The sequence below is a fragment of the Streptomyces sp. NPDC043867 genome (assembly GCF_056435845.1).
This window is the reverse complement of record NZ_JBWKDS010000015.1, coordinates 19,297-68,082: the sequence shown is the minus strand read 5'-3', so window position 1 is coordinate 68,082 and position 48,786 is coordinate 19,297. Positions and strand designations below refer to the sequence as shown.

Annotated in this window: 53 protein-coding genes and 4 pseudogenes; 8 read left to right on the top strand and 49 right to left on the bottom strand. The window is 69.5% G+C overall.

Annotated elements, in window-relative coordinates:
• Nucleotides 1–125: 125 nt before the first annotated feature.
• The 3 genes from AC069T_RS17170 to bldG form a co-directional block, all read right to left on the bottom strand.
• Nucleotides 126–2,534, bottom strand: coding sequence for a sodium-translocating pyrophosphatase (locus AC069T_RS17170; protein ID WP_478783540.1), 2,409 nt, complete (start codon nucleotides 2,532–2,534; stop codon nucleotides 126–128).
• Between the two features lie 282 nt (nucleotides 2,535–2,816).
• Nucleotides 2,817–3,260, bottom strand: a complete 444-nt coding sequence (locus AC069T_RS17165; protein WP_478783539.1) for an ATP-binding protein — start codon at nucleotides 3,258–3,260, stop codon at nucleotides 2,817–2,819.
• Between the two features lie 127 nt (nucleotides 3,261–3,387).
• Nucleotides 3,388–3,729 carry an anti-sigma factor antagonist BldG gene (gene bldG, locus AC069T_RS17160; protein ID WP_010986038.1) on the bottom strand — a complete coding sequence of 114 codons (342 nt, stop codon included), beginning with the start codon at nucleotides 3,727–3,729 and terminating at the stop codon, nucleotides 3,388–3,390.
• Nucleotides 3,730–3,807: 78 nt separating this feature from the next.
• Between bldG and AC069T_RS17155 the strand changes: the two genes are divergently transcribed.
• On the top strand, nucleotides 3,808–6,414 hold the full coding sequence (locus AC069T_RS17155; RefSeq protein ID WP_478783538.1) for a DEAD/DEAH box helicase: 2,607 nt from the start codon (nucleotides 3,808–3,810) through the stop codon (nucleotides 6,412–6,414).
• A 46-nt stretch (nucleotides 6,415–6,460) separates the two neighbouring features.
• Here the strand turns inward: AC069T_RS17155 and AC069T_RS17150 are convergent.
• The 3 genes and pseudogenes from AC069T_RS17150 to AC069T_RS17140 form a co-directional block, all read right to left on the bottom strand.
• Nucleotides 6,461–6,685 (bottom strand): annotated as a pseudogene (locus AC069T_RS17150) (Rv3654c family TadE-like protein); the annotation flags it as partial.
• Between the two features lie 89 nt (nucleotides 6,686–6,774).
• Nucleotides 6,775–7,170 carry a TadE family type IV pilus minor pilin gene (locus AC069T_RS17145; RefSeq protein ID WP_478783537.1) on the bottom strand — a complete coding sequence of 132 codons (396 nt, stop codon included), beginning with the start codon at nucleotides 7,168–7,170 and terminating at the stop codon, nucleotides 6,775–6,777.
• Between the two features lie 97 nt (nucleotides 7,171–7,267).
• A pseudogene (locus AC069T_RS17140) lies at nucleotides 7,268–7,399 on the bottom strand (DUF4244 domain-containing protein); the annotation flags it as partial.
• 101 nt (nucleotides 7,400–7,500) lie between these two features.
• Here AC069T_RS17140 and AC069T_RS17135 point away from each other — a divergent pair.
• From AC069T_RS17135 to AC069T_RS17120, 4 genes are read left to right on the top strand one after another with little or no spacing between them, the layout of a single operon-like run.
• Entirely contained in the window at nucleotides 7,501–8,949 is a 1,449-nt protein-coding gene (locus AC069T_RS17135; RefSeq protein WP_478783536.1) for a site-specific integrase, read from the top strand.
• Entirely contained in the window at nucleotides 8,943–10,691 is a 1,749-nt protein-coding gene (locus AC069T_RS17130) for a hypothetical protein (RefSeq protein WP_478783535.1), read from the top strand. Before AC069T_RS17135 ends, AC069T_RS17130 begins: the two co-directional genes overlap by 7 nt.
• Nucleotides 10,688–12,907: a hypothetical protein gene (locus AC069T_RS17125; RefSeq protein WP_478783534.1), complete on the top strand. Its 2,220-nt coding sequence runs from the start codon at nucleotides 10,688–10,690 to the stop codon at nucleotides 12,905–12,907. The genes AC069T_RS17130 and AC069T_RS17125 overlap by 4 nt, the downstream gene beginning before the upstream one ends.
• Nucleotides 12,908–12,909: 2 nt before the next feature.
• A complete protein-coding gene (locus AC069T_RS17120) occupies nucleotides 12,910–13,407 on the top strand; it encodes a hypothetical protein (protein ID WP_478783533.1) in 498 nt (165 codons plus the stop codon).
• 226 nt (nucleotides 13,408–13,633) lie between these two features.
• Here AC069T_RS17120 and AC069T_RS17115 read toward each other — a convergent pair whose 3' ends face one another.
• The 5 genes and pseudogenes from AC069T_RS17115 to AC069T_RS17095 all read right to left on the bottom strand — a co-directional run.
• Nucleotides 13,634–14,149 (bottom strand): hypothetical protein, encoded by a 516-nt coding sequence (locus AC069T_RS17115; RefSeq protein ID WP_478783532.1) that lies wholly within the window; start codon nucleotides 14,147–14,149, stop codon nucleotides 13,634–13,636.
• The gene (locus tag AC069T_RS17110) at nucleotides 14,146–17,070 is read right to left on the bottom strand and encodes a hypothetical protein (RefSeq protein WP_478783531.1); all 2,925 of its coding nucleotides are present in this window, start codon (nucleotides 17,068–17,070) and stop codon (nucleotides 14,146–14,148) included. The genes AC069T_RS17115 and AC069T_RS17110 overlap by 4 nt, the downstream gene beginning before the upstream one ends.
• Nucleotides 17,071–17,551: 481 nt before the next feature.
• The gene (locus AC069T_RS17105; protein WP_478783530.1) at nucleotides 17,552–18,325 is read right to left on the bottom strand and encodes a type II secretion system F family protein; all 774 of its coding nucleotides are present in this window, start codon (nucleotides 18,323–18,325) and stop codon (nucleotides 17,552–17,554) included.
• The gene (locus tag AC069T_RS17100; protein ID WP_478783529.1) at nucleotides 18,322–19,194 is read right to left on the bottom strand and encodes a type II secretion system F family protein; all 873 of its coding nucleotides are present in this window, start codon (nucleotides 19,192–19,194) and stop codon (nucleotides 18,322–18,324) included. The genes AC069T_RS17105 and AC069T_RS17100 overlap by 4 nt, the downstream gene beginning before the upstream one ends.
• A gap of 36 nt (nucleotides 19,195–19,230) precedes the next feature.
• Nucleotides 19,231–19,584 (bottom strand): annotated as a pseudogene (locus AC069T_RS17095) (ATPase, T2SS/T4P/T4SS family); the annotation flags it as partial.
• A gap of 33 nt (nucleotides 19,585–19,617) precedes the next feature.
• Between AC069T_RS17095 and AC069T_RS17090 the strand changes: the two are divergent.
• The 3 genes from AC069T_RS17090 (at nucleotide 19,618) to AC069T_RS17080 (ending at nucleotide 21,845) form a co-directional block, all read left to right on the top strand.
• Nucleotides 19,618–21,156, top strand: coding sequence for a recombinase family protein (locus tag AC069T_RS17090; RefSeq protein ID WP_478783528.1), 1,539 nt, complete (start codon nucleotides 19,618–19,620; stop codon nucleotides 21,154–21,156).
• 22 nt (nucleotides 21,157–21,178) lie between these two features.
• The gene (locus AC069T_RS17085; protein ID WP_478783527.1) at nucleotides 21,179–21,418 is read left to right on the top strand and encodes a hypothetical protein; all 240 of its coding nucleotides are present in this window, start codon (nucleotides 21,179–21,181) and stop codon (nucleotides 21,416–21,418) included.
• Nucleotides 21,419–21,605: 187 nt separating this feature from the next.
• A complete protein-coding gene (locus tag AC069T_RS17080) occupies nucleotides 21,606–21,845 on the top strand; it encodes a helix-turn-helix domain-containing protein (protein WP_478783526.1) in 240 nt (79 codons plus the stop codon).
• Nucleotides 21,846–22,245: 400 nt separating this feature from the next.
• Here AC069T_RS17080 and AC069T_RS17075 read toward each other — a convergent pair whose 3' ends face one another.
• From AC069T_RS17075 to AC069T_RS16890, 38 genes and pseudogenes are all read right to left on the bottom strand, one after another.
• Nucleotides 22,246–22,596: a hypothetical protein gene (locus tag AC069T_RS17075; RefSeq protein WP_478783613.1), complete on the bottom strand. Its 351-nt coding sequence runs from the start codon at nucleotides 22,594–22,596 to the stop codon at nucleotides 22,246–22,248.
• A 100-nt stretch (nucleotides 22,597–22,696) separates the two neighbouring features.
• Nucleotides 22,697–23,947: a helix-turn-helix domain-containing protein gene (locus AC069T_RS17070; protein WP_478783525.1), complete on the bottom strand. Its 1,251-nt coding sequence runs from the start codon at nucleotides 23,945–23,947 to the stop codon at nucleotides 22,697–22,699.
• Between the two features lie 147 nt (nucleotides 23,948–24,094).
• Complete coding sequence (locus AC069T_RS17065) at nucleotides 24,095–24,313, bottom strand: hypothetical protein (RefSeq protein WP_478783524.1); 219 nt, start codon at nucleotides 24,311–24,313, stop codon at nucleotides 24,095–24,097.
• A gap of 204 nt (nucleotides 24,314–24,517) precedes the next feature.
• Nucleotides 24,518–25,201 (bottom strand): collagen-like domain-containing protein, encoded by a 684-nt coding sequence (locus AC069T_RS17060; RefSeq protein WP_478783523.1) that lies wholly within the window; start codon nucleotides 25,199–25,201, stop codon nucleotides 24,518–24,520.
• On the bottom strand, nucleotides 25,198–25,467 hold the full coding sequence (locus tag AC069T_RS17055) for a hypothetical protein (protein ID WP_478783522.1): 270 nt from the start codon (nucleotides 25,465–25,467) through the stop codon (nucleotides 25,198–25,200). The genes AC069T_RS17060 and AC069T_RS17055 overlap by 4 nt, the downstream gene beginning before the upstream one ends.
• Before the next feature lie 13 nt (nucleotides 25,468–25,480).
• Nucleotides 25,481–25,696 carry a holin gene (locus tag AC069T_RS17050; RefSeq protein WP_478783521.1) on the bottom strand — a complete coding sequence of 72 codons (216 nt, stop codon included), beginning with the start codon at nucleotides 25,694–25,696 and terminating at the stop codon, nucleotides 25,481–25,483.
• Nucleotides 25,697–25,866: 170 nt separating this feature from the next.
• Nucleotides 25,867–26,454 (bottom strand): annotated as a pseudogene (locus AC069T_RS17045) (N-acetylmuramoyl-L-alanine amidase); the annotation flags it as partial.
• A complete protein-coding gene (locus AC069T_RS17040) occupies nucleotides 26,454–26,771 on the bottom strand; it encodes a hypothetical protein (RefSeq protein ID WP_478783520.1) in 318 nt (105 codons plus the stop codon). The pseudogene AC069T_RS17045 and the gene AC069T_RS17040, both read right to left, overlap by 1 nt.
• Nucleotides 26,764–27,297 (bottom strand): hypothetical protein, encoded by a 534-nt coding sequence (locus AC069T_RS17035; protein WP_478783519.1) that lies wholly within the window; start codon nucleotides 27,295–27,297, stop codon nucleotides 26,764–26,766. The genes AC069T_RS17040 and AC069T_RS17035 overlap by 8 nt, the downstream gene beginning before the upstream one ends.
• Nucleotides 27,298–27,327: 30 nt before the next feature.
• Nucleotides 27,328–27,846, bottom strand: a complete 519-nt coding sequence (locus AC069T_RS17030) for a hypothetical protein (RefSeq protein ID WP_478783518.1) — start codon at nucleotides 27,844–27,846, stop codon at nucleotides 27,328–27,330.
• Between the two features lie 4 nt (nucleotides 27,847–27,850).
• Nucleotides 27,851–28,318 (bottom strand): hypothetical protein, encoded by a 468-nt coding sequence (locus AC069T_RS17025; RefSeq protein WP_478783517.1) that lies wholly within the window; start codon nucleotides 28,316–28,318, stop codon nucleotides 27,851–27,853.
• An 8-nt stretch (nucleotides 28,319–28,326) separates the two neighbouring features.
• On the bottom strand, nucleotides 28,327–30,795 hold the full coding sequence (locus AC069T_RS17020; protein WP_478783516.1) for a LamG-like jellyroll fold domain-containing protein: 2,469 nt from the start codon (nucleotides 30,793–30,795) through the stop codon (nucleotides 28,327–28,329).
• Entirely contained in the window at nucleotides 30,795–34,496 is a 3,702-nt protein-coding gene (locus tag AC069T_RS17015; protein WP_478783515.1) for a hypothetical protein, read from the bottom strand. Before AC069T_RS17015 ends, AC069T_RS17020 begins: the two co-directional genes overlap by 1 nt.
• 88 nt (nucleotides 34,497–34,584) lie before the next feature.
• Nucleotides 34,585–35,154, bottom strand: coding sequence for a hypothetical protein (locus AC069T_RS17010; RefSeq protein WP_478783514.1), 570 nt, complete (start codon nucleotides 35,152–35,154; stop codon nucleotides 34,585–34,587).
• 10 nt (nucleotides 35,155–35,164) lie between these two features.
• Nucleotides 35,165–35,680 carry a hypothetical protein gene (locus AC069T_RS17005; protein ID WP_478783513.1) on the bottom strand — a complete coding sequence of 172 codons (516 nt, stop codon included), beginning with the start codon at nucleotides 35,678–35,680 and terminating at the stop codon, nucleotides 35,165–35,167.
• A 7-nt stretch (nucleotides 35,681–35,687) separates the two neighbouring features.
• Nucleotides 35,688–36,674, bottom strand: coding sequence for a phage tail tube protein (locus AC069T_RS17000; RefSeq protein WP_478783512.1), 987 nt, complete (start codon nucleotides 36,672–36,674; stop codon nucleotides 35,688–35,690).
• A gap of 2 nt (nucleotides 36,675–36,676) precedes the next feature.
• Entirely contained in the window at nucleotides 36,677–36,967 is a 291-nt protein-coding gene (locus tag AC069T_RS16995) for a hypothetical protein (protein WP_478783511.1), read from the bottom strand.
• Between the two features lie 26 nt (nucleotides 36,968–36,993).
• A complete protein-coding gene (locus tag AC069T_RS16990; RefSeq protein ID WP_478783510.1) occupies nucleotides 36,994–37,467 on the bottom strand; it encodes a hypothetical protein in 474 nt (157 codons plus the stop codon).
• On the bottom strand, nucleotides 37,467–38,015 hold the full coding sequence (locus tag AC069T_RS16985; protein ID WP_478783509.1) for a head-tail connector protein: 549 nt from the start codon (nucleotides 38,013–38,015) through the stop codon (nucleotides 37,467–37,469). Before AC069T_RS16985 ends, AC069T_RS16990 begins: the two co-directional genes overlap by 1 nt.
• Nucleotides 38,016–38,027: 12 nt before the next feature.
• Complete coding sequence (locus AC069T_RS16980; RefSeq protein ID WP_478783508.1) at nucleotides 38,028–38,261, bottom strand: hypothetical protein; 234 nt, start codon at nucleotides 38,259–38,261, stop codon at nucleotides 38,028–38,030.
• Nucleotides 38,261–38,653: a hypothetical protein gene (locus AC069T_RS16975; protein ID WP_478783507.1), complete on the bottom strand. Its 393-nt coding sequence runs from the start codon at nucleotides 38,651–38,653 to the stop codon at nucleotides 38,261–38,263. Before AC069T_RS16975 ends, AC069T_RS16980 begins: the two co-directional genes overlap by 1 nt.
• A gap of 41 nt (nucleotides 38,654–38,694) precedes the next feature.
• Complete coding sequence (locus tag AC069T_RS16970) at nucleotides 38,695–39,942, bottom strand: phage major capsid protein (RefSeq protein ID WP_478783506.1); 1,248 nt, start codon at nucleotides 39,940–39,942, stop codon at nucleotides 38,695–38,697.
• Between the two features lie 65 nt (nucleotides 39,943–40,007).
• Nucleotides 40,008–40,757, bottom strand: a complete 750-nt coding sequence (locus AC069T_RS16965; protein WP_478783505.1) for an HK97 family phage prohead protease — start codon at nucleotides 40,755–40,757, stop codon at nucleotides 40,008–40,010.
• Nucleotides 40,741–42,075, bottom strand: coding sequence for a phage portal protein (locus tag AC069T_RS16960; RefSeq protein WP_478783504.1), 1,335 nt, complete (start codon nucleotides 42,073–42,075; stop codon nucleotides 40,741–40,743). Before AC069T_RS16960 ends, AC069T_RS16965 begins: the two co-directional genes overlap by 17 nt.
• Complete coding sequence (locus AC069T_RS16955; RefSeq protein WP_478783503.1) at nucleotides 42,072–42,260, bottom strand: hypothetical protein; 189 nt, start codon at nucleotides 42,258–42,260, stop codon at nucleotides 42,072–42,074. Before AC069T_RS16955 ends, AC069T_RS16960 begins: the two co-directional genes overlap by 4 nt.
• Nucleotides 42,254–43,777, bottom strand: a complete 1,524-nt coding sequence (locus AC069T_RS16950) for a terminase (RefSeq protein WP_478783502.1) — start codon at nucleotides 43,775–43,777, stop codon at nucleotides 42,254–42,256. The genes AC069T_RS16955 and AC069T_RS16950 overlap by 7 nt, the downstream gene beginning before the upstream one ends.
• Nucleotides 43,713–43,988 carry a hypothetical protein gene (locus AC069T_RS16945; protein WP_478783501.1) on the bottom strand — a complete coding sequence of 92 codons (276 nt, stop codon included), beginning with the start codon at nucleotides 43,986–43,988 and terminating at the stop codon, nucleotides 43,713–43,715. Before AC069T_RS16945 ends, AC069T_RS16950 begins: the two co-directional genes overlap by 65 nt.
• A 293-nt stretch (nucleotides 43,989–44,281) precedes the next feature.
• Nucleotides 44,282–44,719: an AAA family ATPase gene (locus tag AC069T_RS16940; RefSeq protein ID WP_478783500.1), complete on the bottom strand. Its 438-nt coding sequence runs from the start codon at nucleotides 44,717–44,719 to the stop codon at nucleotides 44,282–44,284.
• Between the two features lie 6 nt (nucleotides 44,720–44,725).
• Nucleotides 44,726–45,085, bottom strand: coding sequence for a hypothetical protein (locus AC069T_RS16935; protein ID WP_478783499.1), 360 nt, complete (start codon nucleotides 45,083–45,085; stop codon nucleotides 44,726–44,728).
• Between the two features lie 4 nt (nucleotides 45,086–45,089).
• Nucleotides 45,090–45,302: a hypothetical protein gene (locus AC069T_RS16930; protein WP_478783498.1), complete on the bottom strand. Its 213-nt coding sequence runs from the start codon at nucleotides 45,300–45,302 to the stop codon at nucleotides 45,090–45,092.
• Nucleotides 45,292–45,492, bottom strand: coding sequence for a hypothetical protein (locus AC069T_RS16925; protein ID WP_478783497.1), 201 nt, complete (start codon nucleotides 45,490–45,492; stop codon nucleotides 45,292–45,294). Before AC069T_RS16925 ends, AC069T_RS16930 begins: the two co-directional genes overlap by 11 nt.
• Entirely contained in the window at nucleotides 45,486–45,770 is a 285-nt protein-coding gene (locus AC069T_RS16920; protein ID WP_478783496.1) for an HNH endonuclease, read from the bottom strand. Before AC069T_RS16920 ends, AC069T_RS16925 begins: the two co-directional genes overlap by 7 nt.
• A 19-nt stretch (nucleotides 45,771–45,789) precedes the next feature.
• The gene (locus tag AC069T_RS16915) at nucleotides 45,790–46,146 is read right to left on the bottom strand and encodes a hypothetical protein (RefSeq protein ID WP_478783495.1); all 357 of its coding nucleotides are present in this window, start codon (nucleotides 46,144–46,146) and stop codon (nucleotides 45,790–45,792) included.
• A gap of 128 nt (nucleotides 46,147–46,274) precedes the next feature.
• A complete protein-coding gene (locus tag AC069T_RS16910; protein ID WP_478783494.1) occupies nucleotides 46,275–46,448 on the bottom strand; it encodes a hypothetical protein in 174 nt (57 codons plus the stop codon).
• Nucleotides 46,445–46,690, bottom strand: coding sequence for a MerR family transcriptional regulator (locus tag AC069T_RS16905; RefSeq protein WP_478783493.1), 246 nt, complete (start codon nucleotides 46,688–46,690; stop codon nucleotides 46,445–46,447). The genes AC069T_RS16910 and AC069T_RS16905 overlap by 4 nt, the downstream gene beginning before the upstream one ends.
• Before the next feature lie 239 nt (nucleotides 46,691–46,929).
• Entirely contained in the window at nucleotides 46,930–47,706 is a 777-nt protein-coding gene (locus AC069T_RS16900) for a hypothetical protein (RefSeq protein ID WP_478783492.1), read from the bottom strand.
• The gene (locus AC069T_RS16895) at nucleotides 47,703–48,095 is read right to left on the bottom strand and encodes a hypothetical protein (RefSeq protein WP_478783491.1); all 393 of its coding nucleotides are present in this window, start codon (nucleotides 48,093–48,095) and stop codon (nucleotides 47,703–47,705) included. The genes AC069T_RS16900 and AC069T_RS16895 overlap by 4 nt, the downstream gene beginning before the upstream one ends.
• A 117-nt stretch (nucleotides 48,096–48,212) precedes the next feature.
• Complete coding sequence (locus AC069T_RS16890; RefSeq protein ID WP_478783490.1) at nucleotides 48,213–48,515, bottom strand: hypothetical protein; 303 nt, start codon at nucleotides 48,513–48,515, stop codon at nucleotides 48,213–48,215.
• Nucleotides 48,516–48,786 lie beyond the last annotated feature (271 nt).

The window sequence follows — 48,786 nt, the reverse complement described above, 5'->3', positions numbered from 1 at the left end:
TTTTCCACCAGGGAGACAACCCTCCCTAAGAGACCGTGAAAAGCAACGAGCGGGCGGACGGCACGTCAATGCGCGCCGTCCGCCCGCCCGTTGGCCGATACCCGGCCGGGCAGAGGTCGCCGAAGCTAAGAAACCACCGCCGGATCGGGTGACTTGGCCGACCTGTCCGCGTCGCCGTCCTCGTCGCCCATGGCGATGCCGCGCCGCTTGGAGATGTAGACGGCACCCACGATCACGAGGAACGACAGCGCCGCGATCAGCACGCGCAGCCCGACGTTCTTGTCGTCGCCGTACGAGAACTTGACGACCGCGGGCGCGATCAGGAGCGCCACCAGGTTCATCACCTTCAGCAGCGGGTTGATCGCGGGACCGGCGGTGTCCTTGAAGGGGTCGCCGACCGTGTCCCCGATCACCGTCGCGGCATGCGCCTCACTGCCCTTGCCGCCGTGGTGGCCGTCCTCGACGAGCTTCTTGGCGTTGTCCCACGCGCCTCCCGAGTTGGCGAGGAAGACCGCCATCAGCGTGCCGGTGCCGATCGCGCCCGCCAGGAACGAGCCGAGCGCGCCGACCCCGAGCGTGAACCCGATCGCGATCGGCGTCAGTACGGCGAGCAGGCCGGGCGTGGCGAGTTCGCGCAGCGCGTCCTTGGTGCAGATGTCGACGACGCGCCCGTACTCCGGCTTCTCGCTGTAGTCCATGATCCCGGGGTGCTCGCGGAACTGCCGCCGCACCTCGTAGACCACGGCCCCGGCGGACCGGGACACCGCGTTGATCGCCAGCCCCGAGAAGAGGAAGACAACCGCGGCGCCCGCGATGAGGCCGACCAGGTTGTTGGGCTGTGAGATGTCCATCATCAGGTTCAGCGGGGCGCCCCTGCCGGAGACCTTCTCGCCCACCTCTCCCGCGGCCGTGGTGATCGCGTCACGGTACGAGCCGAAGAGGGCCGAGGCCGCGAGGACGGCCGTGGCGATGGCGATGCCCTTGGTGATGGCCTTGGTGGTGTTGCCCACCGCGTCCAGGTCGGTGAGCACCTGGGCGCCCGCGCCCTCGACGTCGCCGGACATCTCGGCGATGCCCTGCGCGTTGTCGGACACGGGACCGAAGGTGTCCATGGCCACGATCACCCCGACCGTGGTGAGCAGCCCGGTGCCGGCCAGCGCCACCGCGAAGAGCGCCAGCATGATCGACGTACCGCCGAGGAGGAACGCCCCGTACACGCCGAGGCCGATCAACAGAGCGGTGTAGACGGCCGATTCGAGACCGATGGAGATACCGGCGAGGACGACGGTGGCCGCGCCGGTGAGCGAGCTCTTGCCGATGTCCCGCACGGGCCGGCGGGTCGTCTCGGTGAAGTAGCCGGTCAGCTGCTGGATCAGCGCGGCCAGCACGATGCCGATCGCGACGGCGAGAATGGCGAGGATCCGCGGGTCGCCGCCCTTGGCCTGGATGGCCGAATCGGTGACACCGTCCAGATCGGCGTACGAGGACGGCAGATAAGTGAAGACGGCCACCGCCACCAGCACCAGCGAGATCGCCGCGGAGATGAAGAAGCCGCGGTTGATGGCGCTCATCCCGCTGCGGTCCGCCCGGCGTGGCGCGACCGCGAAGATGCCGATCATCGCCGTGAGGACCCCGATCGCCGGAACGATCAGCGGGAACGCGAGCCCGGCGTCGCCGAACGCGGCCTTCCCGAGGATCAGCGCGGCGACCAGCGTCACCGCGTACGACTCGAAGAGGTCGGCGGCCATCCCGGCGCAGTCGCCGACGTTGTCGCCCACGTTGTCGGCGATGGTCGCGGCATTGCGCGGATCGTCCTCCGGAATGCCCTTCTCGACCTTGCCGACCAGGTCGGCGCCGACGTCCGCGGCCTTGGTGAAGATGCCGCCGCCGACACGCATGAACATCGCGATCAGCGCGGCACCGAGGCCGAAGCCCTCCAGGACCTTCGGCGCGTCGGCCGCGTACACCAGCACCACGCAGGAGGCGCCCAGCAGACCGAGCCCCACCGTGAACATGCCGACGACGCCGCCCGTGCGGAAAGCGATCTTCATGGCTTTGTGCGAAACGGCGGTGAGATCCTTTTCGGGCTCACCCTCCGCCGGAGTCGCTTCCCGTGCCGCGGCGGCCACACGGACATTGCTCCGTACGGCGAGCCACATACCGATATAGCCGGTGGTCGCCGAGAACACCGCGCCGATCAGGAAGAAGATCGACCGGCCGGCCCGTTGATTCCAGTCGTCCGCGGGCAGCAGCATGAGCAGGAAGAACACCACGGCGGCGAATACGCCGAGGGTCCTCATCTGCCGCCCCAGGTAGGCATTCGCGCCCTCCTGGATCGCGGTCGCGATCTCCTTCATGCTGTCGGTGCCCTCGCCGGCGGCGAGGACCTGGCGCACCAGGATTCCGGCGACCACGAGTGCCGCGAGCGCGACGACCCCGATCACCATCACGATGATGCGGTTGTCATCCGTCAGTACCGCGGCTGCGAGGGTTGTGGGGTGGTCAAACTCGTGAGGGGTAGAAAGCCCCGCCATTCGTCCTCCTTGACGCTTGGGCTGAGCTCAAGATGTGGACGGATTGTAGGTACCGGAACCTGATCAAAACAGTGTGCGGCAAACATAATTAGCCTTCACAGGCCCCTCAGCAAATGATCCGACAGTGAACGCGGAACCCAAAAGGGGTAATGGTCCAAAAGCGTTGACGCGTGATCCAATAATCGGGTCATCGATCGTGAATGAATTCACGAAAACGAGCCCGCTCCCTCCGCGCACGCAAAAGGGCCCTGCTGAACAGGGCCCTTGAGGTACTTCGGGGTGTTACGGGACGAGCGCGGCGGGCGGCGTGGTCGGCCAGCTCATCCTGATCAGTCCGCCGTTCTCACCGGCGGTCACCTCGAAGTCGTCGACCAGGCCGCTGATGACCGCGAGGCCCATCTCGTCCTCCTCGGTCTCCGCGTCCGGCTCCTCGGACGCACCCCGGGTGCCCGGCACCCGGTCACCCGGGGCCGCACGCGGTGCCTCGTCCCCGACCTCGATGGAGAACTGCTTCTCGTCCTCGATCAGCGACACCCGGACCGGCGCCGACGTGCCGCTGCTCTGGTGCAGTCCGACGGCACGGGTGCACGCCTCGCCCACCGCGAGTCTGACCTCGTCGAGTACGGCCTCGTCCACTCCGGCCCTGCGCGCCACCGCTGCCGCCACCAGTCGGGCGGTCCTGACGTGCTCGGGCAGCGCGCTGAAGCGGAGTTCAACGGTGGCCATGCATCCCCCTAAGAACTACGGGCGTGCTGTCAGGGGGCCGGGCCGCCGAGGCCCGTCCCCCCTCGTTGCTTCTACCGTCGCGGGCGCGCGACTGCTGCCGTCCTGTGGCACACGGCCCGCGGACGGGTCAGTCGGTGGCCGCCACCGCTTCCTCGACAGAGGTGTGGATGGGGAACACCTTGGTGAGGCCGGTGATGCGGAAGATCTTCAGAATGCGCTCCTGGTTGCAGACCAGTCGCAGCGAGCCCTCGTGGGCACGCACACGCTTCAGACCGCCGACCAGCACGCCGAGCCCGGTGGAGTCGAGGAAGTCCACGCCCTCCATGTCGACGACAAGATGGAAATTGCCGTCGTTCACCAGCTCGACCAGTTGTTCGCGCAGCTTGGGCGCGGTATATACATCGATTTCGCCACCGACCTCGACGACCGTACGATCGCCGACGGTACGGGTCGACAGGGACAGGTCCACGGATCCTCCAGCACCTTGCTAATCGAGCGGTCATCCCAAGGGACACCTCGGCAGCCCCGGGACGGTTCGCCAGCCGCGATGGCATTCAATCACTTACCGGCAGGCGTGCACGACGCCTTGGCTCCATTGTCCGTCACGCCAGTGACACACTCGGTCCCGATGGCCAAGAATCACCGATCCGATCGCACCCCGACGGACACCGCCTCCAGCCCCTCGCCGGGCGCTGTCCTGGACCGGCTCGCCTCGGGGCCGAGCCGGGCTTCGCGCATCACTCATACGGAGCACTTGCCCCCGCGAGAGGGTCGGCATGCCGTCTGGCCCGACCGGATCCGCCCGGAGGTCGTCGCCGCCGTCCAGGCCGCCGGTATCACCCACCCGTGGGCCCACCAGGCACGGGCCGCCGAGCACGCCCTGGACGGCGAGTCGGTGATCGTCGCCACGGGCACGGCCTCCGGCAAGTCCCTGGCCTACCTCGCACCGGTCCTGACCGCCCTCCTGGACGGCTCCGAGGCTCCCAACGGCCGTGGCGCCACCGCCCTCTACCTGGCACCCACCAAGGCCCTGGCGGCCGACCAGTGCCGGTCGGTGAAGGAACTTTCACAACCCCTCGGGAACGCCGTGCGCGCCGCGGTCTACGACGGCGACACGCCGGTCGAGGAACGCGAATGGGTCCGCCAGTACGCCAACTACGTCCTGACCAACCCCGACATGCTGCACCGCGGGATACTGCCCTCCCACCCCCGCTGGTCCTCCTTCCTGCGTTCCCTGCGCTATGTCGTCATCGACGAGTGCCACACCTACCGGGGCGTCTTCGGCTCACACGTCGCCCAGGTACTGCGCCGTCTGCGCCGTCTGTGCGCCCGCTACGGCTCCTCCCCCGTCTTCCTGCTGGCCTCCGCGACGGCGGCCGAGCCCTCCGTCGCCGCGGGCCGCCTCACCGGCCTTCCCGTGGTCGAGGTCGCCGACGACGCCTCCCCGCGCGGAGAACTGGTGTTCGCGCTCTGGGAGCCCCCGCTCACCGACCTGCACGGCGAGAAGGGCGCACCCGTACGGCGTACCGCCACCGCCGAGACCGCCGACCTCCTCACCGACCTGACCCTCCAGGGCGTGCGCTCCGTCGCCTTCGTACGCTCCCGCCGGGGCGCCGAACTGATCGCGGTCATCACCCAGGAACGCCTCGCCGAGACAGACCGTTCACTGGTCCGGCGTGTCGCGGCGTACCGCGGCGGCTACCTCCCCGAGGAACGCCGCGCCCTCGAGCGTGCCCTCCACTCCGGCGAACTCCTCGGCCTCGCCGCCACCACCGCCCTCGAACTCGGCGTCGACATCTCCGGTCTCGATGCCGTCCTCATCGCCGGCTATCCCGGCACCCGGGCCTCCCTGTGGCAACAGGCGGGCCGCGCGGGCCGCTCGGGGCAGGGGGCGCTGGCGATCCTGGTCGCCCGTGACGACCCGCTGGACACCTTCCTCGTCCACCACCCGGAGGCTCTCTTCGACCAGCCCGTCGAGTCCACGGTCCTGGACCCCGACAACCCGTACGTGCTGGCGCCCCACCTCTGCGCCGCCGCCGCGGAGATACCCCTCACGGACGAGGACCTCGCGCTCTTCGGACCCGCGGCGGCCGACCTGCTGCCGCAGCTGGAGGCCGCGAGGCTGCTGCGCCGCCGGACGAAGGCCTGGCACTGGACGCGCCGCGAGCGGGCCGCGGACCTCACCGACATCCGCGGCGGTGGCGGCACCCCCGTCCAGGTCGTGGAGTCCGGGACGGGCCGGCTCCTCGGCACGGTCGACGAGGGCGCCGCGCACACCGCGGTGCACGAGGGTGCCGTCCACCTCCACCAGGGCCGCACGTACCTGGTGCGCAAACTGGACCTGGAAGACTCCGTTGCCCTCGTCGAGGAGGCCGCTCCGCCCTACTCGACGGTCGCCCGCGACACGACGTCCATCTCCGTCCTGGAGACGGACGTCGAAGTGCCCTGGGGCGACGGCCGGCTGTGCTACGGCTCCGTCGAGGTCACCAACCAGGTCGTCTCCTTCCTGCGACGCCGGCTCATCACCGGTGAGGTGCTCGGCGAGACCAGACTCGACCTCCCTCCCCGTACGCTGCGCACACGTGCCGTCTGGTGGACGGTCACCGAGGACCAGCTGGACGCCGCCCGGGTGAACCCCGAGATCCTCGGCGGCGCCCTGCACGCCGCCGAGCACGCGTCGATCGGCATGCTGCCGCTGTTCGCCACCTGCGACCGCTGGGACATCGGCGGTGTCTCCGTCCCGCTCCACCCGGACACCCTCCTGCCCACGGTCTTCGTCTACGACGGTCACCCGGGCGGGGCGGGCTTCGCGGAACGCGCCTTCCACACCGCCCGCGCCTGGCTCACCGCCACCCGCCAGGCCATCGCGTCCTGCGAGTGCGACGCCGGCTGCCCGTCCTGCATCCAGTCCCCCAAATGCGGCAACGGCAACGAGCCGCTGCACAAGCGGGGAGCGGTGCGGCTGCTCACGGTGCTGCTCCAGGGGGCGCCGGAGCCGGACGAACCAACCCGTCCGGACCAGGACCGGCAGGGCCCGCAGGATCCGCCGACGGACCCGCGGGATCCGCAGGACCGGCCCGACCCGCTGGGGCCGTCGGCCCCGGTGGGTCTGGGGGACCCGGAGGAGCGGGGAGACCCGCAGGCCCCGCTCTAGACCGGACTTCCGCGGCCAGGAACCCTCCGCCCGAGGCCGCCGTGACGTCCGACACCTCGCCCACGAGGGCGCACCGCACCAGACGGGCGCCCTGAGCCCGGGCGATGCGCTCCGCGTCGGCGCAGGCGGAGGTGCCGCCGTTCATCCAGTGGTCCGCCGCCGCGAGCGCCGCGAGGTCCGCCGCGGCGGCCGTGCGATGACGGGTCACGATCGCCTGCCCCATGGCCAGTACCGCTCCGAAGACGACGCACAGGACGGCGATCGCACCCACCACCCAGACGGAAGCGGAACCTCGGTCGGACCGCCCGGGGAAGAAGCGCCGGCGGAACCGGCCCGCCACCGCACCGCGTCCCACCCCCCTCACCCCGCCACCCCCACCGTCTCCTCGGCCAACGCCACTGCCTCGTGCCGCAGTTCGAGCGTCAGGGCGTCCGGGCCGGGCGGGTGGGCCGCGACCGTCACGCGCACCAGGTCGCCGTCGCGGCTCACCGTCACCCGCGCCCCGCCCGGTGCCGCCCGGCGGGCCACCGCCACCACCGCGTCGGGCGAGTCCTGGCGGGCCGCCGCACGGGCTCCCGCCCGCGCCGCGTCCACACACTGGATCTGCGCGGACGCGGCGAGCAGCGCCCAGACGAGAGCCATCGCGAAGAGCACGAGGGCAGGCAGCACGACCGCGGTCTCCGCCGTCACGAACCCCCGGTCCCGCCCCCGGGGCCGGTGACCGCCCGAACCGTCCAGGAACGCCGGTGAGGACATGCGCCCTCTCGGGCCGCCCTTGAGCCCCGGCCGCGAACGCCGGCCCCTCTCGACGCCGGCCGCTGACGCCGCGCCCGTCGGCCGCCCTCCGGTCCCTTCACATCCGGACATCGAGCGCCCGTCCCACGATGTCCTGCAACTCCCCGCTGACCTGTCCGCTCGTCAGCACCTTGTAGAGCACCGCGGCGAACGCCACCGCCGCGATGATCCCCATCGCGTACTCGGAGGTAGTCCTTGCTTAGTTCTTGTGTCTCTTTGAGGTAGTTCGAGACCGGAGAGGCTGCGAAAGTCTCTTGCACTGTCTTGAGTCTCATTCATACCGTGCATGCCATGCATCTGATCTTCTACAGCCGAGCGGGCTGGGAGAGCTGGGGGCTTGAGCGTCAGCCATTGATCCCCGAAGGCATGCCGGTTCTGATCGACGAGGACTTGTCCTTCGAGGACGACGGCGTACCCCGGCCCACGGTGGCGGCGAACCGCTGGCTGCGCGAACTCCCACTCAACGGGGCGCGATCTCAAAAGACTTGGAAGAACTACGCGCAGGCTCTGCGGTGCTGGCTGGAGTTCCTGGCCAGGATCGGCGTGGATCCATTCGGCGAGCGGCAGCCCTTGCGGGACGCTTTGAGTGCGTTCTCGGAGCACCGGTTCGGGGGGCCGTTAGAGGCTCGCTGGGACGAGGGCACGTGGGACCAGAACATCAACACCGTGGCGCGCTTCTACGCGTGGGCCGATGACGAGGGCCTCTGTTCCGCTGTGCCGTTCACTTACCAGATGGTCCGGCGGTACACCGAGGCCGGCGTGCAGCTCGCGCGGCGGAACACGGCTACGGTGCGGCGGGCGAAGCCGCATGTCACGGTGAAGTATCTGGAGAGCGACTTCCTTGCGCTGTTCCTGCGGGCGCTGGCCGGCCTGCGCCCGGACGGGGAGCCGGACTCGTTCCGCGGCCGTCACCTGGGGCGCAACGCCGCCATGGGGTCGCTCGTGACGTCCAGCGGTCTGCGGGCACAGGAGTTTACGCACCTGCTGACGTACGAGCTGCCTGCTCTGCCTGCCCGCAGCAGCGCAGTTCCGGTCCGGTTCCCGCTGTCCGCGCAGATCACGAAGGGCAGGAAGGCCCGCCAGACGTGGGCGAGTCACGAAGTCCTTGCCGATGTGCACCAGTACATCGAGTTGGACCGCGCGATGCTGACGGAGGGCCGCCGTTACCGGCCTGATCCGCGCCTGGGTGAGCCTTTGGTGATCACTGAGCCGGACTGGGAGGGCGGGAAGGTCAACGGCCGCCGGGTCTCCTGGCGCAAGCTGACGTTGAACGAGCGGCTGCGGCTGGTGACGCCGGAGGGCACGCCCGCGATCATCGCGGTGCAATCGGACGGGACGCCGTTCACCGACTGGGCGACTGTCTTCCGCCGGACCTCGGAGCGCATACGGCGGGATTTCGAGCCGCGGTTCCCGACGGTCGGCCCCCATGTCCTGCGCCACACATTTGCGATGGCGACGCTGGAGAGGCTGGTCAAGGGCCACTACCAGCGGGCGGCTGCACTCGTGGCGGACACCAGTGAGGACGCCGCGCTGTCGCTGTATCTGACGAAGACGGACCCTCTGATGGTGCTGCGGGATTTGCTTGGGCATTCCAGCGTGACCACCACGGAAATTTACATCCAGCGCTTGGACGTGCAGCGGATCTACCGCGAGCTCTACGACGAGGCGGGCAAGTACAGCGGTCAGTCCGCTGCCGAAGCGGACGCCGAGTTCGACGACGAGGAGGGTGCCGCGTGGTGACCCGTGTCGAACACGACCCGCTGCGCATCGAGTTCACGTTCCCCAACGGCACGGCCTGGACGGGGGACTTGAGTTCCACAGCCAACGCGAAGCTGGCGGAGGACCTCGCCCACGGCCTGGTCCAGATGGTGCACCCGCTGGGCCGTATCGCCGCGCTGCAGAGCGCGGTGACGTACACGTCGACGATCCGGCGGATGGTCGCGGAGCTGGCTGCGCTGGGCTTTGACGGGAGTCTGGCGGATCTGCGCACGAGCCACGTCCTGTCGTACTGGATGTCCGTCGGCGGCAGGCGCGTCTTCCACACCCGGCGCCTGCTGGTCGGCTGCGGGGACCGCGTGGACGCCGGCATTCGGGCCTACCTGGAGGGGAAGGCGGTCAAGGGCCGCCCTCGAGGCAAGCCGTTGAAGCCGTACACGGACGGCGAGTGGCGGCAGATCGAGGCCGGGCTGCGGGGCTATCTGCAGCAGGTCATGGCCCGTCAGCGCGAGGTCCTGGAGTTGGCCGCGCTGGGCCCTGACAGCTCCGACCTCGGCCGGAACCGGCAGAACTTCGCGTGGCTGCTGCGTGAGCACGGGCCGCTGAAGGTCAGGGACGCCACCAGGGCGATGGGGCTGACCGTGGACTACTTCCGCGACGGCATCGGCGGCCAGTACCGGGACGTGCGCAGTGCGATGTATCCGCCGGTGCAGGTGGCGACGGCCATGCGTCTGTTGTTCGGCGTCTACAGCGGCGTCGTTCCGGACGGGATCCGGGATCTGGGGCTTGACGACTTCACGTGGACCGGGGACCGCACGGTGCTCATGGACTACGTCAAGGGGCGCCGCGGCCCGGAGTCGGTGAACCTTCCTGCTCGGGCGGTGCGGCTGTTGGAGCGGTGGCTGGAGCTGTCGGAGCCGGTGCGGCGGCTGGCTCCGGAGTCGATAGCCGGCGACTTGTTCGTCTTCCTGGACACCGAGTACCGCAACACGGACGGCGCGAAGTCCCAGCTGTCGGCGCTGTCCACCCGGATCGCCCCCAAGAGCGGGAACAAGGCCCGGCGCCAGCTGGCGAGGGAGCTGAATCTGCGTACGGACGCGGGAGAGCCGCTGCTGTTGCACTCGGCGCGGATCCGCACGACGTACCACAACGTGCTGGCGCGGCGGGGCTGGACCGGCCGTACGAAGATCGACCCGAATCACACGGCCGCGGTGGAGGGCAGCCACTACGTCTCGACCACGACGCCAGCCCAGGCCGAGTCGGTGGAGGCCATCATCGAGGACGCCCAGGCCGACATCCTTCGGCGCAGTCGCCCGCCCATCGTGTTGAGCGACGAGGATGCCGCCGAGTTCGTCACCGAGCAGCCCGAGCAGGCGGCCCGCCTTGGCCTGGACGCCGAGGCCATGACTGATCTGCTGGGCGGCGAGATGGACGTGTTCACCGCGGCATGCGCCAACCAGCTTGCCGGACTCTACGGCCCCAAGGGCAAGCCGTGCCCTGCCCGGCCGTGGGTGTGCCTGCTGTGCCCGCTGGCGGTCTTCACGCCCCGGCATGCGCCCAACCTGCTGCGGCTGAAGGCCTATTTCGCCCGTCAGTCGCGGCAGCTCACCGTGCAGCAGTTCCTCGCGGTGTTCGGCCCCTACGCCGACCGCCTCGACCACGACATCCTGCCTCGCTTCGACGACCGCCTGCTCCAGAAGGCGGCCGGCGAGGTGGACGACATCGACTCCGAGCTGCCGCTTCGACCCGAGGAAGGAACCCAGTGACCCGCGCTACCGCCCTGGTCGTCGAGAGCCCCGCCGGTCCCATCCCATGTGAGTGGGCTCTGAAGTCCCCCTTCGCGGGTCTGGAGGTGTGCCGCCAGGCCGGATGGGACATGTGGCCGGACGGTCCGCGTCCCGTGTTCGACGAGGACTTCTGGGACCTGTCGGCAGTGAAGTTCCCCAAGGGGGTGCGGAGCAACGTCAAGCGCCTGGACTTCACCGGCATCACCAACCCGGCCCTGCGGTTGACCGCCAAGGAGTACGTGTTCGCGCTGGTCGTACCGGACCATGAGCGTGTCCTGGCTCTGCCGGAGGCACGGCGGGAGCCGTACAAGCCGGAGTCGGCGTTCAACTTCTGCGTGCAGCTGGTGCGGTGGATGAACTTCGTGACCGAGCAGGGAATGTCGTCGCTGAGTGAGGTGATGCAGGAGCACTGCGAGGTGTACCGAGAGTTCCGATCGCACCGTACCCGCAAGCGCCGGCAGGGCAGCGGGCCGATCACACCGGGCACCCTGCTGACGATCCTGCGGCCGGTCGTGGACCTGGCCACCTACCGCGAGCTATTCACGGTGGACGCCTACCGGCCCGGCTTCACGCCGTGGGAAGGGCACACGGTCAGCGAGGTCGCGGGCTGGGAGACCTATGCCATGTCCTCGACCCCGCCGGTGGCGGAGGAGGTGTTCCAGCCCACGGTGGCCGCGGCTCTGTATCTGGTGGAGACGCTCGGGCCGCTGGTGGCCGAGGAGTTCGAGCGCATGCTGGATTTCCGGGCGAACAGGGGCGGGCAGAATCCGAGGGCCGTCACGGCGAAGCACCGGGGAGCCGTCACGGCCGCCGCCAACTGGCATGTCCGCAAGCGGGTGCCGCTGCTGGCGATCGACGCCCGGCAGGTCACGCGGCGCGTCAAACGAGGTTGGCGGCCCGACGATCCGCTGCTGCACGTCGATGTCGGCGAGTTCTTCGGCCAGGCGACCGGCTCCAGATATGCGAGGGTCGCGGACCACCTGGTCGAGGATCTCCGCCCTTTCCTGGAGCCTGTGGTGGCCGAGGTGGGGGTCGTGGGCATGTTCGGCCGGGACGCCTCCCGGGTGCCCCGCGCCGACGACCCGCAGCAGCTGGCACCGTGGACTCTGCCTCTGACCGGGGACGAGCTGCGAAGCCTGCAGATCGTTCTGCTGGCAGCCTGCCGGGTCCTGGTCGCGGCCTTGAGCGGCATGCGGGCCGGTGAACTGGACGAGATGATCGCCGACTCCCCGCAGCCGCCTGTCACCGTCTCCGGCGGCACCCAGCGCTTCAAGCTGGGCAGCAAGCTGATCAAGGGGCAGGAGTTCGGCGGCGTCGCCGAGGAATGGGTGGTGCTGGAACCGGCCTGGCGGGCGGTGAAGCTCGCCGCCCGCCTCAACCAGGCTCGGGACGGCGAGCGGGCCTTCGCCCGCTCGCCCATGGACTTCCTGCACAAGAGACTGCGGGAGTGGGTCAACAGCCCCGCCGGCCAGCGGCTCGGCCTGGCGCCGATCCCGGCCGGGCCCGTGAACGGACGGATGCTGCGGCGAACGCTCGCTCTGTCGCTGGCCCACCGCCCCGGCGGGCTGCTGGCCGCGAAGATCCACCTCAAGCACGTTTCCGTGGTCACCACCGAGGGCTATGCGATGAGGCCCGGCGGCTCCCAGGGCAACCTGCTGGCCGAGGTGGAGCGGGAGCAGGACAAGCACCACCTGAAGCTCACGAAGGAGGCATTCGAGGACTACCGCGCGGGCCGCATGCCGGCGGGCCCCGGGGCCCGTGAGCTGATCAAGGCGTTCGAGCACATCGACGTCTCGCTCAAGGACCACGAGCCAGGCACTGCTGCGGTGATGGAGGCCGAGCGGCGGCTGGAGAACCTGCTGCGGCAACAGTCCAAGCACCTGCATCTGCAGACCGCGAACTACTGCTGGTTCCGGGACCCGCACAAGGCCCTGTGCCTGAAGCTGGCGGGCACCCCGGACGCGGCGAAGCCTCTGGGCGGGCTGTGTGACTCCGCACGCTGCCCGCAGGCCACCCACCACCCCTGCCATCTGCCGGTGTGGAAGTCCACCGTCAGCAGCAGCCGAGTCTTCCTCGACAACCCGCGCTTCCCTAAGGCCGAGAAGAAACGGCTTGAGCCCGAGGTGGAGCGGGCCCAGCGGGTCGTGGACGAGATCCTCCAGGCCACGCAAGCCGAAGAAGAGGAGGTGAGCTAAGCATGGCGCGAATCAGCGATGAGACCCGGAAACGCAACGAGCAAGCCATTCGCGCAGCGATGGACCGGATGCTGCGCGGCCAGCTGCCGCCCGGCCGCCAGTGCGATCTGAAGACCCTCGCCGCCCAGGCCGGTGTGACCCGCACCGGCTTCTACCCGAAGAAGAACCGCGACGGCACCGAACGTCCGGGCCCCTACCAACACCTGGCCGAGGAGTTCGAGCAGCGAGTCAAGGAACTCCAGGACACCGGAGTGATCGTCGATCCCCGGGCCGCGCAGATCGACCGGCTCAAGACGGAGAATGCCGAGCTGAAGAAGCGGATCACCTCCCGCGACGAAGAGCTCGCCAAGTTGATCGCGTTCAGGACCCTGGCGATCTCCCGGCTGGCCGCCCAGCGCGAGGAGATCGAGCGTTTGCGCACACAGCTCGCCGCCGTCGGTAACCTCCGCAGTCTGCCGGCTCCGGCCAGCGGCATAGACCCGTATGGGTCGTGCAGTTGAGTCCAATGCAGCCCGCATGGCAATGCGAACCGCGATCACGGACGAGGACGAGCCGGCTGATCAGGGGGCAACTGACGGAATGCTGTGAACTGCTGAAACGCGGCTTCCCCCCTGTGGAGATCCCGCGTTGAGACTGAGATCCCCCGTAACCGTCGCACGTCAGAATCGGCGCTCTGGGTGGTCAAAGCGGTCCCAGACTGAGGATGGAAAAGGCTCAGCGCCTTCTTCAAGTGGGCCCGACTTCATATGTCGCGGAGACGACGATCTCGCCAGCTCCAGTGAGCCCTGCCGCTTCAGTAATCGATGCTTTCAAGGAACCATTGAGGGAAATGGTCTGTGAGAGTTCGATGGCGCGCAGGGGAATCGACTGCTGGTTGATCTCTATTGCTTGGCGGACCTTCGCAAGAGCGGACTCTGTCAGGTACGCCATGTATGCCTGGAGCCGCAACAACAGAGCTTCATGAACGTCCTTGGCACGACGACCGGCCGAGTGGAGGAGCGTGCCCGAAACAGCGATGGCTCGATCAACTGCTTCCTTACTCTTGTCAATACCGAACTGGAATGCCTCAGTCAGCGCCTCCTCAATAGCGTCCCAAGCCTCTGAGATCCGGCCCAACCAGTCCGCATCGAGAGGTGCCGCTAGGCCCTCCAGATTCCCTTGTGCGTCGACGGCACGAGCGGCGCTCAGCGCACTTTCGAAATCTGAGCGCCCAATGACTCCTGTGACATTCATGGGTGTCATCCAATCTGTGATAATGCCGTGGCCGTCACGTCCCAGCCATGTCTCCCCTTTGACAGAATCATCTGGGCAGACGAGTGAAAATGACTTTCGAGCCACTTCGATTCGCAGGGAGTGATCGCCGTGTCCAGGAGAGCTTGGACAATGGGCGTGGTCCAGCTTGCGTGATCATCTGCGAGCCAGCCAACCCCTTCGGATATAAGACCTTGCGCCAGTTCGCCCGGTCCGAACAATTTGCTCATTATCGCCGCATTGATACGTCGCTCGACAGAACCATCATCTTCGCTTACTTCCTCCGCCAGACTTCTGACCCTGTTAACCCAAGGCTCTACCGATACCGTCTGTGAGTCAAAGTTCCATTCACTGATAGTTGTCAGCCACGCCAACGTTCGCTCCGCAGCGCTTTTTCCTGAGCCCAACTCGTCCATCTCAAGCTGCAACAGAAGGGGCGGCGTCAACCGACATCGGATGGCTTCCTTCAGCCCCTTTGCGACCCTCGCGCGTGGCAGTAGGCCGCGATACTGAGCGTCGATCCAATTGCCGTACTGGAAAACCAAAAGATGCTGACCAAGTTGACGATCGGGGTCCTGGCCATTCGGCTGCAGATCCACAACCCGGGAGACCATAAGTCGAGGTTCCCGCCGCAGCGATACTTCTCCTTCTAGGGCTTCGAAGGACTCCCGGTCCAAAGGGATTACCGCCAGGTCGCGGCTTGACCCCCCGGTTTCCATTTTCTCCCTCGTTGTACGTACCGAGCAAATAAGGTGGCTCGTGCGCCGGTTCAGCCAGAACGGGCAGCTTACCCGGCCGATCGACATAACCGACTGCTGCTGCAACATTTGACGAACCAGTTGGTCGGCAAGAAGAAGTTCATTTGTGTCGCGACGGCGCAGGTGCTCGATCACCTGTGCCATGACAGTGCCAGTAGTTGCATCAATACCCGGCATAATGTCGGCTCGCTCACCAAGAAGGCTGTCCAGAGCGGAGCTAACTCGGGCGCGAAACTCGCTTTGGAAATTGGGCCCTTCTTCGAGTTTGGAACGAATTAGTCTGCCGCTGCGCCAGAACCCAGAATTTCCTTCGCCATATCCAGCGAAGAACATCCTGAAGTCCTCATCATTAATTTGCGCCAGACTCTCCATCCATGTAAGTACCGCGTCCTCGGTAGCTTGCTGAAATTCCTTGAGTGGTAGCGAAAGGTCAGGGATAGCGTGCAAGGTGCCGAACCGGGTAAGGTGCATTAGCAGCCGATACGCTTGGGCCCCTGACAGGGGTTGGGATGAGATCCTGTCTCTCCACGTCGCAACCACCCAGCGGACCGCAAGATAGCCAGCAAGATATTTCCTGTGATTCTCGGCGAGGTATCGGCGAAGACGATGAACGCCCCTGCGTTGTGCATCTGCGTAGCGCTGCTCCGCCATTTGACGTTGGCCGAGAAACCAGGAGCGAATATCCTCATCACCCTGCTTTGTTGGATCTGGTGTCTCATCATAAAAATGTATGAGGACTTCCCCTAGATCTGACGCAACATCTGGTTCGGTCGTCGGGTCTGCAGCCAATTCTCCAAATACGGCAATTCCCTCAAACCACGGTTGCCAAGCTTGCTCTACGATCTGCAGCTTCCGTTCGATCTCCAACGCACGCTCTGCTTCCGCAAGCGCAAGCACGCTGTTGCTTGTAAGCGGTGCCGTGAGTTCCTGCCCTGTTTCCGGGGCGCGTGAGCTGTATCTCCATAGCCGCAGCTCCACTTCTACGGCTGCAGCACGTAGCGCCATCACCGCAAATCCGACACCGCCAAACATACTGAGCACATGCGTCATCTCGTGGCCGATAACCAATAGAAGGTTATCAAGATTTGACTCACGCGGCAGCGATCTGCCGTGTGGCACAGCGTCGCGATATGCAGGATGCTCAAATGCCCATGTGGTCCAAGAGCTATGGACAACATCAGAATGAGGCCATGGGACCAATTCGTCCCGAGTGTGCTCAATCGGAGGCAAGGCTGCCATGACTGAATGAATTCTGGTCGGCAGCTTTTCCACTTCTTCGTCCCAGATTGGTTCCACAACGGGCTGCAAGCATTTGATTCGCTCCCGATCCCCTACTGGAGAGCCGAGGGACAACTGCAGCAAAAGGTCATACACTCGAAATTGACGAAAATGCGACCGGATATGCTGCATCATTCGGAAGACCGCTCTGCGGGTCTTCTCTTGGGTCGGCGGATGACGCAATACCGAAGCGAAGGCATCGAACGCTTCCAGTTTGTGAGAGGGATCCCCGGAAAACGCTAGCGCAGAAGCTCGACTTGCTAGGGCTATTGAGACGGACTCTGAATCGGATGCTGCCATTGCATGCCGTTTCAAGACGTCGCTCGCTCTCACGCGATCTTCCGTCGAGTAAGCAAAGTTTCCTGCTGTATGTGCAGCAGCGACTGCATCCTCAGCTCTCCCGGCGATCGCAAATGCATGCGACAGTCGAAGTGCAGCAGCACTAGCGGAACTGCGCTTTGTGAAAGCTGCTTCCCTGTCCTCTCTCTTTGCCCACAACGCTGCGGCCACTCCAAGCTCGTGGGCGGCAGCTAGAATTTCAGCATCTGGACCTGCCGACTGCAGGTTTGGTAGATCGACCCACCAGTCGGCAAGGACGTCTTGCCCTCCAGTGACCCAGTGACGTAGACACAGGCTAAGTGCTATTCTCACCGCAACTGCAACGTTGCTTAGCTGTGATGTGCCTGCTATCTCTTCCAGGTGATACATCCAAATTGGATCTTTATTTACCGCGTCCAGTACTCTCTGCACGGCGCTGGGGGTGAGGAGCTCCTCGTCTGCAGCTCGTAGTGCAGTCAGTCGAGCATCTACTAGGAGAGCATCCGTCCACTGATCTTGGTCCTCGTGGATGTAGCCCTCACCGTGCGGACCAGCCATACCATCATTCTGAGTGAGGCTTCTGACGGTTGCAATTGCAGGCAACCTGACCGCCGACGCCCCCGCATGGAGCCCATCCCAGGCCTGCATGAGACCAAGAAGCCAACCTCTGAGGCCGCGCGACCCTCGTATAGTCGATCCCAGCAAATCCACACTGTGTGACCTCCGTCACATCAGGGACCCGAAAAGGGACACGATGGCTCGCGTTAATGCGATGCAACGCCGAGGCGCAACCTCTACGTAAAGCGACACGACCTGCGTCGGACACGGCGAGTGCCGCGACACACTGGGTGACCATTCCCGCGTCCCTCCGTGCCGCCGCCAGCCCGGCCCTGTGCGCCTCGCGCACCCTGCCCGTCACAGCCCACAGCCGTGCCCGTACCGCTTTGTTCATCTCAACACCCGTAAGGTCCGCACTCGTTCGTCTGTCACTTGTGATCAGTGCCGTGTCCCGCTTGCCGTCACCAGGCATCCGCTCCCGTCATCCACCACCGCCTCCCAGCGCGCCTTCCGCCAGCCCGATCACCACGGGCAGCACTCCCACCGCGATGAACGCCGGCAGGAAGCACAGTCCGACGGGCGCGGTCACCATCACTCCCGCGCGGCGGGCGCGGGCGGTCGCGGCGCGGCCCCACTCGGCGCGGGCCTCCGCGGCGATCCGGGCGACGGGCTCGGCAGCCGGCACACCCGACTCGCCCGACCGCTCCAGAAGCCGCGCCAGGGAAGCGGCTCCCGGCATCGACGCCAACCCGCGCCAGGAGGTGCCCGGTTCACCGCCGAGCCGGACCTCGGCCGCACCTCTCGTCAACCGCTCCCCGACCGGTCCACGCAGGGCGTCCCCCACCGCCTCGGCCGCCGCCACCGGGCTCGCACCGGCCGCGATGCAGGCGGCCAGCAGGTCCGCTGCGAGCGGCAGTTGCCGGGCGGCCGCGGCCATGTCGTACTCCGGCACCGGCTTCGTCGCCTGTCTCAGTCGCCACCGCCACACCCCGAGTCCGGCGGCCGACCCGACCAGGAGCCCGGCCGCTCCTCCGACCAGCACCCAGCCGGCACCCACGGCCCCAGCCACCGGCAGCCACCGCCGCGCCGTCCCCCGCACCTCACGGCCCCGCCGCACGGCCGCCGCCTCCCGGAGGAGCAGCACGGCCAGCCTTCGCCGCGCCTTGCGCTCCCGCCCGGCCACGCCGACCAGCCACCCCAGAGCCGACGCCACGCACAGGACCGCCCCCAGCCTGTGGACCATCTCCGCACTCATCCCGCCTCCGCTCCCCGTACGATCCGCAGCGCCCACCACAGGCCCGCGCCCTCCAGCACCGCGCCGACCAGCAGGCAGCCCAGGCCGGGCCCGGTGTGCAGCACCACGCGCAGGGGATCGGCGCCGAGGGCCGTGCCGAGCAGCAGCCCCAGCACCGGCAGCCCCGCGAGCATCACCGCCGTGGATCGGGCGCCCGCCAACTGGGACCGCAAATCCGCACGCTGGTCCCGCTCCGCACGCAAGGCTCCGCCCAGGCGGTCGAGGCCGCTCGCCAGACCGGCGCCCCGGTCCACGGCCACCCGCCAGCACGCCGCGAGCCCCGACAACCCCTCGGCACCCGGTTCTCGTGCCGCGGCGGAGAGGGCGCCGGGCACATCCCCGCCGAACCGAGCCGCCGCCAGCACCACCGCCTGCGCTTCACCGAGCCCGCCCGCGTCGGCCGCGGCACACAGCAGCGCCTCCCCCGGCTGCCGCCCGGCCCGCACCTCTCCCGCCAGCGCCCCGCACAGGCCGATGACCGCGTCACCCCGCCGCTCCCGCTCCCGGCGCCGCTCCCCGGCCCGCCGCACCCGCCGCAACAGAGGCACACCGGCGGCACCCGCCAACAGGGGCAGCACGGACGCCCCCAGTACCGCGATCACCAACCCGCAGGCCAACGACCACCACTCGGCTGCCAGTTGTCGGCGCATTCGCCGCACTCGGGCGAGCGCTCTCTCCCACGGCGGCCGTCCGATGCCCAGCGCCCCGCCTTCCGCGCAGAGCAACCGCGCCCGCCTCACCTGCGAGTCCCGGCCGCCCGTCAACCAGGCCGCCGCCCCGGCGCACGCCGCGGCCGCACCCATCGCCACCTCACCGATCGCCGTCGTCATCCCGGCCCCCGTCCACCTCTCGTCGTCGGACCTCCGTCACCACTGCTCGTTCCTTTCGGTTCCGGCCCGGAGCAGCCCCCGCAACCGCTCCCACCCGCGCTGGTACGCGAACGCCTCCGCGCCCCAGCGCAGCGCGGGCACCGTGACCACCAGCCCGGTGGGGTCCCGCTCGAGCACGTGCACCTCGGCGATCCGGCGACGGCCCGCCCGGTCGCGCACCAGATGCAGGACCACCGCCAGCGCGGCCGCCAGCTGGCTGTGCAGCGCCGCCCGGTCGAGCCCGGCGGCCGTGCCGAGGGCCTCCAGCCGGGCGGGCACCTGGGCCGCCGCATTCGCGTGCACCGTGCCGCAGCCGCCTTCGTGCCCGGTGTTCAACGCCGCCAGCAGCGAGATCAACCCCCGTTGCGCACCTACACTGGGGGGATGGCCACCAAGAAGCCTGCGAGCGCGGGCATTTACTGTCGGCTGTCCTACGCCCCGGACGGCTCGGTCGAGAAGGTCGAGCGGCAGGAAGCGGACTGCCGGGAGCTCGCGGCGAGGCTCGGCTGGCGGGTGTCGGACCGGCACGTCTTCCCGGACAACTCGCGCTCCGCGTGGCAGCGCAACCGCAAGCGGCCGCAGTGGGAGGCCATGCTGAAGGCCATCGAGGCCGATGAGATCGACGGCCTGATCGTGTATCACGGTGACCGCCTGATCCGGCAGCCGTTCGACCTGGAGAAGCTGATCGGCATCGCGGAGAGCAAGGGTCTGCGGATCGCGTCGCCGTCCGGGACGCGCAACCTGGACTCCCCCGACGACCGGTTCATCCTGCGGATCGAGGCCGCCCAGGCGTGCCGGGAGTCGGACAACACGTCCCGGCGGGTGACCCGTGGGGTGAAGGCGCGGGTGGCGAAGGGTCTGCCGGGCACGGCGGGCGGGAGGCGGCCGTACGGCTGGGGCGTCCAGAGGGGCACGCGCGAGAAGGTGAACCGCGCAGGGGAGCCGGTCACCGTGCCGGTGTACGACACGACGCTGCCGCGTCCGGAGGAGATCGCGTTCATCAAGGCCGGCGCCGAACGCAGATTGGCCGGCATGGACCATGGTGCCGTCGTTCGCTGGCTCAACAGCGAGGGGTCGCGTACCACGGAGGGCAACCCTTGGACTGCTAAGAGCTGGCGCAACGTCATGCTCAACCCGCGCATCGCTGGACTCATCGAGCGCGACGGCCAGCTGCACCCCGCGGCGTGGGACGGCGCCTTGGCCGTCGAGACGTGGGAGGCCATTCGAGCGCTGTACCGCGAGACTGCCACCCTGTATCCGTACGCGGGCCGGGAGCGCGTGCACCTGCTGACCGGCGTCGCGGAGTGCTACCAGTGCCACAGGCCTGGCGGCACCGCGCAGGAGTGCGGTGCCGCCGCTTGCCCGGGTCCTCACGTCACGGTGCGATCGAAGCCGTCGGGCGGCCGCAACCGGAAGAAGTCGCGGCTGTACTACTGCCCGGAGTGCCGCGGGGTGGGCCGGAATCTGGCGCTGGTGGACGCCTACGTCGAGGGGCGCACGCTGCGGCTGCTCGCCGACAAGCGGTTCGGTGCCGAGCTGCAGCGGGCCCTGGTCGACGAGAGCAGCACTGATCTGCTGACGGAGATCACGGCGTTGGAGCAGCGGCGGGACAAGACCCGCGAGGACCTGGAGAATCTGGCCGACAACCCCGACGTGGATGCCACGCTCGCTCTGCTGTCGCTGTCGTCCTTCGACCGGAAGATCGCAGAACTGCGGGCGCAAATGGCGACGTCGGCGAAACTGCGCCGGCTGACGCGCATGGTGGGCATGAGCCGCGAGGACTGGGCGGCGCAACAAGTCGACGTGCGGTCCACGGTGGTCCAGGACCTGTTCCGGGTGGTCATCCTGCCGACCGCGTGGCGCGGTCCCGGCTTCGACCCCTCCAGCGTTCGGCTCGACCGGCGGCCGCTGGGCTCTCATTGACCGGGCGACGTGAGCCGAAGCCGTGCACCAGGCGCAGGGAGGAACGATTCTCCTCCGTCGTCTCAGCTTCCTGGTGGTCCACCCGTACGACCTCCGCGGCTGCGTCGAGGGCTACCAGCAGGCGGCCGCGATGATCAGGATCGGGTTCCTCCAAAGCCGCGGCGAGAGCGGTCTCTATGACTTCGATGCGCTGCCCAAGCTGCCTGAGCTGGTCCATACCCACCCTTCCCGCACTTACTGTTCGCCGTTGAACGCTCACTGATTGTGCCAGTGGTATATGCACGCGTCTATCCAAATGGCCGAAAAAGTGCTGGCCACCCGGCCAAAGAGGCGAACCGCACAGCGCGGCAGGCGGGCCGGAAGGGCCATCCGCCCGCGAGGCTTCAAGTTCACAAAAAGCGGAATGTACTCCGCTGACTCATGGTCAAGCAGGCCAGAGCGTTTGTCGAGTGCCCCGCGACCAGCCAGCAGATGACGAGTGGATCCGCGCCCACCAGCGGGCCGTCGGGGAACGACTCCGGGCCAAGCGGCTGGAATCCAAGCTCACCCAAGAAGCCACGTTCCTCGCGGCCGGCATCGACCGGCGGACCCTGCAGGCGATCGAAGCGGGCTACGGCAACCCCACCCTTGTGACGCTCCTGCGCCTGGCGCACGCCCTCGACGTTCCTCTGGCCGAGCTGATGCGCTGACGGCCGACCGCCCCCGACGGGGGCGGGAACGGTCGGCCGCCGCATCCCACCGCCAACGCGGGGCTGGGCACCAGCGGCGGGGGCTCGGGACTACCGACGGGACCGCGCCTTCGCCCACCGGGGCTCGGCCGGGGCCGTCTGGTGCCTCGGTAACTCGCACAGCGCGGCATGGAAGGTCACGTCTGCGCTGGCAGTCGATGCCGAGTCGACACGGTAGGTGCGGCTCTGCTGCCCGGGCAGGATGGGCCGGTCGCAGCGTGCGCAGATCATCGCTCGTCCTCCCCAGCGGGGCACGGGCCCGTGTGAACGCGTCCCGGGATGCAGGGCCCGCTGTTCGTCGGCCACATCCGGCGCTCGGAGTCCTCGCCCGGCTCGATCTCCCGGGAGCACAGGCCGCACCTCACCGACGGGCCTCCCGCATCAGGCGGTTGAGGCCACGGCCGACGTCGCACTGGCTGGCGTCGTCCACGCACTGCTCGCACAGCGGGGCGTGCGCGTACAGGGCCCGCCGGGCACGATCCTCGACGCAGGCCCGGCAGGTGCGCGGGTACCAGGTCATCGGTGCGCCGGCGCGGCGGATGGTCTGCGGGCCGAGGTCGTACGCCGTGGCGGGGGCGAGGTTCACGCCGTCCCACAGGCACGCCGCACCGCGCACCTGTGCCTCGGACAGGGAGCCAAGGTCCGGGAGGGCGAGTACGGCGAGCACCTCCGCAGTCGGCAGTGCAGGGCTCGCGGCAGTGCCTAACTCCATGGTCACGCCTCCACGGTCACGGTCACGGTGGTGATCTGCTTCACACACGTGACCGTAGGGGGATGCCGTCGGGAGTAGGGGCAGGAATCCTGCCCCTACGTCACGCGGCGAGCAACCCCAGCTTGACCGCCAGCTCCGACGCGCGGCGCCGCCGGTCCGGCTGCTTCGCCTCGGTCTCCTCAAGGACGATCCGCCGGGCGTACCCGTTGTACTGGATCGTCTCGGGGGCCGCCTCGTGAGCCTTGTCGAGCGTCGCCAGAGCGGTGTCCGGCTGTCCGTCCAGCTGGTACGCGCGGGCCTCCTCGATCCGGTGCCGGGCCCGGCGCGGGCGGGACTTGATGACGGCCTTGTCGGCCTTCGCGGCCTGCCGCACGGATTCCCCGCCCTGGTGGAGTTCGACGGCGACCGTGACCGCGTGGGCACCCATGATGGCCCGGCCGAACGAGGTCACGGGGTGGTAGTAGTCCGCAGGCAACTTCTTCGCCGTCTTCTCCGCCTTGTCCCACCACCCCCACGCCAGGCCGATGTCCCCGCGCCGCGCGGCCGTATATCCAGCTTCGAACTGAAGCGCGCCCGCGATGGCCCGGACATGAACGGCGGCATCCGGCAGGTGCGGTTCCAAGAAGCGCAGAGCCTCCAAGGTGACGGCGTCGGCCGCCTCGAAGTGGGCAGGCCCGGAGTCGCGATGCGCCTGCGCACTCAACCAGGCGGCGACGCCGATCGCGTGCGGGTCGGCGCTGTCCTGCGCTGCGACCATGCCGCGCTCGGCGACCCGCCACAGCAGCGCGCTATCGGGCTGGTAGGCGATGAAGAACTGGCTGAGGCTGTACACCTCGGAGAGGACGGCTTGCGCGGCCCGCCGCTCGGGGGCGGCGTCTGCCTGGCGGACCGCGAGTTGAGCGTCGCGGATCAGGGCTGGTAGCAGCTGGCCGATGACTTCACGGTGGTTTGGTGCCTCGTGACGTGCAGTCCACGCCCGGTCCAGGCTGAGCCGCAGGTGCTGCGTCGAGGGGGCTTCCCGGTCAGCCGTAAGGGAGAAGGCGTCGACGGCGGCCTTCACCTCTGCAAGGCGCGGGTGGCCGGGGCCGATGAACAAGTCCACGTGGGTGCTCTGGTCTCCTGTGAGGTCAGCGAGGTCACGGACCCGGAGCAACTCGGCGATGCGGAGGATCGTGGGTAGCTTGGGGGGCTGGATCACACCGTTTTCTACCTGCTTCACCCATGAGGGCGACTTACCGAGGAATCCGGCGAGGACGGGGCGGCTCATGCCGCGGCGCTGACGGTAGATCTGCATCCTCTGGCCGAATGCCAGCGGGTTGGCGTACGGGTCCGGGGTAGCATCAACTGGCACGGTCTCGCCCCAATCTCTGAACAGCTCGTCACTGTCAGGGTATGGGGCGAGACCATTCTCATGTGAGGGCTCTACCGAGAGCGGTGCGCGGCCCCGGACAGTCCCCGCTCCCCTGGAAGGAGAGCGGAAGCGCTTGTTGTCCGGGTGTCAGGGGCCGGGGTAGTCCGGGTCGTCCTCGGGGGCCGGCAGGTCGGTGTGTCCTTCGGACCAGTCGTTGACCCAGCCGCACACGCCGCAGGCGTACCTGCCGTTGAGGCCGCTCACCTGGGCGCCGCAGCCGCGGCAGTCGGTCGTCGTGATCTCCGCACCCGGCAAGGGCGCCGAACGGTCAGCCTGCACGATGTCCGGTGGCCCCTGCTGCGTCATGGGCCGAGAGTACCTGCGGGCTGGGCTGGTAGCCGGACTGCCATCCGCAGTTGCCGCAGGACCACCCGCCACCCGGGCCCTGCGCGGTCGACGCTCCGCAGTTGGGACAGTTCATGGATCGGTCCTCCCGTACCTGAGCCGGGCCTGGTTGCCCAGCCGAGCATGACGATATGGCCCCCACCGCCGCAGCGGTGGGGGCCATATTCACGGGTACTGCCTGCGCGACGGGTCCAGGCCTGCGGCGAGCGGCCCGGGCTGCTCGCTCGGCTCGGGATCGGGCGCGCCGTCCTTCCGGCACACCAGCGCGTCCGGGTCGTAGCTCGGCGTCTGGAGGCTGTAGCCGTCGGGGCAGGTCTGCCCGTCCCGGCCGTCCTTCCCGTCCTGGCCGGCAGGTCCTTGCGCGCCCTGCGGCCCTGCCGGGCCGGCGGGCCCGGCAGGGCCGGGTTCGCCCTGGGGCCCCGGTGGACCGGCCGCCCCGTCCTTGCCGGCCGCCCCGTTCTTGCCGGGGGTGCCGTCATCCCCCGGCTTGCCCACACCGGTCTTCCCGTCCTTCCCTGGTGTCCCGGACGGCCCCTCGGTTCCCGGCTCACCCTGCGGCCCGCGGGGCCCGGGGATCGGTACGGGGACACGCTGGCGGGCGGGCAGGTCCTCGACGGCGTTGCTCGGGTCGGGTGCCTTGGGTGTCTCGCCCGCGGCCTGGACCTGGGCGCGCAGCACGCGCACGTCTCCGGCCAGTGTGCTGACCGCTGCGCCTCGTTTGTCGGCCTCGTCGGCGAGCTCGCTGTACCAGGACCAGCCGATCACGGCCGCGCCGGACAGTGCGATAAGCCAGCACAGGACGGCGATCCAGCGCCAGTGACTGGCGAGTGCCCGCTCCGTACGGGTCACGGCGGATCGCCTCCCATCTCAACGATTCGGACGCGTAGCCGGGCAATCTCGACCTGGTCGGACACGCGCTGTTCGAGTAGTTCCGTGATCCGGGTATCCCGCGCAGCGAGTTCTCTGCGCAGCCCGTCGCGTTCTTCTTGGATCTGGTCGATGGTGCTGTTCAGGCGGGTGTTCGCGTTCTCCCCGCGCTTACCGAGGTACGCCACCACCGCTCCGGACAGCACGCCCAGCAGCGCGAGCACGCTGCCGAGGGTGGTGGCGTCCACGGACGGGGGCTCCCTACTTCAGGCGCGGGGTGTGCCGTGCCGACCAGCCGGACACGAAGGCGATCGCTGCGGGGACCAGGGCCAGGACGAACGGCGTCAGGGCGGCGGGCATCCAGCCGACGAGTTCGGTGTGGTCCTGTACGGCTTCCAGCGCGGCGAGCAGGCCGGCGCTGGCGACGTACGTGCCCGCAGTCGCCGCGGTGACCTTCTTCTCTACGGGTTCAGCCATGGTCTGCCTCACTTCTTGGGGAGCTTCAGGGTCTGGCCGGGGTCGATCGCGTCGGCGTCCGGCAGGGAGTTGAGGGCGGCGATCTCTCGCCACCGGGTGCCGCCGCCGAGCCGTGCGGCCGCGATGGACCAGAGGGTGTCCCCCTCGGCGACGGTGTACGTGACGGCCGGCCGGAGCCGGGCCGCGATCCGCTCGCGCATCGACGTCATGGTGAAGCCGCGCGGGTCGACCTTCCCCGGCTGCCACTCCAAGTGGCCAATGACGCTGCGCTCGGTCCAGCCGTGGTGCCGGGCGACCGCCGCGGCGACGCGCTCGATGGCGAGCAGCTGCTCCTCGGGCCACGGGTCTTCGCCGTCTCCGCGGTTCTCGCACTCGAACCCGTAGAAGTGCCGGTTGCCGTCGGTGTTCGCCTCGTTGTCGGCGGGCAGCGCGCGTTCGGCGATGACGGCCTGGAGGACGTTGTCGTCGCCCAGGCCCGCATGGTTCGTGCGACCGTAGCCAACGAGGTGGACAACGCCGTCCTTGGTGATGACGCCGTGGCACAGCGGGCCGGGCAGATCCGGGTGGCCAGTACGGCAGATCTCCACCGTGCGCTTACTGCCGGACGTCACGGTGTGGTGGATCATCACGCCGTGGACCGGGCCCCAGGGGCCCTTGTGGTTGCGGTTGTGGTCTTCCCAGTCGCCGACCTCGACGACGGTCACGCCTTCGGCGCGGAGCTTCGCCAGGAACGTGGCGGGCGTCATCGGCGGCGCCATCAGACGCGCTCCGGCCAGGCCCAGCAGCCCGCCCCGGTGCCCTCGGTCCGCGAGGTTGCCCAGTAGGTGTCGGTGCCGTCGAGCAGCACCTGCAGGTTGCAGGTCACGGTGCTCTCGTTCCAGACACGGACGATGACCGCGGGGAACACGTCGTCGGTCGCCGTGCGGTTGCCGACGTGGCCCATGAAGCCGGTCTGATTGTCGGCGCTGCTGTTCTCGTGGAAGTCCTTGCGGCGCCGGTTGATGTCCTTGGCGTCCTGCTCGGTGAGCTTGTAGTGAACGATCCGTCCTACGGACGGGATGGGCTGATCAGGCATGGTCGGGCTCCTCTACGGGCTGGATGCTGAGCTTGAATTCGGCGAGGGTGACCCGCCTCGAGGACGTCGCGTCGTGCGCGACGAGCAGGGCGAGCGGCACGTCCGGGCGGACGAACATCTCGTGCGTCTTGTGCCAGCACTGGATCCCCGGGCTCGGGGGCCGGTGCTCGGTGGCGGTCGAGTCGTAGCCGGTGTCCGTGAGGGCGAGCGGGTCGCGGACGTACCGGTCGCGGCACTCGCGGTAGTCGCCGGCCTCCCAGTAGATGAGGGAGGTGAGGGTGCCCCACCCGGCGACGGAGGGCCAGATCAGCCCGGAGCGGTCATCGCGCGACCAGCTGCTCACCGAATAGCCGTCGGGCTGCACGGGCTCATGCATGCACCAGGGGTCGTAGGACTCGGCCGTGTACGGGAAGCGGACGATGTGGTAATCGGCGTCGCTGGCGATGGACTGCGGGGTGTCGGTCTTCAGCGAGACGACACGGACACCGGTCACGGCGGCTCCAGGAATGACGAAAGCCCCGGCCATCAGGCGCGGGGCGGGCGGGTGCGGGCAGGGTCAGGACGCGGCTTCGTACCGCCCGGAGGCGTAGAGGATGTCGCCGGACGCCCACGTGAACGGCAGCACGCTGTCCCAGATGCCGGTCGAGTCGGCACGATCCGAGACGAGCGTCTTGATCACGCCTCCGCTGCCGGTGTTGTAGATGGCGCGGGCGCTGTAGTGCAGCGACGCGGAGTTGTCGAAGGCGTCCGCGCTGGCGATGCGGTACGTGAAGCCGGTTGCGGGGAGGGCGGGCAGTCCGAACATCCAGTTCTCGGACGCGCCGCCGCCGCCCGCAACCGTGGTGGATCCCCAGTTCAGTTGCAGCACCCAGTCGACGGTGCGGCCCACCTTCAGATACCGGCCGGTGATGGTGCCGTTGCCGAGCGTCGGGGCGGCGCCGCCCTCGGCGAGCCACGTCGGCGTCCACGTCGTCCAGGCGCCGAAGAAGGAGTTGAGCTGATCCCTGATCTCCGTGTTGAACATGGCGGCGGTGGCGATCTCACCGACGGCCCAGGTACGGGGGGCGAAGGTCATGGCGTCACCCCTGCAGGGTCGGGAGGTCGGCGCCCGGGCCGGCGTCGGCGGGGGCCGGTTCCTCGACGGGGCGGTCCGGGTTGGCGGGGTCGTCCGGGTGCCACCAGTTCCGCAGGTACGCCTGAGGAATCGCCATCAGGTCGGCCTCGATCGCCGCCCGTTCCTCGGCCGTGGGCAGGACCATGAGCACCCAGCCGTAGCCGCACTCCGTGCAGCCCCAGCGCGGATCGTTGGGGCTGATGACGGCGGCCGACCCGCACACGCAGTCCGCCAGCCACCGGTTCTGGTTGATGCGCGCGTACACGGGCGGCACGTCGGTCAGGGTGCCGGCCGGGAGCGGAACGCGGCGGCCCATGCGGTACTCGATCCACCGGTAGACCAGTTCCGCTCCGGGCACGTTCGCCCAGGCGTCCTTGGGCAGGGGGCGCGATGGCACGTAGTACGTCTCCGCGCAGACAACGGCGAGCGGCATGGGGCTCCTCAGTAGGCGAGTCGGGTGGTGGAGTCGAGGACGCCGTACACGGGGTCGTCGAGGATCCAGACGGAGTCGCGAGCGCTGGCACTGGTCCGGAACTGGATCAGGTGGGAGTTCTCTTTGATCAACTCGCTGTAGCCCTCGATCGTGACGCGGATCGTCGAGGACGGGGACTGCGCCGGAAGGTTGTAGATCGAGAAGTAGCCGCTGATGTCGGCGTCGAGGATGTCCAGGTAGCTGGACATCGAGTACGCCTCGATGGGCACTTCGCGGATCTCCAGCGGCGGGTCGGCGTACCGCGAGACCAGCCAGTTCAGCGCGTCCAGCACCGAGTTGTCGCTGGTCTTCAGCAGGCTGATGGCGCCGCCGGGCGGAGGGTACGGGCCGAAGGCGGCGATCGAGGCGGTGGCGTCGACCTTCTGTACGGCGCCGCCCGGGCGGGAGCCCTCGGCGGTGTTGATCAGGGTCTGGTCGTCGTCGGCCATGGAGAAGTCGCGGGTCTCCAGGTCCGCGTAGTTGATGGTGAAGACCTCGCTGGCCGGTGACGGGTTGTAGCGAACGTCGCGGGACTGGTAGGCGAGGCCGTACCAGTCCCGTTCGGCGAACAGCCGGCCGCTCTCGGTGGCCTCGATCTCCCGCATCAGTGCCAGGGCCTGGGATCCGCCGGCGCCTTGGCCGGCCACCGGGTCGTGGGTGCTGCCCCAGATCGTCACCGAGGACAGCCCGCCGTACCGGGCGATGCGCTCGATCCGGGCGTCTGCCGTTTCGCCGGCGAAGCCAGTCGTCGCCGCGTCGTAGTGGCTGGCTGAGATGGTGGCGCCGATGGAGCCGTCGCTGTGCATGAGCGCCAGGTGGGCGAGCTGCCCGTTGAACAGGCGGCCGCCGCGGTAGCCGCCGACGTGCAGGGTACGTATGCCGGTGGGCTGGGTGACCGATACCGCGACGGGGCCGGGCACGCCGTCGAGGTACAGCCGCCAGTTGGAGTAGCTGTCCAGGACGAGGTGGTGCCACTGGCCGTCGTTGACGACGCGCAGGCTGTTGTAGACCGTGAGCGTCCCGCCGGCCTCGGTGTGCTCCATCGTGAGCTCGCCCGCCGCGTTGACGGCCAGGACCAGCTGGTGGTCCAGGTTCGATTCGAAGATGCCGAGGATGGCCCGGCTGGCGGTGGTCGTCTTGATCCAGCACTCGATGGTGTGGGCGTAGGCGGTGGACGTCGCCTCGAACGTCGGCCCCAGGTCGGCGACCAGGTACTTGCCTGACGAGGCGCCGGCCGGTGTGAAGTTGACGGACGTGTCGCCGGTGACGGTGAGGCCCTCGCTGCCGAAGTCCAGCGTGCCGCCCGTGCCGACCTGCGTCTGGGTCAGTGGGCCGCAGCCCCGCCCGGCCAGGTCCCCGGCAGATGTCGACCCCGCGGGCTCGGTGAGCGGGTAGTACGCGGACAGGATGTCGGTGACCCCGGCGACGTCCTGGTGCAGGATCTCCTCGGCCAGGAAGGACTTCAGCGGGGCGTCCCTGTTGAGGAACTTGAAGAGGTCCGTGCACGTCACGGTCACCGTGGACACGAGGCCTTCCCAGTTGATCGGCCATTCGTTGACCACACCCCAGTACCGGGGCCGCAGTTCCGCGCCGACCCAGTCCCACTCGATGGTGTCGGTGGTGCCGCCGGTGCGCGTCGTTGGGAACTCCAGCGCGTGGCTCTGGCTGGTGACCCAGGCCGGGGTGGCCAGCGTGCGACGCACCACCCATTCGTAGCCGGTGCTGCTGGTCTCCCAGTAGACGGTGCCGCCCGATTCCCGCACACGCAGCCACGCGTGACTGACCGCGCTGTACGGCAGGTTCACGGTGCCGGCGTCGGCGAACCCGGTCTGCGACTGGGCGGCGATGACGCCGAGCAGCGCGTCGTACCGCCATCCGATCCGGGTGCCGGCCGTCGTCGAGGTGACCCACATCGAGGCCGCCACATTGCTGCTGCCGTTGACCGCGGGGACCTTGGCCAGCCGCGCCGTCACCTGGCTGCCGGCCAGGGTCCACTGGCGGGCGGACGTGAACGACGTGTCGACGCCCGGGGCGAGCGGGATCCGCAGCCGCCCGTTCGTCTCGGTGGCGCCGCCGACGTTCGTCGTCCAGGTCGCGGTGTTGATCCGGCCGTCGTCGAAGTCGTCGCCCAGCATCGCGAGCGGGTACGGCGCGCTGCCGCTGCGGGTGGGCATCGCGACGGCGCTGATCCGGATCGGCGAGTTGCGCCGCACGTACGGGTAGTACGGCGAGGCGCTGTTGCCCGGAGTCAGCCAGCCGTCCTGGTTTTCGAAGGTGAGCGTTGCCTGCCCGGGCTGGGTGTCGCTGCGTTCGTCGCTCGCCCCGCGGGTGATGCTCACCCCCCGCACCATGTTGACCCGGGTGCTGATGTCGGTCCAGGTGATGGAGCTGGGGTTCTGGATCGCTCCGCCCCAGCCCATCTCGACGAGCACCGGCATCAGCCCACCCCCAGATTGATGTTCACGCCCTGGTGTCGCTTGAGCCGGACGAGGACCTTCTGCAGTTCCAGGGCCACGGCCACCGGGTCCAGCGCGCCGTGCACGTCGATCTGGATCTGCACGAGCTGGCCGGCCGCGGTCACGGCGGCAGCGCGGCCGGGTGAGGCGAGGGACGGAACGCCGCGGCCGGCCATGCGTCCGGCCACCTGGTCCATGGCGCGGTCGATGTAGGGCAAACCCTTGAGTACGCCGACGCCCACACCGCGGACGGTGTTCACGCCGTCGGGGATCATCTTCGTGGCAGGCGAGTTGATTCCGAGCGCCTTGCGCAGGGCCTTCTGCATGCCCTTGGCCAGCTTGAGCATGAAGTCCTCGATGGCCTTCTGCTGGCTCTTCAGCCCGGACAGGAAGCCCTTCGCTGAGTTCTTGCCGCTGTCGTACAGGGCGTCGGCCCCGGACTTGCCCAGCTTCTCCGCCTCGCTGTTGACGGCGTACTGGGTGGTGTTGATCGCCTTGAAGACGGAGCTGTTCGCGCCGGCCAGGGCCGAGGCGTAGGCGTAGCCCTCCTCCGGCCCTGCCTCCAGGATCTCGCGCAGCATGGTCTTGTTGAGGCCGCGCTTCGCCAGGGTCTTGATGTAGCTGGCGAAGGTCTTCATCTTCACCAGCTTCGCCGCGAGGCGCTGCTGGATACCCGCGGCGGTGACCTCCTCCTGGTCCCCGCCGAACATGGCCGACAGGCTCGCCGACTTCTTCGCCCCGACCCTGCTGGACTCGGCGAAGTCGTTCGCCCGCTTGATCGTCGCGGCGATGGAATCCCGCTTCTTCGCGGCGTCCAGCAACTTGGCCGTGGTCTTGTTGACCATGGCCACGAGGCGGTTGTCCTTGCTGCCAGAGAACGCCTTCCAGATGTCGGCGGCCAGATCCTTGGCGGTCGCCTTGATCTTGTCGCGGGACCCGGTCATGCCCACGATCAGGCCCTTGCCGATGTCCTTGGCCAGGGCCGTGGTCTTCTTCGAGGGCGAGGCGATCTGCAGCTCCTCGCGGATGCCGGTCTCAACCGCGGCCGCCATCCGTCCGGCGGCCGTGCCGACGGCGGAGGTTGCCCCGCCCATGCCCGCGATCAGGCCCTGGCCGGCCAGACGTCCGGCCTCGGTGCTCGGCCGGATCATCGACATGGACCTGTTGTGGTCGAAGATCCGCTCGGTGCCGTCGAAGCTCATCAGCTCCGGGCCGTTCTCGCCGACCCACGCCACTTCGCCCGGCCGCGGCGAGCCACCGCCCGCGAACCCGTTCAGGTTCTTGTTGTTGCGCGCCACGGTCGCTTCGACGTTCAGCGTCTGGTGGACGGTCTTGATCGTCACCGTGCGGTTGCGGAGCCGGGCGATCGCCGCGGCGATGGCGCGCGCGGTGGCCGACGCCTGGTCGATCGCCCGCAGCGCGGTGGCCCGCTTCTGCCGCAGCGAGTCGACCTTGGCCTGCGCGGCCGCGACCTTCCGGTCCAGGTCGCCCTTCTCGGCGCCGACGGCCACCCGCCGCTTCTGCTTCAGCCGGTCCAGCTTGCCCTGCGCCGTGGTGATCTTCGAGTCGAGATCCTTGACGTCGCCTTTCAGCAGCGTCGTCTTGGACGGGATCTTCAGGATCTGGTCGGCGAGTTGCGCGGCCTGCCGCTTTGTCAGGCCCATGGCCTGGGCGTTGCGGATCAAGGACGCGCGGCCGCGCTCGTAGATCCCGCTGACCGTGCCCCACGAGGCGCCCGACTCCCGGGCGCTGGACGTGGCTTCGTCAGTTTTGGCGGCCAAATCGTTGAGCGCGGTGGCCGCGGTGCGGGCCTTCTCGCTGCTGAGGTTCAGCTCACCGTGCGACATGGACAGCGCGCCGGCGTTCTCGCGCGCGGCCTTGGCGGCGGCATCGAGGGACGCCTCAAAACCGATCATGCCGCCCAGGCCCTGGCGGTTCACATCGTTCAGCGCCACGATGCTCTGCCGCAGCCCGTCCGCGCTGGCCTTCTGCGCGGCGAGTGCGGCCTGCGTCTTCTGCGCCTGCGCGCCGAACAGGCCCTGGCTCGCGGCCGCCAGCTGCTGCTCGAACTTGGCGTCGGCCAAGGCCGACCGGTAGCTGTCGAGCTGGCTGGTGAACTGCTTGGTGTCGCGGCCGCCCTTGCCGTACTCCGCGGTGAGCCGCTTCAGGGCAGTCGCCGCCATGTCGGCGTCGCCGTTCTTGACCAGGTTGGCCAGGGCGTCGTCGACGGCGCCGATGTCCTCCTTGGCGTTCTTGACCGGGGTGGAGTCCCAGCCCGTCCAGCCGACGAGGAACTGCTGCACCTTGTCGGTGGTCGACGGATCGGTGAGGGAACGGACCCTGCCGTACAGGCCGTCGAGGTCGCTGCCGAAATGCTTCGAGGCCTCGCCGGTCACCTTGCCGGTGGTGCCGAGGCGGCGCAGCGACTCCGTCAACTTGTCGACGTCGGGCGGCGCGTGCTTGCTCCGCTCGCTGATTTCGGTGATGGCGAGCAGGGCCAGGCCGATACCGGTGCCTGCCATCGCGACGCGGGTCGTACGGCTGAGCGCCATGATGCCCGCGCGTACCGCGGCCAGCCGGCCGGGCGTGGCGGCCGCCGCGGTGTTCATCGCGACCAGCTGCACACCGAAAGCGGCGAGGGCCGTGCGGCCGGCCGCGAGACCGAGGGCCGCGGCCTTCGTCAACTTCAGGGCGATGGCCAGCTGCAGGAAGATCGAGATGGCGGACGGCGGCACCGCGGACACCAGGCGCGCCAGGACCTCGACGACCTGGAGGATGCCGACGCCGACACCACTGGATCCTTCGAGGACGTGCACCAGGGCGGCGGCGACGCTGCGCAGCACGGACGCGACGACCGGGCCCTGAGCGCGCGCCCAGTCCATGAACTCCCGGGCGTTACCGCCGACCTGGCCGCCGTCGCCTACACGCAGCAGGTGGACCAGCTCGTCGTTGACCTTGCGCAGGGTGCCAGTCGCGAAGGACGTGAACCGGCTGTTCAGGGCGTCCAGTCCGGGCGAGGCCATCTCGCCGCCGATGATCGTCATGAACCGGTCCGCCTCGGCCGACGTCCCCCGCACCAGCTGCTTCGTCCTCGGCAGCAGCGCGTTCGCGATCGAGACACCCTTGATGAAGGGGGCCATGGTGTCGCCGGCCAGGCTGTCCGAGTAGGACTTGTACTCGTCCTTCAGGACGCCGACCGCGGCCGCGGCCTGCCGGGTGGCGGGCGGCATGTCGGCGATCAGGCGCACGTACTCCGCCTGCGCGGTGACCGCCTCCTGCGACGTGGCCCCGCTCTTCGCGACCGCGTCCTGCCACGCCTTCTGCGCCTCGGAGGCCTCGCCGAGCTTGGCGATCTGCGGTCCCATCGCCGCGCCCATCACGCCGAGCGCCACAGCCACGGCGCCGGCGCCCGCGGCGATGGGCAGCAGGGACGCGGCCGCAGGGATCGCGGCCGGCGCCAGCAGCAGCGTGGCCTTCTTCAGCTCCCCCAGCGCCTTGCTGCCGGCGTCGCTGTCGCGCCGCATCCCCGCCATGGTCGTGGCGGTGGTGCGGCCCAGGCGGCGCAGTTCCCTGTCGGCCTCGATCGTGGCGATCGTCACCCGCCGCCCCATGCGGCGGGCGGCGTCCCCGACGTCGTCGAAAACGTCGCTCAGCTCGTCGCGGCCGGTGAGGACAAAGGTCATTGAGGGCACGCCTACTCGCCCCCTTCAGCAGAAAGTTGCGCCTGGTGGATGTCCATCCAGGCGACGAGGCCGTAGAAGTCGTCGACTCTCAGGTCGTCGACGAGGTGGGGGGTGATGTGGAGGAGGTGGGCGAAGAGGCCGAGGTACTGGCCTCGGGCAAGCTCGATGTCGGGCTCGGGTTCGGGTCCCCGCTGTCCGCCGTCGCCTCCTGCTCTGGCGGCGCGGCAGGCGGCTCCTCGTCTTTTGGGGAGTCCGCGGCCATCTCGGCGATGAGCGCCGCAGCGTGCTCGGGGTCGGCGGCCGCGGACGGCATCTCGCGCAGAGCGTGAGCGATGTCCGCCCGCGTCACCTCCGACTCGCCACCGATCGACGCGAACGCTGCCTGCACGTACTCGGTGACCTCCCGCTTGTCCATGCGGGTGACCATCTCGTCGATGCCCGGGTCGAAGTCACCGAACCGCAGCGACGGCTGGCCGCGCTTCTTCAGGACCCAGACGACACCACGCATCGCGTCGAGGTCCTCGTTGCCGAGGCCGGCCTGGATCTCCATCCACTTCATGTCGATGGTGCGCTGGACGATCGAGGCCTCGGAGACGCGCAGGGTCCGGGCGTCGTAGTGCTCGGGCTCGCCACCCTCGGGGGTGTAGACGATGATCAAGGTGGTGCTCCTACTCCAGGCGGCGTCGGACGTCGTCGACGACGCGCTCGACCTCGCGGGTGATGCGCGGCTGGTGCTCGCGCACGGTCTTGTTCCAGAAGTCGCGGGTCGCGGTCTGCGTGGCCCAGCGCTTCTTGTTGCCGAACACGGGATGGCGCAGGCGGCCCAGGTCGTTCATCTGGTTCACCGCGCTGATGGGGATGTCCGCAGGCAGCAGCGACTTGTCCAGCCAGACCCGGGCCCCGGGCGCCCCGGTGGTGCGGACGCTGATCCGGATGGCCTGGGCGATGCTTTCCCGGAACGGGCGGGTAGTCGGCGAGGGCCCGCCCCGCTTCCCGGCGCCCCGCCCGGTGGATGCGAGCGGCTGTCGGCGGATCGCGTCCTGCAGGTCCCCGCGCAGGGGTTCGGCGGCGCGCCGGATGCGGCGCAGGTAGGACTGGCGGATGTTCTCGTGACCGGCCCGGCGCAGCTTGGCCGCCAGCTCGAGGAGCTGGCCGGTGCCGGTCACACGGATCTGCGCGACCACCGCGCACTCACAGCGTGACGTCGGTCGAGATGTATTCGATCTTCGGCTGGTTGGTGCCGTCGTACAGGCCCACGAAGTTGAAGCTGGGCTTCACGACCCCGAACCCGTCGACGGCCGGCGGGCCCTCGTCCAGCCGGACCGCGGGCAGGGTGAGCCGCCAGGTCTCGTAGAAGGTGGCCGCGATGAGGGGACCCTGGAACTCCCACACCAGGCTGGTCACGCCGTCGGTGGTGTGCAGGTCGTCCAGCGTCGTCGCGACGTAGTCCGACTCAAGGCTGCCGCTGATCTTGACCTGGTCGTTGCTGATGGGCTCTTTTTTCAGGGCCGCTGCGTTGGCGTAGAAACGTTCGGTGTCTTGGGGCCTCTCGATTTTGGCGGACACCTTGCGGATGCCGTCGAGCGCGGTCTCCGTGCCGTAGCTGCCCGTCTTGAGGGCCATCTGCCCGAAGTGGAAGGGCGACATGTTCGCGTAGCTCGCGGCCGCCAGCACCGACGTCTCCTCGACGTCGCGGCCGTCCACCTCGAAGCTGCCGCTGAGCATTTCGCCGACACCGCACGAGAACTCACCGGACGTGATCTTGCAGCCCAGGAAGTTCTTCCTGGTCACGGTGCCGCTCGTGAGGGGCACGCCCTTCTGGATCGTCAGGCTCTTGCCCGCGGTGTCCGCAAGGGTGTGGGTCTGCAGGTACGCCGGTCCGGCGCCCTGCTGGACCGGCGTGACGGTGGTCCCCATCAGGGCCTGGAGCAGCAGGCCCATCGATTTGTTGGTGATCTCCATGTCGACCGAGCCCGCGACTTCCTTGCGGGTAAGGACGCGCCGTGAGGACAGGGGCAGCAGGCGCCCGGCCGCGATGCCGGCGCTCTGGGCGGTGGTCTTCTTGAGGGCCAGGCTCTCCTTGGTGAACTCCACAAACTTCGTGGGGGCCACGTAGGTGCCGTACGTCGTTTCGGGCGCGATGCCGAGCTGTGCGCCGAGACCGGATCCGATCGCCATGCTCAGGCCTCCTTCTGCGTCTTGGCCGTGCCCCTACGGGCAGCCTGCTGCGCGGGCGGCAGCTGGGCCGTCTCCTGCACGCGGTCCGGCGCCGCGACGGCCCCGGGGTCCGGCTCGCTTTCGGGGGCCTCGAAGTGGGGCGGCTCTTCGACCGGCTCCCAGTTCGCGGTCTGGCAGGCGTAGCCCCAGTACCGCTCGTCGGGGACCTCGACGATCTCGTCGGGCTCGACGGTCCGGTCCCCGAGCTCGGGGACGGTGACCGGCTCCGGGCCGATCCAGCGCACACGCGCCATGGCTGTACTCCTTGGTGGTGGGTGGGTCAGATGCGGGCGCGGCAGGCGACCGTGAAGGCCAGGCCGGCCAGGACCCCGTCGGAGCCCGGCTCCTGGAAGAGAGCGCCGGTGGTCAGCTCGGACCACAGCACCGTGCCGCCGAGAGTCGGCGCCTCCGGCGCGGCGTCGGTGGCGCGCAGGGCCGCCTCGACGGCCGCAACGATCTCGAAGGCCCGGGCCCGCCGGAACGACATGTCCTTGTCGCCGCCGCGGGACTCGGCGTAGCAGGCGATCCGGAACATCTCGTCCCGGCGGCGGGCGCCAGCGCTGGCGAACTCCTGCTGCAGCTCCACCGCTTGCTCTACGCCGGGCGCCCACCCCAGGTAGAGGCGGTCGCGCTCCGTGAGATTGGTGGATGTCGGTGGCCCGTCGATGATGCGGACGTCGCTCAGCGCCGGGACCGCGCGGCAGATCGCCACCAGCGCGTCGAGGGCCGCGGGCACGCGGGATGTGGTTGCCATCAGCCGATCCCCGGTCCTCGCTTGTAGGGCTCCAGGAGCTGCAGCACCCGGTTGGGCACGGCGTAGCCGAAGCCGGGAACCGGTTCGGTGACTGCGTAGTCGTCGGCCGGGCCGGCGCCGCGGGCCGCGCCGTTCTGCGTGCGCCACAGGTGCTGAAGCAGGATCAGCGCGGCGAGCTTGACGGTGGCCGGGACGCTGCCCCGCCCGGCCGTGTATGTGATCGTCCAGGGCCCGCCGTACAGCGCGCTGCCGTTCAGCAGGCGCACCACCCCGGAGCCGCTGTCGACGTGCAGCAGGTCGGGCGTGTACGCCTGTCCGCCGGTCAGGGCGGGCGCCATCGACGTGATGGCCACGACGGGGGTCTGGTTGAGGCAGACGACGCCGCCGTGCGCGTCGGCCTGCTCGGTGAACGTCTGGTCCTCGACGGGCCCGATGTAGCTCTCGATGACCGGGGTGAGCGCGTCGATGTACAGCTGCAGCTCGACGTCGTGCGTACCGGAGTCGATGTCGAGCTGGGCCTTGGCCTCGGCCAACGTCAGCAGCGCCACGGCGCCACCTCCCTACGGCTTGGACGCAGCCCTGCGGCGCGCGGGCGGGGTGGCCTTGCGAGGGCGGGCGGCCGTCTCCGCAACGGGTCCGGCCTCCGGGGTCTGGATCGGGTGATCGCGGACCAGTTCGGCGCGGACGCCGTCGGCCCACACGGCCGCCTCGGAGCCGGGCAGGTCGATGACCTGCCCGGTCTCCCAGACGAAGTCCGCACCCGCGACGCTGGTCAGCATGCGGATGCGGGCCATCAGTCACCCAGGCCCTGGTGCAGCTGGTTGACCTCGCGCTCGGCCTTGGCCTCGGCCGCCCTGACGGCCGCGTCCTGCGCGTCCTTGAGGGCCTGGACCTCGGCGTCCGGTTCGCTGGACCCGGTGCCGTCCTCGGCCGGGCCGGCGCTGACGCCGCGGGCGGCGACGTCCACGGCGGACGCCGCCTGCACGGCGAGCTGCTCCTTGTTCGCGGCGAGGGTGGTCTCCCTGTCGCCGATGAACTCCGGGTTGAGCTGGTCCATCGAGCCGTCGGCGCGGCGTGAGGCCATGACGATGCGGTCGTGGTCGCCGTGTTCGGCCGCGGCCGGGCTCGGCTTGTCCTGCAGAACCCCGCCGTCGGCCGGGGTCTCCTTCTTCGGGCTGGTCGCCATGAGGGCGTCCCTCTCTGTGAGTTGGCCGGGGGCCGGGCGGATCAGGTCGCGGAGTTGCGGTACGCCTTGTAGGCGCTGAAGTCCTGCGGGGTGCCGTCGGTGCGGGCGAACGCGAGGAACCCGACCTGCAGGAAGTCGGCGTACCGCTCGGCAAGCCGCAGCATCTGCACGTCCTGGACGTCGCGGATGAGGTAGCCCGCGAAGAAGTCGCCGAACAGGATCGACTTCGCGTTGGCCGCCATCGCGGGCATGTCGGTGTTGATCGTGTACTTGTAGCCGAGCAGCCCGTCCGGGACGCCGACCTGAACGGACGGCTCCCACAGCGGGCGCTGCTGGGCGTCCTTCAGCTTGCGTGCCGCGGCCAGCGTGCCGTCGGCCAGCATGAACTGGGCGCGGCCGGAGTTGCGGTACGCGGGGTCGACGGAGTGGATGAGGTCGATCAGGTCGTCGTAGGTGACCGACGTGGTCTGGCCCGTGGTGCCGGTCTTGCCGATGACGGCGTTGGTCTGCACGCCCTCCGGCTGGGCGGTGCCCGTGCCGGTGGTGAAGTGGGCGTTCTGCGCGCGGCCGATGCGTCGGCCGAGGACTCCCGCGAGCCAGGACTCCAGGTTGAACGCGGAGTCGTTGAGCAGCTGCAGGGACACCCGGACCAGCTTGGACGTGTACATGTACGCGCCGACGTCGTTGGTGCCCAGCGTGACGTCCTGCTCGGTGACCTGGCTGTTCTCTGCCAGGATCGCGCCGACGTTCGCGGTGTCGTCGTTCGTCGGCCACGGCAGCGTCGCCCCGGTCTCGGTCGTGATGACCTCGGCCACGTCGCGCATCGAGCTGTAGAACTTCATCGTCTCGATGAGCTGGGCGCGGAACGGGGCGGGCACGGTGTATCCGCCGGCCGCGCCGGTGGCCACGCCTGCGGCGCGCAGCTCCTTGCCGTCGACCCAGCCGGAGCGCAGCGTCGTGCGCTCCTCGCTGGTCAGCTCGGTGGTGCCCTCGCGCATCCACGAGCGCCAGGCGGTGGCGTAGGCGTCGGCCTTGTCCGGGCCGCCGTGCCGCTCGGCCTCCTCGTCCTTGACGGCGTCGACGACCTGGTTGTAGTCGACGGAGGCGAGGCGGGCGTGCCGCTCCTCGCGCTCGATGTCGGCGCCCAGGCGCTCGACGTCGGCGAGGGCCGCGTCCCACGCGGAGCGGTCCTCGGCGGACATGTCCGCCTCGGTGGCGCGGTTCTGGAATTCCTGCGCCTTGTTCCAGGCGGTGGCCCGCTGATCCAGCAGGGTCTGCAGGGTGGGCATGTGTGCCTCCAGCACAAGAAGCCCCGGCGCCGTGCTGGCGGGGGCTGGGGGATGGGTGAGAGCTGCTACAGCGCCAGGCCGTAGCGGGCGGCGAGGCCCTTCATGCGCATCGCCTGACGGCCCCCAGTGGTCTCTCCCGGCTGGGTTGCGTCGCTGCCCCGAGTGGCCTCGGCCGGCTCGGGGCGGAAGTCGAGAAGTTCAGGCCGCAGCGCGGCCCGGCGGTCGAACGCCTCAGCATCGCCGCGCGCGGCCAGAGCCACGCCGACAGACCGCAGTGCGGCGTCGGTTCCCTCGTAGGCCGGGAACGTCACGGCGGACACCTCGTACAGCTGCACCTCACGGAGGATCCGCAGCTCAGCTTCCATGTCGCCCTCGGACGTCTGCACCGTGACCGTCGTCCACTCGTCCTTGACCGTGCGGAACCCGAAGCTCATCCCGGTGATGTTCTTGTTCTCCAGGTTCACGACCAGGTCGCCGACGTAGGACAGGCGGGTGTCGAGGTCCGAGTCGACGGCCAGGCCGACTTGATCCTGCACCAGGCGCAGCGATCCGGCCGAGACGCGGGAGACGACGAGGCGGGTGTCGTGGTCGACGAGGTACCGGGAGTCCCCCTCCGTCAGCGTCTTGGTGAAGGCACCCGGCGCGATCTCCTCGTAGAACCCCCAGGTCAGGGGGTTGCCAATCGCGGTGCGCTGGTTGAAGACGGCGGCGTGGCCGGTGAAGCTGCGCACGCCCTGGTCGCCGTCGGCCGCGCGCAGCTGCACGCCGGCCGTCGTGAGAGCGAGGTCGCGGCGCTCCTCATTCCTGCTGGTCATCGTCGCCGCCTTCCTGGGCAGGCTCGGGGGTGAGCAGTCGGTGCGCGGCCGCCAGGTGAGCGGCGGCGCGCGCGGCACGGTCGTCCGGCTCGGCGCCGTCCGCCGGCGCCTTGGGGGCGGTCGGGTCGGATCCCAGCGGCGCCATGTACAACGGCTGCAGGCGCATGCCGCCCTCGCGGCCGCCGATCGGCGTGAGGTCCTCGAGGTCGCGGATATCGTCGGCGGAGAAAGCGCCGGTGTCCCGCATCGCGCGGTAGAACGTCGCCCGGGCCGCGGAGTCGCCGCGCAGCAGACCGCCCAGCTGGTACTTGGCGTACTGCGAGGCGGGCAGCAGCTCCTTCCTGACGCGCTGCTCGGTCGGCGCGAGCCACGTCGGCGCCAGGTCCCAGGTGACGAACCCCTGCGCCTGCTGCTCCAAGCCCGTGCCCCACGACGTGGACTTGCTGGTCTCCATCAGCAGGAACAGCGGCACGCCGAACATCCTGGCCACCTCGACGACCTGGAACTGCCGCGACTCCAGGAACTGGCTGTCCTTGTAGGGCATCGTCACCGGGCTGAACGATGCGCCGGAGTCGAGGATGGCGACGTCGTGCGCGGCCTGGTGGCCGCCGTACTTCGCCGCCCAGCGGGCCTTCAGCCGCGCGGCGTCCTCGGGCTCCAGGCGCTGCTCGGTCTGCAGCACACCGGAGATCATGTTCCCGGACCCGTACAGCCGGGCCGCGGACTTCTCCGCCGCCAGCCCCAGACCGATGCCCTCCGCGGCCGCGCGGATCGGCGAGCAGCCGGTGATCCCGTCGTACCCCAGGGCGGGCAAGTGCAGGATCTCCCGGGACGTCATGCGCTGACGCACGCCCTGGTCGTCCCGGACCCAGAAGACTTTGCCGCCCGGGTTGTCCGCGGTCGGCTTCTCGCGGTCGACCTTGACCCGGTCGGGACGGATCGGCCACAACTGCACGACGTCCCCACCGCCGTTGCGCAGCTTCTGCAGGTAGGCATTGCCCCACAGCAGGCGGTGCACGTACACCAGGCGCCACAGTTCGAACGGCGTCAGCTCCGGGTGCGGGTCATCAAGGAGCTTGACCGTGACCCGGTCCTTGGTGCCGGTCGTGTAGGTGTGCAGGGGCAGGGCCGCCGACACGTTCGCGATGACGGCGACCGAGCGCCACACGGCGGGCATGTGCAGGGCGGTGGTCTCGGTGACCTGCACGCCGGACTCCGAGGCCCGGCCGCCGGCCATCAGGTCGATGAGCGACGTAGATGTCAGGGGCACCGCGGGGTTCTCGACGGAGCGCTTCTCGAAGAGACCGAACAGGCTCACGACCGTGCCCCCTTCCGCCGTGTCGACTTCAGCCGGGCCATGGACGCCTCAGCACCCAGGACACCCGTGGCGCCGCCCAGGATCATCGCGGCCGGCGGGTAGACCAGCCACACGCCGACCAGCGCAGCCAACAGGCACAGCACTTCGAGCAGCAGCCAGGCGGCGTACTGCAGGTTCCTCACCACAGGTTCGGCGCCCTCTCTGGTTCGTCGACCTCGGCGCCCAGCCCCCACTTGGCCAGCGTCACCGCCATAAGCGGGCTGATGTCCACGCCGACGCCGCGCCGGGCCCACGCCCACGCCTCGCCCAGCGGGCGCTTCTGTGCGCCCGCCAGGGCCGCGGCGAGCGGCGCCTGGTCGAGGTGGGAGAACGTCTGCTCGGTCACCGCGTCGTACAGCTGGCCGCAGGCCTGGGCGATCTCGCGGACCTTGGGCTGTACGACAGTGATGCCGAGCCGCTCCTCCAGGTCGGCGATGAGCGACCCGGCCGGGCCGCCGCCGTCGATGACCCAGCAGCGCGGCTTCCACTTCTTGTGCAGCTGCTCGGCCCGCTCCAGGACCCAGCCGCTGCCGGGCCGGTGGTCGACGACCTCACCGTGCGTGCCGCCCCGCCAGGGGCCCGCGACGCCGATCGCCGCGTGCGACCGCTCGGGGGTCATGTCGATCGCGAAGGAGACCGGGTCGCCCGGCGTGGACTCGGCGGCCGCCAGGGCCCGCCACGCGTCCTCGCCGATGACCTGCCACGTGTCGGTGCCGTCTGCCGGGTACTCGCCCACACCGAGCCGCTCGCGGGCGTAGCCGGACGCGGACAGCGTGGCCCGCTCCTTGGCGACCTTGTCCAGCGTCAGCCGGTAGCCGATGGCCGGGTTGGACTTCAGGACCGCCTCGTCGGAGTTGACGTCGTCGTGCTCGGTGCAGTCCTGCGGGCACTCGGCGGCGTGCGGGTCGACGGACCACTCGAAGTAGCTCAGCGACGGGTCAGGCTCGCCGACCTCGAGCGCGGCGAGCGCGCGGCGCCGGAGCCTGCCCAGCTGGACGGACGGGGAGCCGATGCCGGCGGAGCCGAGGTACCAGATCTGCGGGTCCGGGACGGCGGCCATGGTCGGCAGCAGGGCGTCCATCTCGTTGTCGCCGAGGATCATGTCCTCGTCCATGATGTTGCAGTGGCCGGTGAAGCCGCGGCCGGAGCCCTTCGAGCGGGCGATGAAGCGCAGCAGCTGCCCGCCGTGCAGCTCGATGCCTTCCTCGCCCACGGTCTGCCGGTACGTCTTCACGCGTTTGTGCAGGTCAGGGGTGCTGCGGATCAGACGCTCGATCCGCTTGAACGCGGCCTTGGCCGTCTTGAACTCATGCGCGCTGTGGAGGATCAGTTCCTCGCCGCCGATGAACAGGCCCCACAGTTCGCGGGCCTCGATGATCCCGCCCTTGCCGTTCTGGCGGGGAACGCAGACGACGCACTCGAACGACGCCCAGGAGCCGTCCGGCTTCTCGCCCATGCCGACGCGCAGGACGTGCTGCTGCCACGGGTCGAGGTGCAGACCGGCGCGGGCCGCCAGGTCGATGGCTTCCTGGCCCGCGGTCGAGGCGGCCGGGGGCGCGGTCTGGATCGGCGGCGTCTGCCAGCCGTAGATGCGGCCGTCACTCACCGGCGGCTGCGCGGGCGGCGTCGGCCCGGCGCTTCGCTCGTTGCTCAGCAATGTCATCGACCGTGTCCCCCTTCTCCCCGACGGGCGCGAGCTTGCGGAGGTCGGCCATGATCGAGCGCAGCTTGTCGGCGACGACGGCCTGGGCGGTCGGGGCGTCCGAGTCGTCGATGGCCCGGGCGAGCGCGCGGGCGACCGCGGCCATGCCGGGCGAGGTGGAGTCGGCGTCGAGGTCGTCGAGCTCGTAGCCGATCTTTTCGGCGACGCTCATGATCACCCCCGGTCGTCACTCACGGTCACGGGCGGGCGGCCACTAAATCGTTGGCGTCGAGGCCAGCGGAATAGGCGCGCTCGCTAAATCGCTAGCGCTCGCTTCGCCGGAATAGGGCTTTGGATTTGGCCGCGCAAAAAATCGGGCGAGAAGGGCGTTTGGGTCGCCCGGTCCGGCGCTGAAGTTTTGATCCACTCTCTCCGCCGCGCCGCCGATCGCGTTCGTCGTCGAGCGCTCGGCCGGGCGCCGGCCACGGGCCCCGGGGCGGCCGGTTCACCGGGTGTGACCGGTGGTCACCACCTGCGGGACGCCTGCGGCATGGCCTCGCGCGGGAGGCTGCGCCGGGCGTTGTACCAGCGGGTGGCGACGCGCTCCATGTCCTTCGAACGCATCGCTTGAATGCGCTGCATGACGATCTCTTGGCCTGGGTCGACGACGACGATGCGCGCGCTGAGCCGCTTGTACTTGGCCATGGCCTTGGCACTGGGCTGCGTATGGATCACGTACACGTCGAGGCGGTCCAGGTGCTGGAGCGCCTCGTCCATGGCGGCGTACCGGGCGCGGTGGGCGACGCGCAGGTGGAGCGCGTCCTGGTTCCACTGCGGTGCGCCGGGCCCGGTGAGCGCGGAGGTGATGCGGTCCAGGTCGATGACCACGTCGCGCGCGGTGGCGTGCGCGTCGATCCAGCTGCTCTTGCCCGCGGCCGGCGGGCCGGTCACGACGTACAACACGGTGCGTCACCCCCGGGCGAGCCTGGCCACCTCAGCCATCGGGATGGTGACCGTCTCAGGCGTCAGCTCGATGGGGTCGCCGAACACGGTGTCCTCGCCGCGGACGGCGATGCCGTCGACGGTCAGGGCGCGGATCGGGTTGTGGATGGTCTCGACCTCTACGACGGTCACGCGCTGGTCCAGGGCCGGCAGGACGTACTGGCGGACGAGCTGGATGAGCGGGAACTCGACCTCGTTGTGGTCGATGCCGTTGGCGTCGCAGTAGTCGAGCCAGGCCTCGGGGTCGTCGCCGTCGTTGAACCCGAACTTCGAGAGCAGGCCGTCGGTGTGGAGCGTGAGGCTGGGCTCGGGGGTCATGCTCGGCATGGTCTCACCACCTCCGCGACCGCTGGCACCAGGCGTGCCCGCAGTCGATCAGGTCGGGGTCGCTGTACGTGTCGGTGAAGCTCGCCGGGGACGGGCTGGGCTTCATGCCGAGGTCCCGCTCCAGGCGGCTGGTGACAGCGTGTGAGGCGCGGTCGTGGGTGGGGCAGCGGCGGGCGACGCGGTGCAGCAGGGCGCGGAGCACCTGCTCACCCGACATCGCGCCCGCGGCTGTGCTCCTCGCGTAGAAGCCGTCGCAGCTCCGCCTCGATGCCCTTGGACGTGGTGCCGGGGTAGACGTGCACGATGACCCCGGCGCTTGCGCGGTAGCGCGTCAGCCGATGGCTGCGCACGAGGTGGCGCAGCGCTCGGCGAGCATTGGGGTAGGGGCGGAAGGGCACGGTCACCATCTCCTTGAGGCTCGTTGAGGCGCCGTCTTGGGCTGCCTGGTGGTGCGGTTGCCCCTGCTGCTGTTGCACCGTCGGTGCGCGCTGCGGGCGTTGGCGGGGTCGAGGAGGTCGCCACCGAGGCTGAGGGGCACGACGTGGTCGAGGGTGAAGGCGAGCGGGTGTCGGCGGCCGTCGACGTTGGGCGGGATGTTGTGGCCGCAGATCCAGCAGGGGTGGCCGAGGCGCTTCACGGCGGCGACGAGGCGGCGGTAGGGGCGCCCGTTGCGGATGCCGGCCACGGGCGCCACCTCCCCTTCGCTACGGCTGAGCGGCCTTGGATGCTTCGTCGATGGCGTCCTGGAGGGCGTCACGGCCGTCCTGGTTGGACTGTTCGATGCCATCCATGTAGGCGTCGAGGTAATCGCCCTCGCTGAGGGAGGCGCACTCGTCCGGGACGGGCTCGGACGGGACTTCACCGTTGTCGTCGGCGGGGATCTCAGCGACGGCGTCGATGCACGCCTGGCGGGACCCTGCCTCGTCGACGGTCGGGGTGGTGCTGGCTCTGGCTGATGCGGTCTTGCTGGGCTTGCCGTCGTCACTGCCGCTGCTGCAGCCGACGAGGGCGGCGAGAGCGAGCAGGACGGCGGCGGTGGCGGTGGCGGTACGGGCGTGCATGGTCCCCCCAAGGACGTGGTGATGCTGAAGGGGCATCATGCGTCGCTCGGGGGGCGCTGGGGAGCCGTGTGGCCGTCTCGTGACCCGCGGGAGTAAAGCCGGTGCGGCGGTAGGGGCGCGGCGTGGTGTCACCGCGGGCTGTGGACGGGGACCAGGACGTAGCGGGCTTGGATCTCGCCTGGATGGTTGACCTGGGCTTTGCAGCCTGGGCAGTACGCCTCGTTGGTGCCGTGGACGAGGTGGCCGCAGTGGTGCAGCCAGGCGCGTTGCAGGTTGGTCCTGGGGCTCGCGTGCGCTGTCACTGCGGGCTGTGGGCGGGGACCAGGCGCAGGGCGCGGTCGCGGGTGGCCTGCTCGGCGCGGGCGATGTCGGGGAGCGCGTAGAGGGGTCGGCCGTTGCGGTCGAGGCCTGCGGCGGCGAGGTGGCCTCGCTGGCGCCACTTGCAGACGGCGGACAGAGAGACGGCGGCTGCGTCGGCGCTGAGTGCGCGGCGCCAGCGTGTGGCGAGCTGGGCGGCTTGGGTGCCGGTGTAGAGGTCGGCCACGGTGCGCCTCCTGCTCGGGACGTGCCGCAGCCCCGGGCGGCTGCCCGGGGCTGCGGTGTGTGGGTTGTGTGAAGTTGGGCGCACGTGTGGTGCTGACGTCATGTTGACGCTCTGGCCTGCGGTTTGTCCAGTACATACGCGAACAGGCGTGCGAACGGCCCGCCACTTCGGGAAGTGGCGGGCCGTGTAAAGCGGCCGTGGGGGGCCTCGTGCATCAGTGTGGCACGCCCGTACGACGGTCAGGGGTCGTTCGTGCGGGTCTCCTGATGCTGGTGGGCGGCGAGGAGCACGGCGGTGCGGTAGAGGGCGGGCAGGGTGCGGCGGGCGTGCTCGTCGTATTCGGCGGGGGTCAGCAGGGCCCCGCACACGGTGCACTCGATGTAGGGCTGCCAGTCCTCCTCGACGAGGCCGAAGGCGGCGCAGGACGGGCAGGGGGCGTCCTTGGGCCGGCGGCGGGGCTCGGTGTGGGTGATGGCGCGGACGCGGCGGACCATGTGGTCGAGCTCGGTGTGCAGGTCGTTGATCCACGGGGCGGTGAGCGCCCAGGGGAGGTAGGCGGTGAGCCAGGCCGGCCAGGTTCCGCCAGGGCGCAGCCAGGGCGTGGCGCGGGGGCCGGTGCCTTCGGTGGTGCCGGGCTCGGGCCGGTCGGCGCGCAGGCGGATGTGGTCGGCGATGGCGCGGGCCCAGCCGTGCAGGAGAGCATCGAGGGGCAGGGTGGCGTCCTGGTCGGCGCGGGCGTCGCCGTAGGGGTCGGACAGGGTGCTGCTGGCTCCGGGGCCGAGCAGGGTGAGGATGTCGCCGCGTACGGGCAGGGGCGAGTGGGCGCGGCCGCCGTGGATGCTGCCCTGGGAGGGGCCGGTGCTGCCGGGTGCGAGGAGGGCCTGCAGCAGGGGGCGCTGCAGGTCGAGTTCGCGTAGCCAGCTGCGGATGCTGCGCTGGCAGCGGTCGCAGACGTGCCGTCGCCGCTCGTCGGGGCGCAGCGCGGCGCCGCACCGGAGGATGGCGCAGGTGCTCACTGGCCGGTGTCCTTCCTGCAGGTGTGCTCGCGGCCGCCGGTACGGGACGCGGCTTCGCAGCACTGGCGGCCCTGCTCGCTGGCCTCTTGAAGCTGGTGCAGGACTTCGTGGTAGGCGGCGTGCGCCTGCACGCCGAACTCAGTGACGGCGTCGTCGCCTTCGTAGTGGGCGACGGTGGCCATGAGGGCGCCGGCGAGCTGGGCGGCGACGCAGCGCGGCAGGAGGACGGGCAGGTCCTTGTCCTTGCGGGGGGAGCCGGCTCCCCAGTAGCCGAGGAAGCTGAGGGCCAGCGAGGGGTCGCCGTGCATGCAGGGGAGTTCGGGTTCGTGTCCGACGCCGGCGTTGGTGGCGAAGAACGGGATGCCTTCGCTGATGCGTTCAAGACGCATGATCGTTTTCTCCGGGTGGTGGATGGCGGGCACTGCTACTGACGGGTAGTGCTGGTTCTCGCGCGCACGCGCGCCTGCGATTACGCGCGCGGTAACCGCAGGCGCGCGCGCGAGGGGTCAGGGGCGGGTGAGGTGGCCGGTGTGGCGTAGGCAGGCGCCGATGTGGGCGGCGACGGCGGTGGCGTTGAACTCCTGCAGGGGGTCGGTGGTGATCCACCAGTCCATGAGGGCGTCCGCGATGACGTCCTGGGCGCTGTCCAGGGGCCTAGGTCTCATCTGCCGTACGGCGGCGCGGGTTGCGGTGAGGACAAGGCCGAGGGTGGCCAGAGCGGTGAGGACGGCGAGCGGGAGGGCTGTGAGCAGGGCAACGGTCGGTATGCAGGGGTGGTCGGGGCAGAACGTTCCGGGCGGGCAGGTCATCGGGCGTCCTCGGTGGGGTGGTTGCGGGCGGGCAGGGCGTTGATGGATTGGCAGGCGCGGAGGTCTGCTCGCCGGCGGCGGTGTGCGGTGTAGCGGTTGCGGAGACGGTTGCCGGTGCGGGCGATGTGGCCGGTGAGGTAGTAGGCGCCGGCGCCGAGGACGAGGGCCGTGGCGAGGATGAGCAGGACGGTGGGGGGGGGGGGGGGGGGGGGGGGGAGGGAAGGGGGGATGGGGCGCTGTTCGGTACTCGTGCCCCTCCCCCTCTGTACCA

Excerpts from the sequence above, each read along its gene's own strand:
- AC069T_RS17170 (WP_478783540.1), bottom strand. The coding sequence starts at position 2,534 with ATGGCGGGGCTTTCTACCCCTCACGAGTTTGACCACCCCACAACCCTC.
- AC069T_RS17165 (WP_478783539.1), bottom strand. The coding sequence starts at position 3,260 with ATGGCCACCGTTGAACTCCGCTTCAGCGCGCTGCCCGAGCACGTCAGG.
- AC069T_RS17155 (WP_478783538.1), top strand. The coding sequence starts at position 3,808 with ATGGCATTCAATCACTTACCGGCAGGCGTGCACGACGCCTTGGCTCCA.
- AC069T_RS17145 (WP_478783537.1), bottom strand. The coding sequence starts at position 7,170 with ATGTCCTCACCGGCGTTCCTGGACGGTTCGGGCGGTCACCGGCCCCGG.
- AC069T_RS17135 (WP_478783536.1), top strand. The coding sequence starts at position 7,501 with ATGCATCTGATCTTCTACAGCCGAGCGGGCTGGGAGAGCTGGGGGCTT.
- AC069T_RS17120 (WP_478783533.1), top strand. The coding sequence starts at position 12,910 with ATGGCGCGAATCAGCGATGAGACCCGGAAACGCAACGAGCAAGCCATT.
- AC069T_RS17115 (WP_478783532.1), bottom strand. The coding sequence starts at position 14,149 with ATGACACCCATGAATGTCACAGGAGTCATTGGGCGCTCAGATTTCGAA.
- AC069T_RS17110 (WP_478783531.1), bottom strand. The coding sequence starts at position 17,070 with ATGGCTGGTCCGCACGGTGAGGGCTACATCCACGAGGACCAAGATCAG.
- AC069T_RS17105 (WP_478783530.1), bottom strand. The coding sequence starts at position 18,325 with ATGAGTGCGGAGATGGTCCACAGGCTGGGGGCGGTCCTGTGCGTGGCG.
- AC069T_RS17100 (WP_478783529.1), bottom strand. The coding sequence starts at position 19,194 with ATGACGACGGCGATCGGTGAGGTGGCGATGGGTGCGGCCGCGGCGTGC.
- AC069T_RS17090 (WP_478783528.1), top strand. The coding sequence starts at position 19,618 with ATGGCCACCAAGAAGCCTGCGAGCGCGGGCATTTACTGTCGGCTGTCC.
- AC069T_RS17075 (WP_478783613.1), bottom strand. The coding sequence starts at position 22,596 with ATGGAGTTAGGCACTGCCGCGAGCCCTGCACTGCCGACTGCGGAGGTG.
- AC069T_RS17065 (WP_478783524.1), bottom strand. The coding sequence starts at position 24,313 with ATGACGCAGCAGGGGCCACCGGACATCGTGCAGGCTGACCGTTCGGCG.
- AC069T_RS17050 (WP_478783521.1), bottom strand. The coding sequence starts at position 25,696 with ATGGCTGAACCCGTAGAGAAGAAGGTCACCGCGGCGACTGCGGGCACG.
- AC069T_RS17040 (WP_478783520.1), bottom strand. The coding sequence starts at position 26,771 with ATGCCTGATCAGCCCATCCCGTCCGTAGGACGGATCGTTCACTACAAG.
- AC069T_RS17035 (WP_478783519.1), bottom strand. The coding sequence starts at position 27,297 with ATGGCCGGGGCTTTCGTCATTCCTGGAGCCGCCGTGACCGGTGTCCGT.
- AC069T_RS17030 (WP_478783518.1), bottom strand. The coding sequence starts at position 27,846 with ATGACCTTCGCCCCCCGTACCTGGGCCGTCGGTGAGATCGCCACCGCC.
- AC069T_RS17025 (WP_478783517.1), bottom strand. The coding sequence starts at position 28,318 with ATGCCGCTCGCCGTTGTCTGCGCGGAGACGTACTACGTGCCATCGCGC.
- AC069T_RS17020 (WP_478783516.1), bottom strand. The coding sequence starts at position 30,795 with ATGCCGGTGCTCGTCGAGATGGGCTGGGGCGGAGCGATCCAGAACCCC.
- AC069T_RS17015 (WP_478783515.1), bottom strand. The coding sequence starts at position 34,496 with ATGACCTTTGTCCTCACCGGCCGCGACGAGCTGAGCGACGTTTTCGAC.
- AC069T_RS17000 (WP_478783512.1), bottom strand. The coding sequence starts at position 36,674 with ATGGCGATCGGATCCGGTCTCGGCGCACAGCTCGGCATCGCGCCCGAA.
- AC069T_RS16995 (WP_478783511.1), bottom strand. The coding sequence starts at position 36,967 with ATGGCGCGTGTGCGCTGGATCGGCCCGGAGCCGGTCACCGTCCCCGAG.
- AC069T_RS16990 (WP_478783510.1), bottom strand. The coding sequence starts at position 37,467 with ATGGCAACCACATCCCGCGTGCCCGCGGCCCTCGACGCGCTGGTGGCG.
- AC069T_RS16980 (WP_478783508.1), bottom strand. The coding sequence starts at position 38,261 with ATGGCCCGCATCCGCATGCTGACCAGCGTCGCGGGTGCGGACTTCGTC.
- AC069T_RS16975 (WP_478783507.1), bottom strand. The coding sequence starts at position 38,653 with ATGGCGACCAGCCCGAAGAAGGAGACCCCGGCCGACGGCGGGGTTCTG.
- AC069T_RS16970 (WP_478783506.1), bottom strand. The coding sequence starts at position 39,942 with ATGCCCACCCTGCAGACCCTGCTGGATCAGCGGGCCACCGCCTGGAAC.
- AC069T_RS16965 (WP_478783505.1), bottom strand. The coding sequence starts at position 40,757 with ATGACCAGCAGGAATGAGGAGCGCCGCGACCTCGCTCTCACGACGGCC.
- AC069T_RS16950 (WP_478783502.1), bottom strand. The coding sequence starts at position 43,777 with ATGACATTGCTGAGCAACGAGCGAAGCGCCGGGCCGACGCCGCCCGCG.
- AC069T_RS16945 (WP_478783501.1), bottom strand. The coding sequence starts at position 43,988 with ATGAGCGTCGCCGAAAAGATCGGCTACGAGCTCGACGACCTCGACGCC.
- AC069T_RS16935 (WP_478783499.1), bottom strand. The coding sequence starts at position 45,085 with ATGCCGAGCATGACCCCCGAGCCCAGCCTCACGCTCCACACCGACGGC.
- AC069T_RS16930 (WP_478783498.1), bottom strand. The coding sequence starts at position 45,302 with ATGTCGGGTGAGCAGGTGCTCCGCGCCCTGCTGCACCGCGTCGCCCGC.
- AC069T_RS16925 (WP_478783497.1), bottom strand. The coding sequence starts at position 45,492 with ATGGTGACCGTGCCCTTCCGCCCCTACCCCAATGCTCGCCGAGCGCTG.
- AC069T_RS16915 (WP_478783495.1), bottom strand. The coding sequence starts at position 46,146 with ATGCACGCCCGTACCGCCACCGCCACCGCCGCCGTCCTGCTCGCTCTC.
- AC069T_RS16895 (WP_478783491.1), bottom strand. The coding sequence starts at position 48,095 with ATGCGTCTTGAACGCATCAGCGAAGGCATCCCGTTCTTCGCCACCAAC.
- AC069T_RS16890 (WP_478783490.1), bottom strand. The coding sequence starts at position 48,515 with ATGACCTGCCCGCCCGGAACGTTCTGCCCCGACCACCCCTGCATACCG.